We start from the raw sequence: 57,671 nt of genomic DNA, 5'->3' as shown, positions 1-57,671 counted from the left end.
CCGGATTGGCTCTCCGAGCCCCGTGGCTCCGACGTGTCCACGCAGATGCGCTGGTGGCCGCTGGTCACCTTCTGGCAGGTCGCCGCCGATCTGACCAATGCCCAAGGGGTCAGCGACGGGCACGGCCACAACTACGGCACCCTCGTCCTCGACGGCTGGGCCGCGGTACTGCCGCCTCCGGACTGGAATCCGCGACTGCAGGAGAACATCCGGACGCAGCTGGAACTGTCGGAAGCGTTCGAACGCGCGGTGAAATGAGCACAGTGACGAAAACCTCGCGCTACGTCTGGAACGTGCACTCGCGAGGTGCGGGTCGGTGAACATCCGAAGCGTGGCGCGCACCCTATCGGCGTCGTGCATCGCCCTGATGTGGAGCAATCTCGTGCTGCCGAGGCTGGGGTCGGGCATACGGGGTCGCACGGTCGCCAACGCCGCGTTCGCGACCGGGTATGCCGCGGTATTCGACGGCCGGCCGGAGTGGCTTTCTCGACGCGGTTGGGCTTGGGGCGCAGCGGCATTCGGTGCGATCGGTACTGCTTACGGTGTCGGGCTCGCCGTACCGGGGATCCGGGATGGAATGGCGGAGTTCGCCGAGCGCGAGCCGGAGGTGAGTACGGCCGAATGGGTCGGCATCCACATTCCGGTGGGCACCGTGTACAGCGAGGAGCTGATCTTCCGGGGGACGCTGGACCGGCTCTTCGACGACGCGGGGTACGTGCGGACGTATGGCGGCGCAGTGGTTTTCGGCCTGTGGCACATTCATCCGGCACGGTCCGCGGGTGACAGCATCCCAGCCACTGTCGCCTTCACCGCCGCGGGCGGGCTGCTCTTCTCCTGGCTGCGTCGCCGCACGGGCAGTGCGACGGCACCGGCGCTCGTTCACCTCGCCCTGAATGCCGGTGGCGCGCTGGCGCCGCGAGTAGCGGTGGCGCTGCGTGACCGGCGCATCGGCCGGGGTGTATCGCACCGCTGAGTCCGTTCGGCTCGCTACGCTCGGTGGAATGGCGCGACGTTCGGCTGTGGACCCTGCTCAGGTGCGTGATTCGGTGGCGGCGCTCGGCGCGTGGCTGCGCGACGAGTCGGCGACCCAGCCGGCACGGTCCGAGCTCGCGGCGGCCGTGCGTGGGACCGCGCGGAGTCTGGCCGCCGCGGCGCCGGGCGCCTCGGTGGAGGTGCGGGTGCCGCCCTTCGTGGCGGTGCAATGTATCGAGGGGCCGCGGCACACCCGGGGGACGCCGCCGAATGTGGTCGAGACCGACCCGCGGACGTGGTTGCTGCTCGCGACCGGACTGCTGGATTTCGACGCCGCGGTGGATTCGGGGGCGTTGAGCGCCTCCGGAATCCGGGCGGGGGAGTTGGCCCGCTGGCTGCCGCTGGTCGCGCTGTGACCCAGCCCGGGGCGGGCGCTGTGACCTAGGCCGTAGCGGCTTGGGTACGATTGATCGGCTTGCGCTCCAACCCTTTTCGGTCGTAGAAGCGCGTTACGACCACGCCGAGCACCACACCGATCGTGAGGCCGAGCACGGTCATCCAGAAGCCGCGGGTGAAACCGGCCGCGCCGTTGCCGTCGAAATACAGCAGCGAACGCACCGCCAGGAACACCTGGTGCATGGGTTCGAAGGTGGCCAGCCAGCCGAGGTACTTCGGTGTCGCCTCGATCGGAACCGTGCCGCCCGAGGACGGCAGGCCCAGCACGATGAACAGGATCATGTTCACCAGCAGTCCGGCCGAACCGATCGCGGCGAGGATGGAGATACCGGTGAAGCCGACCGCGATGATCGCGAGCACCCCGTAGAGGTACAGCCCCAGCGGATTGTCCAGCGGCATTCCCAATGCCGCGCCGATGCCGAGCAGGATCGCGGAGACCACGACCGCGGCCACCGCCATGACCGCCCATTTGATCAGGAGCGTGCGAAGTCTCGAGACGGGTGTGGCGGGATAGTGCACGTACCACGGCCCGTATTCGGTCGGTATGAAGCCGAGGGCCGAGTCGATCATGGTGTGCACGATCATCGCGCCGAGCATGCCCGCCATCAGCAACAGCAGTGCGTAGAAGAACGCCGTCAGCCCCTGGCCGGAACCGCCGGGCAGGGGATGGAACTCCTGCACCAGGATCTGCAGCGGTTGCGCGAGGGTGAGGCGGGTAGCACCGGACAATTCGGGGGCCGGTGGGCCGCCCGGCGCCGGGGTGAGCTGAGTCCGCACCTGCTCGGTGAGCTGCTGTCCCACCTTCTCGTTGATCTGGGGCAGCGCCTGATCCCCGAAACGCACCACGATCTGCGTGGCGTAGGTGCCCGACCGCGGATTGGTCAGCAAGGTGATGATCGGCCGCTCGATATCGCCCGGTATGACACTGCCCACACCCAGGATCCCGAGTCGCTTACTGAAATCGCTGGGGATGACTACGGTGCCGTAGACCTGGCCGTTCTGCATCTGCTGCTGGGCCTCCGGCAGCCCCAGTACGCGCAGATCGATCTGGTTGGCGGGCACAGCCGCACGCAGCCCGTCGGCGACCTGATCGCCGAAGTTCACGTGTTTCTGCTGGCCGGGCGCGCCGAGCGTCTCACCCACATCCTGGTTGACCAGGGCGATCGGGAAGTCGTGCAGATTCCGCTGGGGGTCGACGACATAGTCGAGATACAGCAGGCCCAACAACGCCGCCACCACTGAGACGACCGCCACAGGGAACATCCATCGAAACGGAATAAGCCGCCGTAGATTTCGACTTTGTACTGCGGTGTCGATACTCGCCACGGACGAACCGTAGCAGCAAACAGCTCGCCACCCGGAGGATCCGGACGTGGGTTTCGCGCGGATGACCCGTAGAATGATGAGTGCCCCCCGCCCGACTAACAGGGAGCAAACGGTGACCCACGCCGATCTGTCGATCCCGAAGACCGCCGCAGGCCTAAACTCCTCCGCAGTCGACGAGCCTGAGAACGAACCCCGCGAGGAGTGTGGCGTCTTCGGCGTCTGGGCTCCGGGCGAGGATGTGGCCAAGCTCACGTACTACGGCTTGTACGCACTGCAGCACCGCGGCCAGGAGGCCGCCGGTATCGCGGTCGCGGACGGCTCGCAGGTACTGGTGTTCAAGGATCTGGGCCTCGTCTCGCAGGTCTTCGACGAACAGACGCTGGCGGCGATGCCGGGGCATATCGCCATCGGGCACTGCCGGTACTCCACCACCGGTTCCACCATCTGGGAGAACGCTCAGCCGATCTTCCGCACCACGGCCGTCGGCACCGGACTTGCGTTGGGACACAACGGAAATCTGGTCAACACCGCCGAGCTGGCGACGCGGGCCCGGGAATTGGGTCTGATCAACGGCCGCCTGCCGGGCAGTGCGATCACCGCCACCTCGGATTCGGATGTGATGACCGCGCTGCTGGCCCATGCCGCGGCCGACAAGAGCATCGAGCAGGCGGCCATGGAGTTGCTGCCCACGCTGCGCGGCGCCTTCTGCCTGACCTTCATGGATGAGCACACCCTCTACGCGGCGCGGGATCCGCAGGGTGTGCGGCCGCTGTGCCTGGGCCGCCTCGACCGCGGCTGGGTGGTTGCCAGCGAGACCGCCGCGCTCGACATCGTGGGCGCCTCGTTCGTCCGGGAGATCGAGCCCGGCGAACTGCTGGCGATCGACGCCGACGGAGTCCGTTCGCTGCGGTTCGCCAACCCCGAACCCAAGGGTTGTGTCTTCGAATACGTCTATCTGGCTCGGCCGGATTCGACGATCGCCGGTCGCTCGGTGCACGCCACCCGGGTCGACATCGGCCGCCGGCTGGCCGCCGAACATCCCGTCGAGGCCGATCTGGTGATTCCGGTCCCGGAGTCCGGAACGCCGGCCGCGGTCGGTTACGCCCAGGGCTCCGGCGTGCCGTACGGCCAGGGCCTGATGAAGAACGCCTACGTGGGCCGCACCTTCATCCAGCCCAGCCAGACCATCCGCCAGCTCGGTATCCGGCTCAAGCTCAACCCGCTGCGGGAGGTGATTCGCGGGAAGCGGTTGATCGTGGTCGACGACTCGATCGTGCGCGGCAACACCCAGCGCGCGCTGATCCGGATGCTGCGCGAGGCCGGGGCGCTGGAGATCCACGTGCGCATCGCCTCCCCGCCGGTGAAGTGGCCGTGCTTCTACGGCATCGACTTCGCCTCCCCGGCCGAGTTGATCGCCAACGGCGCGGGGCCGGAAATGGCCGAGGGGTCACAGGATTCGGAAGCGGCGATGGTCGAAAGCGTGCGACGTTCCATCGGCGCCGACAGCCTCGGCTATATCTCGCTCGAGGGCATGATCGCGGCCACCGAGCAGCCGCGCACCCGCCTGTGCTGTGCCTGCTTCGACGGCAAGTACCCGATCCCGCTGCCCGATGAGGCTGCCGTCGGCAAGAACGTCCTCGAAGGAATTCTCTCCGGTAAGCCGGAATCGGAACTCCTGGGCGAGAATGCCAACGCGAGCGCGCTGAGCCGCCCCTGAGCGTCACGCGTGACGTCGTGGCCGGGCCGTTCGTCGTGGCGGTCCGGCATGTGTCATCGAAGATCGAGTCGACTTGGGGCGCACGCACATTCGGTGCCGAGCAGGTTCGAGAACCTACAGGCTCGGTGACGTGCTGGGCGGTGTGAGCAATCCGCCGAGCATCATCAGAATGCACTGCTCGGCCTCGGCGCCGGCCGCATCCGGATCGTCGGCGTGCGCGACGATCATGCCCGCCTCGGTGATCGCGGCCAGAATCAATTGGGCCAGGGTCCGGACCGGGACCGCGGGCGCGAGGCCGGACTCGACGGCCAATTCCAGCTGATTGGTGATCAGCCCGAGGCCGTGGCGCGCTTCCATCTCACGCCAGCCCTGCCAGCCGAGTACCGCAGGGCCGTCGGACATGGCGATCCGGACCGTTTCCGGGCGGCGGCTGATCATGAGGAAGGTGTGCAGGCCGGTCGCCATCGCGGCCAGCAGATCGGTCGGGTCGGGCAGGGTATCGATCGCATGCCGGACCTCCTCGGTGTTGTCCGCCTCGAGCTGTTCCAGTACCGCGATGAACAGGCCGCGCTTGTCGCCGTAGTGATGATGCAGCGCGCCGCGGGTGACACCGGCCGCGGCGACGATCTCCTCCGCCGACACCGCGGAATATCCGCGTTCGGCGAACAGCCGCCGCCCGACCGACTCGAGACTCGCCCGCGTCGCGCGTGATCTGTCCTCCTGGCTACGGCGTGGCATGCAGCCGAGTGAACTCCACGATCAACTGGCTGAGCAACTCGGGCTGGTCCTCCGAGATGAAGGTGAGTGAATCCTCGATCGTGTGCAACGTGGCATCAGGCAGATCGTGTGCCAGCCGCTGCGCGAAATCGAGCCGGAACACCTTGTCCTCGGGGGCCCAGGCCAGCAGCACCGGCAGATCCCACTCGCCGAAAGTGCGTGCGGCCGCGAGGGTATGGCGCTTGTGGATATCGCGCAGGAACCGGCGCAGATCGGCGCGGATGGCCGCGGAATTGCGGCTCGGCAGCAGGTAGGAATCCGCGATCTCGTGCGGCAGCGGCTCTTTGGTGACCAACCCGTAGGCGAGGGGCAGCCGCTGCGCCGGCCGGAAGCGCAGGCTCTGCAGAATCGCGGTGAGCAGGCCGGGTACGCGCGAGAGCCGCGGCAGCGGAGTGAACGGTTGCGGGAAGAACTTCTCGTAGGCGTCGCAGTTGGTGAACACCACGCGCCCGACCCGGCTGCGATCGCGCGAGAGCATGATCTGCGTGATCGCCCCGCCGGTGTCGTTGGCCACCAGGGTGACGTCGGTGAGGTCGAGTTCCCGCAGGAACGCGGCGATCAGATCGGCCGCGCCGGTCGGGGTGAGGTCGGCGGCCGGCATCGGCTCCGAATGCGAGCCGAACGGCCAGTCCGGGGTGAGGCAGCGATGCCCGGCGGCGGCGACGTCCGGTACCACCTTGCGCCACAGATCGGCGTTGACGAGCAGGCCGTGGACGAAGACGACCGGCGAGCCGGAACCGGTGTCGTGATAGCGGATGCGGCCGCCCGGCACGGCGACGTGTCGAATCGGGCCGAGGCTGGTGCTGATTCCCATGACATGCCTTCCGGAGTGGGTGTGATGTGTTCCAGAGTTACCTACATACCGTATGTATGTCAACGGTGGATGTGACGGTAGCCTCGAATCCGTACGTGCAGCCCAATACCGGTGCAGTCTCGTTATCCGGCTCCGGTAGCGTGATCAGGCATCTGTCCGCCGATTCGGTTTGGAGCTTTCCCGAACAATGACTGAGCAGACCCCGAGTGGTGCCGGTGTGAACGACACCGGCGCCGACGAGGCCCAATCCGGAGGCGCGTCCTACGCCGCCGCCGGTGTCGACATCGAGGCCGGCGACCGCGCAGTCGAGTTGTTCGCGCCGCTGGCCAAGAAGGCCAGCCGGCCCGAGGTGCAGGGCGGTCTGGGCGGTTTCGCCGGATTGTTCGCGCTCAAGGGTGGCTACCGGGAACCGCTGCTGGCCGCCTCCACCGACGGTGTGGGCACCAAGATCGCGGTCGCGCAGGCGCTGGACAAGCACGACACGGTCGGCCTTGACCTGGTCGCCATGGTCGTCGACGATCTGGTCGTCTGTGGCGCGGAACCGCTGTTCCTGCAGGACTACATCGCGGTCGGCAAGGTGGTTCCGGAGCGGGTCGCGCAGATCGTCTCCGGCATCGCCGAGGGCTGCATCCAGGCCGGATGTGCGCTGCTGGGCGGCGAGACGGCCGAGCATCCGGGCATGATGGGCGCCGACGACTACGACATCTCGGCGACCGGCGTCGGCGTCGTGGAGGCGGACGAGGTGCTGGGCCCGGATCGGGTCCGGCCCGGCGACGTCGTCATCGCGATGGGCTCCTCGGGCCTGCATTCCAACGGCTACAGCCTGGCGCGCCGGGTGCTGCTCGACATCGATCGGATGGCGCTCACCGGGCACGTCGAGGAATTCGGCCGCACCCTGGGCGAAGAGTTGCTGGAACCTACCAAGATCTACGCCAAGGATTGTCTGGCGCTGATCGCGGAGACCGATGTGCGCACCTTCGCCCACGTCACCGGCGGCGGGCTGGCGAACAATCTGGCCCGCGTGCTGCCGGCCGGGCTGGTCGCCGAAATCGACCGTGGCACCTGGAATCCCGCGCCGATCTTCAAACTGATCGCGCAGCGCGGCCGGGTCGAGCGGGCGGAGATGGAGAAGACCTTCAACATGGGCGTCGGCATGGTCGCCGTCGTCGCCCCCGAGGATGCCGATCGTGCGCTCGCGGTGCTGACCGCGCGGCATATCGAATGCTGGACCTTGGGATCGGTCAAGAAGGCCAAGGACGCCGATGCCGCGCGCGTGGCGCTGGTCGGGGAACATCCGAGGTTCTGAGCGGACACATCGACGCCTCCTCGCACGGTTCGGGCGGGGAGGCGTTGTCGTCTCGGGAGGCGTCGTGTCGGGGGTCGCTAACGACGCGCTCACGGGTTGCCCACGGCACCACTCCGGGGCGGTCGGACGGCGAAGCGTCTACCGTGCGCGACGGTGGAAATCGGAGCAATCCGAACTCGGGTAATGCCGCCCTGGGTATCGGTGATACCTGCGGCGGCAACCCGTACTACGAGCCCTCATCGAGGTGGGGATCGGTCGATCTATCGGCCGAAACGCTGCCGACGTGCGAAGGGGGAGGCCCCTCAGGCCTCCCCCTGCATACGTCGATCCGAGTCAGCGGCGCCAGTCGTCGTAGTCCTCATCTTCCTCCCAGCGCTTGAGCGATTCGTCCGAATCGTGCTCTTCGGACAGCACACCGCTCCGCCGGGGGGAGTGCCCCGACAGCTCGCGCTGAAGGCTCGCGAAGTCGGTCGACGGCGAGCTGTACTTCAGCTCGCGTGCAACCTTGGTCTGCTTTGCCTTAGCCCGGCCACGGCCCATGGCTGACCCCCTCGCGTCACTGCGGGGCGGCCTGGGGTGGTTGGCGGCCCCGTTCGAATTAATAATCTTCCTGACAGACACTTTAGCGTGTGTCAGGCGGTCGCGCTTCCAGGAGTCGGTGAAGACTCCGGAACATCCACCGTTCGCGGGGCCGTCGAGCGGGGGTTCGCCGAAATGGTGAGCTTCTACACCGCCCCCGGGATTGCCCGGATGATGCCGACCCGGGCCCCGCCGCCCAGGACCGGCGGCCCGGCGAGCGCGGCGTGGGCCTCGGTCCACTCGACCCCCATACGCTGGAGAATCGCCTGCGTCAGCGGCATCCGGGCCCGGTCGTGGCCGTCATCGATCTTATAAGCGAAGGCGCGGCCGTCCGGCAGCGCGCCCGCGTGCACACCGTCCGCTCCGATCTTGCAGACCAGTCCGGGGGTCGCCCGCATGGTCTCGAGATCGGGGGCGCCCGTGCCCGAAATCACTCGCGGGTGGTGGCGAATCGCATCCGCGACCCGGCGTTCCGGCGATCCGGGGGCCGCGGTGGCGAGGCCGGCGTAGGCGCGGGCGAGATTGATCAGCGAGACCGGGACGATCGGCAGGCCGCAGCCGTCGATGCCGAGGTCGGTCTCGGGTTCGCCGGTGATCTCGGCGATCGTCGCCGTGACCGCCTGCTGCAGCGGATGGGAGGGGTCGAGATATCCGATGGTCGGCCAGCCGTTGATCACACAGGTCGCCAGCATCGCGGCATGTTTGCCCGAGCAGTTCATGTAGATCTTGCGAGGGGCCGAGTGCCGGTCGCGCGCCAGTGCCTCGGCGCGGGCCTGTTCGCCCATCGGCAGATCCGGCGGGCATTCCAGACCGTTCTCGTCGAAGCCGAAGCGGTCCAGCAGCCGCCGCACCAGCGCCAGATGGTCGGGTTCGCCGAAATGCGAGGCGGTAGCGATGGCGAGTTCGGCCTCGTCCACCGGCTCGAAACCGTTGCGCAGCAAGGTGATCGCTTGCATGGGCTTATTGGTCGACCGCGGGAAGATCGGCAGATGCACCTCGCCCCGGGCCAGCGACGGTTCCCCGTCGGGTTCGATGATCACCACCGACCCGCGGTGCACGCATTCGCGGAATCCGGAGCGGACCACTTCCACCAGCTCTACGCTCACGGCCGATCTCCTCGTTCGGCGGTTCCGCACGCCGTCGCGGCCGGTATCGGCTGCGCCCCGCCGACCGGCGCGGGGTCCGGCAGCGCCCCGTTCGATGCAACGGTGGATGCTTCCGCGCCCGCTGCCCTGTCCGGCACTGCCGCGGCGCGAATCTCCTCGTGGAGTTCGGTGTTGCGCGTCCGGTTGGCGGCCCGCCGCGCATGCCGGGCGATCTGCATGCGCACGTCTTCGGAGATCGTCGGTTCGGCGGCCAGCAGATGTTCCAGCCGTGCCGGATCGTGTCCGGTGAACAGGTCGCGCACCGTGATGCCGTGCTCGGGGACGTGGTCCACGTGCACCCGGTCGCCCGCGCCGATCGTGCCCTCGGTCAGCACTCGCAGATAGGCGCCGGTATCGGCCTGCAGCGTGAAGCGCTTGACCCACTGCTTCTCGCCCGACCAGTGCCCGAAGGTCGCGCAGGGCACGCGCGGTGCGCTGACCTCGAGCAGCGTGTCGCCGACGCGCCAGCGTTCACCGATCACGGCATCGCTGACGGGCAGCCCGGACACCCGCAGATTCTCGCCGAACCAGCCTGGCGCAAGCGTGCGGCCCAGCTGCTCGCCCCACTGCCGCGCGTCCTCGTCGGCGTAGGCGTAGACGGCCTGGTGGACGCCGCCGTGATGTTTCGTATCGCAGACGCGGTCACCGGCCAGTCCCAGCGCCCGGACCGCCACCCGGTCGGCGACCGGGCGTTTGTCGATCGCGGTCCGGCCGACCCGGCTCACCTTCGCGGGCACCTCGAGTTCGGCATGGAGCACACAGACCGCGAGTACGTGGCCGATCGCGCCGATTTCCCGGGGCGCTGCGGGCGCGCTCACCGGCCGCGCAACTTGTCCACGGCGAGCCGGCCGGCCTGCGGCTCGTCATCGGACGGGATCGAATCCGGATCGATGGCGGCGGCCATCGGACCGGCCTCCAGCCGGGTGTCGGCGGGGATGGCGCGTTTGACCAGCGCGAGTGCGATCGGCCCGAGTTCGTAGTGGTCGATCACCGTGCCGAGGCGGCCGACCGCGCGGCCACCGGCGGTCACCGCGTCGCCGGCCGCGGGCCGGGCATCGGCGGAGCCGTCCAGATGCAACAGCACCAGATGCCGCGGCGGTTTACCGAGATTGTGGACGCGGGCGACGGTTTCCTGTCCGCGGTAGCAACCCTTGTTCAGATGGACCGCGCCGAATTCGTCCGGGCCGCCGATCCAGTGGGCCTCGTGCGGAATGGTCCGATCGTCGGTGTCGAGGCCGATGCGGGGCCGCAACGCCGCCACCCGCAGCGCCTCGAAGGCCCACAGCCCGGCCGGTTCGGCGCCGGCCGCGGTCAGCGCCGACCACAGTTCGCTCAGCCGGTCGCGCGGCACGACCAGGTCGTAGGAATCCTCGGTGGGCCACGGCATGCGACGCAGGAATCCGCCGCCGGGCAGGGCGACCGCGCCGTACACCTCCGGCAGCGCGGCGACGCCCAGCGTCTCGGTCAGCTCGCGCACCCGCGGCCCGAGCAGGCTCAGGACCGCGTGGTCCGGTGCGGCCTCGGGTTTCGCGTCGGCCCAGAAGACCATCTTCTGCAGGAAGTCGAGCAGTGCGGGGCCACGATCGCCTTCGGTGTCGATCCACACCGTGCCGTCGAGTTCGGTCAGCACGAAGTGGTGCTGGACGCGGCCGTTGAGGTCCAGATCCAGGTTCTCGGCGGACCGGCCGTCGCTCAACTCGGCGATGTGCTGGCTGGAAATCGTGTGCAGCCAGCTCAGCCGTTCGGCGCCGGTGATCCTCGCCACGAAACGGTGGGAACGGTCCACGAGGGCCACGCGCTGGGCCGCGGCACGCTGTTCCCCGAAGGGATCGCCGTAATGCCAGGCGACCGCGGCATCGGGACTTTCGGGCGGGCCGGGCACGGCCCCTGGGAGACCGAGCAGTGGACTGGGGGCGGCAACCACGGACACGTTTTCCACAATAGGCGGTCGCGCCGACCCGCGCCGCGCCACAGGTTGCCGCAGGTATGCGGTGAGTGTGCCGTGGATATGCCTGTGGGCGCGGGGCTCGCCCGGGCGTTGCCCGACGATTGCGTACCCACGCCTGGAGCGCTCGATTCGCCTAGGCTGCCACGCATGGTGGATCGAGTTCTGGTGACACTCGACGGTACCGTCCGGAATCCGGACGAGCCGTTGCTCTACGCGGACGATATCGGCACGTTGCGCGGCGACGGCGTCTTCGAGACGGTGCTGGTGCGAGACGGTAAAGCGAGTGCACTGGAATTACATCTGGCTCGGCTACGCCGTTCGGCCCAGGCACTCGACCTGCCCGACCCGGATGTCGCCCAGTGGCGCAGCGCCGTGGAGTCGGCGGTCAAGGAATGGGGATCCGACCGCGAGGGCGTACTGCGCATGATCGTGACGCGGGGCCGCGACGGCGCCGAGTCCCAGCGCGTCGGTTCGGGCGAACTGTCCGGCCCGGCACCGGATCTCACCGGCTACGTGCTCGTGAGCCCGGTCGCCGAGCGGGTGAGTAAGGCTCGCGCCGAAGGCATCTCGGTGATCACTCTCACTCGGGGCATCTCCACCGAACTCGCGACCACCGCCCCGTGGCTCCTGCTGGGTGCCAAGACGCTCTCCTATGCGACGAATATGGCGGCGCTGCGGTTCGCGGCCCGCCAGGACGCCGACGACGTGATCTTCACCAGCACCGAGCACCGCGTGCTGGAGGGGCCGCGCTCGACGGTCGTGATCCAGCGCGACAAGCAGTTGCTCACCCCGCCCGCGCGCGACGGCGTGCTGTCCGGCATCACCCAGCGCGCCTTGTTCGCCGAGGCGGGCAAGGCCGGCTGGGACTGCAGCTACAAGTCGCTGTTCACGGCGGATCTCGTTACCGCCGACAGTGTTTGGCTGCTGTCGAGCATCACGCTGGCCGCGCGGGTGGCGACACTGGACGGGCTGCGGATGTCGGCACCGGACTGTGCCGAAGAAATCACGGATCTGGTGAATCGCGGGATCGAACGAGCCTGGAATATCGCCGACTGGACCTGATTCGACCGCGGTGTCGGAGCGTCGAAAGCGGAACCCGTTACCGCGCAGCAATAATTGTTGGAATGTCGTGACGTAGGACTCGTTGATCCACGGCTGTACCGGCGTAGGCTCTACTACGACATGTCGTAGTACGTGGATGTCCCGCATGACACAGGAGGCCGCCGGATGGATGTCGTCGACGTCTCACGTTGGCAGTTCGGGATCACGACCGTCTATCACTTCATCTTCGTACCGCTCACCATCGGCCTCGCGCCCATGGTCGCCGGGATGCAGACCGCATGGGTGATCACGGGTAAGGATCACTGGTACCGGCTGACGAAGTTTTTCGGCAAATTGTTCATGATCAACTTCGCGCTCGGTGTCGCCACCGGCATCGTGCAAGAGTTCCAGTTCGGCATGAACTGGAGCGAATACTCCCGCTTCGTCGGCGACGTATTCGGCGCCCCGCTGGCCATGGAGGGCCTGGCCGCGTTCTTCCTGGAATCGACCTTCCTGGGTCTGTGGATCTTCGGCTGGTCGCGGCTGCCCAAACTGGTGCACCTGGCCACCATCTGGCTGGTCGCGATCGGCGTGAACGCCTCGGCCTTCTTCATCATCGCCGCCAACTCGTTCATGCAGCATCCGGTCGGCGCCCGCTACAACCCCGAATCCGGCCGCGCCGAACTGCAGAGCATCGGCGCACTGCTGACCAACAACACCGCGCTGGCGGCCTTCCCGCACGTCGTGGCGGGTGCGTTCCTCACCGCCGGCACCTTCGTAGCCGGCATCGGCGGCTGGTGGATGGTTCGCAACGCCCGCTCGGGCCATCCGGAGCTGCTGGAAGAGGCGCGCGGTATGTGGCGGCCCGCCGCCCGCGCCGGGATGTGGGTGATCGTGATCGCCGGCATCGCATTGGTATTCACCGGTGACATCCAGGGCAAGCTGATGTTCAAACAGCAGCCGATGAAGATGGCCTCGGCGGAATCGTTGTGCCACACCGAAACCGACCCCGACTTCTCGATACTCACCGTCGGCACCCACAACAACTGTGACAGCATCACCCGCGTCCTCGAGGTGCCGGGCGTGCTGCCGTACCTCGCCGAAGGCCGGTTCAGCGGCGTGACGCTGCAGGGCGTCAAGGACCTGCAGGCGAGCTACAATGAAAAATTCGGCCCGGGTGACTATCGGCCGAATCTGTTCGTCACCTACTGGACCTTCCGCGCCATGATCGGCTGGGCAGTGGGTTCGGCGGCCATCGCGCTGCTGGGCTTCTGGATGACCCGGCGCGGACGGATCCCGGATCAGCCCTGGTTCAAATGGCTGAGCCTGATCTGCATTCCGACGCCGTTCCTGGCCAACAGCGCGGGCTGGGTCTTCACCGAGATGGGCCGCCAGCCCTGGGTGGTCGCACCGAATCCGACCGGGAACCCGGCCATCCGGATGACCGTGCAGCAAGCCGTCTCCGGGCATACCGCGGGCACCGTGCTGGCCTCACTGATCGTCTTCACGCTGGTGTACGGCGCACTTGCCGTCGTGTGGTTCTTCCTCATGCGGCGCTATGTGATCGAGGGGCCCGAACAGCCACCCGCGGAGACGGAAACGTCTGCGGTCGAGAAGCTTTCGTTCGCGTACTGAGGAGCCGAGGATGAGTCTGCCCGAATTCTGGTTCTTGCTGATCGGTGTCCTGTTCACCGGCTACTTCGTGCTCGAGGGCTTCGATTTCGGCGTCGGGATACTGATGCCGATCATCGGCCGCGGCGACGAAACGCGAAAGCGCGCCGTACTCAACACGATCGGACCGGTCTGGGACGGCAACGAAGTGTGGCTGATCACCGCGGGCGGCGCGATGTTCGCGGCCTTCCCGGAGTGGTATGCCAGCCTGTTCTCCGGGTTCTACGTAGCACTGCTGCTGATCCTGGTGGCGTTGATCGTGCGCGCGGTGGCGATCGAATGGCGCGGCAAGATCCACGATCCGCGCTGGTACAAATGGTGCGACGCCGCGATAGTCTTCGGTTCCTGGGTGCCCGCGCTGGCCTGGGGACTGGCCTTCGCGAATATCGTGCACGGAACGCAGCTCAACGCGCAGCGGCGGATCGAGGGCGGTCTGCTCGGCCTGATCAACCCCTACGGGCTGCTCGGCGCCCTGACGCTGCTGCTGTTGTTCATCCTGCACGGTGCGGTGTTCATCGCCTTGAAGACCGGCGGCGATATTCGCGACAGCGCCGAGCGGACCGCCCGCGTGATCTGGTTGCCGGCCACCGTGGTCGCCGCCGCGTTCGCGCTGTGGACCCAGCTCGCGCACGGCCAGGGCTGGACCTGGATCCCGTTGGGCGTGGCGGTATTCGGCCTCCTGCTCGCCGGTGGTGCGGTGCTGCGGCATCGCGACGGCTGGGCGTTCACCGGCACCGCCGTCACCGTGGTCGCCGCGATCGTGCTGCTGTTCGGTGCGCTGTTCCCGTACGTGCTGCCGTCCACCATCGACGCCGCCTACGGGCTGACCGTCGACGGCCGGATGGTCGACGGGCATCCCACCGTCAGCGCCTCCTCCACGCATTACACGCTGGTGGTGATGAGCTGGGTCGCGGTGGTGCTGACTCCGGTCGTGCTGATCTACCAGGGCTGGACGTACTGGGTCTTCCGCAAGCGCATCACCGTCGAGCAGATCCCGGCGCCGATCGGCCTGTCGATGCGCAGCGGCGCGCGGTAGGTCCCGATGGCCCGTCCCGTCGATCCCCGGCTGTGGCGCCATGCCCGCTCGGCCCGCCGATATCTGATCATCAGCGTGGGACTGTCGCTGGTGATCACGGCGGGCATCGTGGTCGCGGCGCTGATGCTGGCCCGGATCGCGGCGGGCGTGATCACCGATCCCGGGCAGCGCACGATCGGCGCGTGGACCACCGAGCTGGCGATTCTGGCGGCGGCGATCGCGGTGCGGACGGTGGCGAGCTGGTGGCAGTCGCGGCTGGCGCATCGAGCCGGCGCACAGGTCGTCGCGGAGTTGGAGAATTCCGTCCTGGCCGCCGGAGCCGCCCTGCCGCCGCGGGAGCTGGATCGGCGGCGAACCGAACTGGCGGTGGTGGTCGGCGACGGGCTGGGCGGATTGCGCGCCTATCTCACCGGATATCTGCCCGCGTTGCTGCTCGCGGTCCTGGTGCCGCCCGTCGTGCTGGCCGTGATCGCGGTGCACGATCTCACCGCGGCGATCATCATCCTGGTGACGCTGCCGCTGATCCCGATCTTCATGATCCTGATCGGGCTGATGACCCAGGGCCGTGCCGCCGACGCCCTGGCCGCCACCACCCGGCTGTCGGATCAGATGCTCGACCTGTTCGCCGGCATGCCGACGCTGCGGGCGCTCGCCCGGGAAACCGGTGCGGCCGAGGACGGTGCGCCGACCATGCGGCATCGGGTGCGCGAGCTCGGCGAGGCGCTGCACAAGCGGACCATGGCGACGCTGCGGATGGCGTTCCTGTCGTCGATGGTGCTGGAGATGCTGGCGACCCTGTGCGTGGCACTGGTCGCCGTGTCGATCGGCATGCGGCTGGTCTTCGGGCATATGGGCCTGTACGCCGGTCTGCTGGGCCTGATCCTCGCCCCCGAGGTCTATCTGCCGCTGCGTGCGGTGGGGGAGAGATTCCACGCGGCGCAGGACGGAATGGCCGCTGCCGAACGGGCTTTCGCGATACTGGAGCCGGACCGGACCGAGCGGGACCTGACCGCGGGCGTCACCGGTGCGCGGGAAGTCTCGGTGGAGGCCGACGCGCCCACCGAACCTCGGCGAGCAGATGCCCGCAGCGTCCGGCGATCCGGCGAGCCGCGCGCGGCGCGAGTCCCGGTGACGGTCGAACCGGGGACCGGAGACATCGAGCTGCGTGACGTGTGGGTGCGCGCGCGGGACGGGTACGCACCCGCCGGATTGTCGGGTGTGCTGCGACCGGGAGCGGTGACCGCCCTCATCGGTCCCAATGGAAGCGGGAAATCGACTGCGCTGCAAGTGATATTAGGTCTGATGGCGCCGGAGCGGGGTACGGTTCTGGCGGGTGGGCGCCCGGTCGGCGAGCTCGATCCGGACGGGTGGTGGTCGCACATCGCTTGGTTGCCGCAGCGCCCGGTGCTGCTGCCCGGCACGTTGCGAGAGAACCTCGAACTCTTCGGCGCGCAAGCTGGTGACGGCGGGCGCCGCGGTACGAGCGGCCGCGCCGAGGCCGTCGACAATGCTTGTGCGGCAACGGGTTTCGACACAGTACTCGACGAACTTCCGGACGGTTGGGACACCGTGGTGGGTCCCGGCGGCGTCGGTCTGTCCCTCGGCCAGCGCCAACGCCTGGCATTGGTTCGCGTGCTGGCCGCCGACCGCCCGATTCTGCTCTTCGACGAACCCACCGCCCATCTCGACGAACACAGTGAGGCGACGGTCCTCGCCGCCCTGACCGAACGGGCCCGCGCGGGCGCGACGGTCGTCGTGGTGGCGCACCGCCCCACCGTGCTCGCCATCGCGGATCACATCATCGAGGTACACGCGCGGGCGGACTCGGACCCGGCGGAAGATCATGCCGCGCAACGAGAGTCAGCCGGCCCAGAATCGGATGGGTCGGAGCCCGCCGCTCCTGCGGAGGTGGAGGGGGCGAACGAGGTGCGGCGTGGCGATGCGCGCGCATCGGGCACGTCCGTGGCGCCGATCGGAGTCGGCCGGGCGATGACCAGGGGGTGGACGCCGTGAAATCTCTATGGGCCGAACTGCGGGAGCTGCGGCGGGTTTCGGAGATCTCCCCGTGGCGCGTGGTCGTATCGATCTGCTGGGGAACCGTCGCGCTCGGCAGTGGGCTGGGGTTGGCCGCGCTGGCGGCGTGGTTGATCGCACGGGCATGGCAGATGCCGCCGGTGCTGGACCTGAGCGTCGCGGTGGTCGCCGTCCGGGCACTGGGCATCTCGCGCGGACTGTTCCGCTATATCGAGCGGTTGTCGGCCCACGACGTCGCGCTGCGCGCCATGACGACGGCCCGCACGGCGGTGTATACGGCGTTGGCGCGCACCGACATCCGGTCCCTGCGACGCGACGGCCGGTCCGAGGGCGACGTCACCGGTTCGACGGAACGCGGCGCCGGGCGGGAGGCCGGGCTACTGCGCCGGGGTGATCTGCTCACCCGGATCGGCGCGGATATCGATGACCTGGGCGCCGTGATCGTGCGCGCGGTCGTCCCCATCGCGGTCGCGATCCTGCTCTCGCTCGCCGCGGTAGCCCTGCTCGCCACCATTTCCGTGCCTGCCGGGGTGATTCTGGCGGTGGCTCTGCTGGTCTCCGGCGGGTTCGCGCCCTGGCTGTCCGCGCGCGCGGCGCGCGACGCCGAACTGGCGGTGCAATCCGATCGTGCCGAATTCCGGGCCGCGGCCGTGACGGTGCTCGATCACGCTCCCGAACTGCGGGTCGCCGGTCGGCTCGACACGGCGATGACGGCCGCCGCGACGGCCGCCGAGCGCGCGGTGCGTGCCGAGGACCGGGCGGCCTCGCGCAGCGCGTGGGCGGCCGCGGCGACTCCGCTGTCGATCGGGGCCAGCGTTCTGGGCGCCTTGCTGATCGGAATCGTGTTGTACGGCAACGGCTTCGGCGCGCCGGCCGAACCGTTGCAGCCCGCGCCGGCCGGCGGGATCAGCCCGATGGCCTTCGCGATCCTGGTGCTGCTGCCGTTGTCGGCATTCGAGGCCGTGGGGGTGCTGCCCGCCGCGGCGCAGGCCCTCACCAAGGGCCGCGCCGCCCTGCGCCGCATCCGTGCCCTCGACGCGGTCGAGCCGCCGTCGGGGGCCGGCGATCCGGGCGACCGCGTCGTGCCGGCCGACAGCGGCGACCTGCGTGCCCGCCTGATCCACGCCTTGCCCGACCTTCCGCCGGGCCGCCGGATCGCCGTGGTGGGCCCGAGCGGGGCGGGCAAGACCACGCTGCTGATGAGCTGGGCCGGACTGTTCGACACCCCGCGCCCCGGGCGCACCTTCTTCGCCGAGGACGCCCACGTATTCGGCACCTCGGTCGTGGAGAACCTCCGGGTGGCCCGCGGCGACGTGACCGACGCTGAGGCCGAAAGCGCCCTGCGCGCGGTCGGTTCCGGGCCGTGGCTCGATACTCTGCCGGAGGGACTGGAAACGGATCTGGTCGGAGGCGCGGCCGCACTCTCGGGCGGGCAGCGCCGGCGTCTGCTGCTGGCGCGCGCTCTCGTCGCCCCCGCCGACACCCTGCTCCTGGACGAACCGACCGAACATATGGAGGCGGCGGCGGGCGCCGACCTGCTGCGCGCACTGCTCGACGAAACCAGCGGTCTCATCGACCCGGATCGCACGGTGGTCGTCGTGACCCACCAGCTGCCCCCCGATCACCGCGCCGACACCGTGGTCGCGGTCGCACCCGGCGGCGAGATATCGATCACTCGCCGCGTCGCCGCCTGACCCGGCGAAAACCCAGGTCGGCACCGGAATTCGGCTCTGCGAAAAATCCGTTGCAGCTCCTCGGCCGCGGCCGGTAGTTTCGTCTGTACACGGGAAAGGAGGTGGTTCGAAGAATGGATATTCAGAGGACGCGTGAGGTGGCTGCCGGTTGAGCGCCACAGCCGCGGTCCCCGTACCGCGGCCCGCTGCAGTGGATTCGGTCCCCGCGCGAGCGCTGAACTAATCCAAGGCAGTCACCCGGCCCCCGAGCCCCCGGTTTGTCCGACCGGGACCGCGAGAGATCAGATCTCCGCGGTACGGCTCGGGGGCCGTGCTCTTTCGGCCCGAGATCAGGGCCGACGTTGCCCGGGCTCGGCTCAGCCGATGTAGCGCTGGAGGCGGGCGGACAGGCGAGGTTTCAGCGCGCCGTCGGCTTCCACTCGTTCCTCGACGTAGCCGAGGTCGCCGCCTTCGACGATGCCGTAGAGGCGTTTGGCGCCGCCGACCACCGCGCCGGACTGGCTGCGGATCACGACGTCGGTGGCCAGTTCCCAGGACGACTGGGTGAGGGCCTGGCCGTAGAAGAGTTCGACGATGCCGGAGCTGTGGGTCAGCAGGAGTTCGATGACCTCGTCGTCGCCGTCGATGCCGACCCGCCAGAAGCCGCTCTCGCGCAGATCGGGGCCGGAGTAGTTGCCTTCGGCGTCGATGACCCAGGAACGAGAATCCCAGGACAGATAGTCGCCACCGTCGTGGGAGACGATGATCTGCTGGCCGAAGTGGTAGTCGCCGCCGCGCTCGGGATCGTTGCCCTCGCCCTCACCGCGCCAGACGCCCACCAGGGGCAGCAGCGCGAGCATGGAGGCACTCAGATCGGGACCCAGCCGCAGATTCGCGGTGTCCTCGGGCAGCGGCAGACCCGGCAGCTGCGGAATGTTGCGGCCGCCGGTGGATTTGGCGCGCTCGGCAGCCTCGGCTACCGCCTCGTCGCCACTGCGGCGAGCAGCGTCATTGTCGCTGCGGCGAGCCGCGTCATCTGGACTGCGGCGAGCCGCGTCATCTGGACTGCGGCGAGCCGCGTCATCGCTCTCGTGCCCCTCGGCATGCGCCTGTGAGGCGTGACCGTTGCTCGCTGCGTTTTCGACGTTCTCGCTCGCCGAATCGGTCACGACTCGGTGAAGAGCCGGTAGAGGACGTACAGCCCGAACCAGGCGATCAGCACGGAGCAGATGACCAGCAGAATCTCGAAGGTTAAGACCACATATCGGAGTTTAACGACCCGCTCGGCGAAGACGAAAACGGCCCCGGGAAAACGAATCCCGGGGCCGTTCGCGTGCGATGAGCGCAGTTTTCGGCGCGTGCCGTCGACGCTCGGCGTCGGTGTTACTTGGCGACGCTCACGTCGATGTTGTGGACGCCCGCCCCTTCGGGGCTGACCTTGGCCGATCCGTTGCCGGCCGACGACAGGGCCCGGATGGTCCAGGTGCCGGGCGCGGCGAAGAAGCGGAAATCACCGGTGCCGGAGGCCACGACCTCGGCGGTGAACTCGTCGCTCGAGTCCAGCAGGCGGACGAAGGCGCCGCCTACCGGGTTACCGTCCGCATCGAGGACGCGTCCGGTGAGGACGGTCTCCTTCTCGGTGTCGACGTTGGCCGGAAGGGCCTGACCCTGGGTAGGTGCTGCACACATATCTATTTACGCTCCCAACTCGATCGGTGCACCGACGAGGGAGCCGTATTCGGTCCAGCTCCCGTCGTAGTTCTTGACGTTCTTGTGGCCCAGCAGCTCCTGCAGCACGAACCAGGTGTGCGACGAGCGCTCACCGATGCGGCAGTAGGCGATGGTCTCCTTCTCGCCGTCGAGGCCCGCTTCCTTGTAGATGGAAGCCAGTTCCTCGTCGGACTTGAAGGTGCCGTCCTCGTTCGCGGCCTTGCTCCACGGCACGTTGATGGCGCCGGGGATGTGGCCGGGACGCTGGCTCTGCTCCTGCGGCAGGTGCGCGGGAGCGAGAATCTTGCCGGAGAACTCGTCGGGCGAACGCACGTCGACGAGGTTCTTGACGCCGATCGCCTGGATGGCGTCGTCGCGGAAGGCGCGGATCGACAGGTCCTGCTCGGAGGCCTTGTAGGTGGTCGCCGGACGGGTCACCGCATCGGTCGACAGCGGGCGGGCGTCGAGCTCCCACTTCTTGCGGCCGCCGTCGAGCAGCTTCACGTCCTGGTGGCCGTAGAGCTTGAAGTACCAGTACGCGTAGGCCGCGAACCAATTGTTGTTGCCACCGTAGAGAACGACGGTGTCGTCGTTGCCGATACCGCGGGCCGACAGCAGATCCGAGAACTGCTCCCGGTTGACGAAGTCACGCCGAACCGGATCCTGCAGATCCTTCTTCCAGTCGATCTTGACGGCACCCTCGATGTGGCCCGTGTCGTAGGCGGAGGTGTCCTCGTCGACCTCGACGATCACGACGCCGGGGGTGTTGAGGTTCTCTTCGACCCAGTCTGCGGAGACCAGGACATCGGAGCGAGCCATGTTGTTCCTTTCGATGTGACTTGCCGGGGTATGTGGAGAGATGAGTTGTGGTTCGTGGGGGCGGTCAGTTCGCCGAGTTGCTCGTCGTGACCGGGGTGCGCGCGCCGAGCCGCTGGGTGAGCGGATAGATCTTGCAGCCCAAGCAGATTCCGAACGCCGCGTTGAGGAACGCCGCGAACAGTGCGAAGGCGGTGAAGATCGCGCCCACCACGCCGGCCCCGGCCGCGAAGCCGATGAAACCGACGATCGCGAAGACGAAACCGACCAGCTGTGCGAACCGCAGCGGCGGCACCGGCTCGGTTTCGGTCGCCGGGCCGATGCGCGGCGCGGCGAAGGTGGCGAAGACCCAGCCGTAGGGGCTGCGCCGCGGACCGTACAGCGCGCCGAGGGCGAACACGATCGCTTGCAGGGCGATCAGCACCGCGGCGGCGGCGGTCGAGAAGGCGGAGACGATCAGGACCAGCACGAGGACACCGGTGGTGATCCACGCCGCGAACCGCGGTCCGCGGACGTCCACCTGACCGGTGGGTGAGTTGGTGTTCTGGGGCACGGGAACTCCTGCGCTGAAGAAGGCTTATCTGGCTTATCCGGTTGCGGGTTATCCGTCAGATAGGTCGGATCACCGGGGGATCGACGAGATCTCACACGCGGTGGAGAAACCGGTCGGCGGCAGGGGATACGAAAGGCCGACCGGCTACATGCACAGGCAGCAACAACCGCCGAGGCGGCACAGATCAACTGTGCGGCGTCGGGTGAGCATCAGCTCTCGGCGGGTTTGCACGCCAAGCAGTTTACCCGGTTTCGGGAGGGAATTGGACCCGGGGTACGAAACACGGGCGGGCGCCGGGCGCGTAGACGGCGTGGGGGACAGTTCGAGCAACGGCCGAAAAGCCCTTGTGAGCAGGGAGTTCAGGCCGCCTCGGGAACCGTCAGCGGAGCCAGTGCGCTACGCAGGTCGGTGGCCTTGGGCACACCCGAGATCCGGAACCGCTCGCGCCCGTGGGCGTCGAAGACGAACGTGGTGGGCAGCGACAGGACATTGAGCTCGCGCGCCAGGTCCGCCTCGGCGTCGATATCGACCTCGACGTCGCGGGGCGGCTGCACGGTATCGGCCAGATCGGCGACGACCCCGGCCACCACCCGCCGGACCGCTGCGCACGGACCGCACCATTCGGCGGAGAAGTGCAGGACGGTCGGCACCGCCTCGGTGACACCGACGGCGCTGAGCAGTTCGGTGCGCGAACCCGCGATCTCGGTGGTCTTGGCCGTCCGGACGCGGCCCTCGCGGTAGCGCAGGGCAACACCCGCGGCCACCCCGGCCAGCAGGACGACGGCCAGAATCGTGAGTTCAATCATGGTCGGGCAAACCTGTCCATATCAATGCGAATATTCTCCCCTTCCCCCTCTACCACGATATTGCCGCCGATGGCCTGCACCTTCTTCGGGGGCACCCCGAACGGCAGATCCTTGGTGTCGATGGTGCGGGTGAAGCGGGCCAGTACCGCGGCCTTGTCCAGGTCGGGACCCAGTTCCGCGGCGGTGGTGGTGGGCGCGGTGGTATCGACGCCGCCGTGATAAAGGTCGGTGGCGACCAGTTTGATCTGATCTCCGTCGAGGAACAGATCGGCCTTCACGCTCACCCGGTCGGTACTGCGGGTCTCCGGGCCGAGCTGGATGGTGCCGGTGAGGACCAGGGCGCCCTGGGTGGTCATGCCCGACCCGCCGGAACCCCCGGTGCCGTCGGATTTGTCGGCCGGGCGGGTGACCACCTCGAGGTCCGGAATGTTGAACAGGCGCCCGAGCTCGACCGGTTCGATCCGCATCCGGCCTGCCACCTGGTCGACCATCACCGAGCGCATGTCGTTGTCCACCAGATCGTGCATCGACAGGTGGACACCGTTCAGGGTGGCTTCGACGAGGATCTCGCCGGGAATGTCGGGACGGTTGGCGCGCGCCCGGATCTCGAGGTTGCGGTAGTCGCCGCGCGAGGTCTGGGCCAGGAACGGGAAGCCGTGAATGGTCACTTCGGGGTCGGCGCTGAGTTCACCGCCGGCCCGCAGCGACCGCGATACCCGGTACTCCGAGTAGGCCGCCGCAGTGAAATCGACCACTACGGCGATCGCGACCACCAGCAGCAGTCCGACGATCAGTTTTCTCATCCACATGCTCCGAGTTCAGGCCGTCCGTGCGCGCGGAACACTGCGGTCGCGCGCGGAGGGGTACGAGGCGTGGGCGTCTCGAGGAGAGGCTACCCGGTACGAAGATATCTGCCCGGACCACGCGGGCGCGCGGGCGTGGGCGCGGCGGCGGCCATCACCGCTGGTCTCCGCGCGGGTGCGGCGGAGTGCGCAATACATGATCGGCGCCGCGCACGCGCTAATGTAGGCACGAATTACCTGTGCCGACGCGCATGGATTCGCGATTGACGTCGAGGTTGCCCGCGGACATGCCAGATTGGGAGGAGAGCCGGTGGAGCTGCTCCTGCTGACCTCCGATCCGAACCCGGAAGCCGTGCTGCCGTCCCTGGCGCTGCTCCCGCACAATGTGCGGCCCGCGCCCACCGAGGTGGCATCGCTGCTCGAGGCGGGTACCGCGGATGTGGCTCTGGTCGATGCCCGCACCGATCTGGCCGCCGCGCGCGGACTGTGCAGACTGCTCGGCAGCACCGGCTCCTCGGTGCCGGTGGTGGCGGTGCTGACCGAGGGCGGTCTGGTCGCGGTCAATGCCGATTGGGGACTGGACGACATCCTGCTGCCGGGAACCGGTCCGGCCGAACTCGATGCCCGGCTGCGCCTGCTGGTCGCCCGCAACGGCGGCGCGGCCAGCCCGGAGAACACCGGCAAGATCACACTCGGCGAACTGGTCATCGACGAGGGCACCTACACCGCGCGGTTGCGCGGCCGCCCGCTCGATCTGACCTACAAGGAATTCGAGCTGCTGAAATATCTCGCCCAGCACGCCGGCCGGGTCTTCACCCGCGCCCAGTTGCTGCAGGAGGTCTGGGGTTACGACTTCTTCGGCGGCACCCGCACGGTCGACGTGCACGTGCGGCGGCTGCGAGCCAAACTCGGCAGTGAGTACGAATCCCTGATCGGCACCGTCCGCAACGTCGGTTACAAGGCGGTTCGCCCGGCGCGCTCGGCCAACAACAAGGGCAGCGAGCAGCCGGCCGGCCTCCCGGACGAGGGCGACGACGGCGCCGACGACTCGCAGTTGACGCAGGTCAACGGCAGCTCGTCCTGAGATCGGTGACGGGCCTGAGCGGGCCGGGGCGCGATGGACGAGCGGGATGCCGCTGCGGTTGGCCGCGGCACGGACGATCGGCCCGCGAAAACGGTTGCGCCGAAACGAAATCGGCCGCTGGGGTAGCCGGCCGCCGCGGGCGGGAATCAGGGCGGTAGCCGAGCACGTTCTGGGAGGGGCCGGTTGCCGCAAGTGCCGGTTGCCGGCGGACGTGAACGAATGAGCGAGGGATGGGTGTGAGCGTGCAGGTGCCGGACTGGACCACCGAATTGGCCCCAGCGACCGCGGCGCAGATCGTGGAGCTGGTGGAACGCGCGGGTGCCGCCGACGCGGTCGCGCCGATCTCCGAACAAGCGGTGCTCTCGGTGACCGCACCCGCGTCGCCCGCGCACGACGATGCCGACGCCGATGCGCCGACCGGCCGGACGCGGCATCTGGTCGTCGAGCGTGACGGCGAACTCGTCGCGTACGCGAATCTCGTTCCGGCACACGGTGATCACCCGGCGATGGCCGAGGCCGTGGTGGATCCGCGGGCGCGCGGGCGCGGTATCGGCGCGACGCTCGTCGCGGCGGCCCTGCAAGCGGGTGGTCCGGGTGCGCGGATCTGGGCGCACGGCAATCTGGCGCCGGCGCGGGCGGTCGCCGGCCGGCTCGGGCTGACGATCGCACGCGAGTTGTGGCAGATGCGGCGGCCCCTGACACAGGCTCCGGAGGGCAATCAGGCAACCGTCGAGCTACCCGAGCTGGAGGTGCCTGCCGACATCGTGCTGCGGACCTATGCCGGGCCCGCCGACGACGCGGAGATCCTGCGGGTCAACAGCGCTGCCTTCCACTGGCATCCCGAACAGGGCGGCTGGACCGAGGCCGAGATCGCGGTCCGGCGGGCGGCGCCCTGGTTCGACCCGAAGGGCCTGTTCATTGCCGCCGATCCCGCGGATCCCAGCCATATCCTGGGCTTTCACTGGACCAAGGTGCACGAGCCGGACGAGACCTCGGACGCGGTCGGCGAGGTCTACGTGGTGGCCATCGACCCGGCCGCGCAGGGCCGCGGACTGGGACGCGTGCTGACCCTCGCGGGCCTGCACTACCTGCGCGATCGGGGACTCGGCGCGGTGATCCTCTACACCGAGGCCGACAACACCGCGGCCGTGCACACCTATACTCGTCTCGGGTTCGAGACGGCCCATATCGACGTCGCCTACACCGCGCGTTGATACCCTCGCAGTAACACTGCGGCAAATCTCACAGGTTCGAACCGCAATCGCGCCGGGTTGTTCACCCTGCGTTCACTTGGCCAGGTCCCACTGTCAACCGGACGAATCTACTTTGATCGTGGGCGGCATTCGCTGCTCGGTGCGCAAGTTCTCTGCGAACGGCCACCCACAGGACCCGTCCGGTCGTTGAGGGATCGGGCGTGTACGAAGCGTTTCCCGGAGGAACAGGTGAATTTCAAGCGCAGCGGCGCTCTCCTCGGTGTGCTGGCGGCTGCCGGCACTCTGACACTGACTGCCTGTGGTAGCGACGACAACTCGGCCGCGACCGGTAACACCACCAAGGTCGATGTGGCCTGCGGTGGCAAGAAGGCTCTCAAGGCCAGCGGATCCTCCGCTCAGAAGAACGCGATGGACCGCTTCATCGCCGCCTACGAGCAGAACTGCGACGGCGCCAAGCTGGACTACACCTCCAGCGGCTCCGGTGCCGGCGTGAACGAGTTCGTCGGCGGCCAGACCGATTTCGGTGGTTCGGACTCCGCTCTGGACCCGAAGAAGGACGAGCCGAAGAAGGCCGCCGACCGTTGTGGCGCACCGGCTTGGAACCTGCCGACGGTCTTCGGTCCGATCGCCATCACCTACAACCTCGACGGTGTCACCAACCTGACCCTCGACGGCCCGACGGCGGCGAAGATCTTCAACGGCACCATCACCAAGTGGGACGACCCGGCGATCAAGGGCCTGAACCAGGGCGTGAACCTGCCGTCGGACGAGATCCACGTGATCTTCCGCAGTGACGAGTCGGGCACCACCGACAACTTCCAGCGCTACCTGGACGCCGCCTCCAACGGCGCGTGGGGCAAGGGCGCGGGCAAGGCGTTCGCCGGCGGTGTCGGCGAGGGTGCGAAGGGCAACGAGGGCACCTCGGCCGCCATCAAGAGCACCAAGGGCTCCATCACGTACAACGAGTGGTCCTTCGCGCGGTCGCAGAACCTGTCCACCGCGCAGATCATCACCGATGCCGCCGTGAAGCCGGTGGCGCTCAACACCGAGTCGGCCGGTAAGGCCATCGCCGCCGCGAAGATCGTCGGTCAGGGCAACGACCTGATCATCGACACCAACTCGTTCTACAAGCCGACCGATCCGGGCGCCTACCCGATCATGCTGGCCACCTACGAGATCGTGTGCTCGAAGTACGCCGACGCCGACACCGGCAAAGCCGTCAAGGCGTTCCTGACCTCGGCGATCACCAACGGTCAGAACGGACTCGAGGACTCCGGCTACGTGCCGATCCCGGATGCGTTCAAGACCAAGCTGACCACCGCGATCAACGCCATCTCCTGATTGCGAAACCCTGATGACCGTCCACGACGAAGTCACCGCCGCGGGCCAGTCGGATTCGACCGGCCCGCGGACGGGCAACGAAGTCCCGCCGGGAGATACTTCCTCCATGCCGAGTGAGTCGAGCAACAAGCCGGCCGGTCGCATCGCCGGCGGCCACAGCCGCCGGGGGGAGACCGTTTTCCGTTCCCTGGCCACGGCCGCCGGGGCGACGATCGTCGCGGCGATCGCGCTCATCGCGCTGTTTCTGCTGATTCGCGCGGTGCCGTCGGTAGCGGCGAACAAGGCGAACTTCTTCACCAGTGCCGAGTTCAACGTCACCAATGCCGACAACATGCACTTCGGCATCCGCGATCTGTTCATGGTCACGGTGCTGAGTTCGCTGCTGGCATTGCTGATCGCCGTGCCGCTCGGCGTCGGTATCGCGTTGTTCCTGACGCAGTACGCGCCGAAGGTCCTCTCGCGTCCGTTCGCGATGCTGGTCGATCTGCTCGCGGCGGTGCCTTCGATCGTGTTCGGTCTGTGGGGTTTCCTGGTGCTGGCCGAGAAGCTGGCGCCCTTCGAACAATTCCTCAATGACAAATTGGGCTGGTTCTTCCTGTTCAAGGAAGGCAACGTCTCCATCAGCGGCGGTGGCACGATCTTCACCGCCGGTGTCGTGCTCGCGGTGATGATCCTGCCGATCATCACCTCGGTCAGCCGCGAGGTCTTCCACCTGACTCCCCGCGCGCACATCGAGGCCGCACAGGCCCTGGGCGCCACCAAGTGGGAGGTGGTGCGGATGACCGTGCTGCCGTACGGCCGCAGCGGTGTGATCGCCGGTTCCATGCTGGGTCTCGGCCGTGCGCTGGGTGAAACCATCGCGGTGCTGATCGTGCTGCGCACCGCCGCCTCGGCCGGCCACTGGTCGCTGTTCGACGGTGGCTACACCTTCGCCTCCAAGATCGCCTCGGCCGCTTCGGAATTCAGCCAGGCGTTGCCGACCGGCGCCTATATCGCGGCGGGCTTCGTACTGTTCGCGTTGACCTTCGTCGTCAATGCCCTGGCTCGGATCGCCGCCGGCGGGAAGGTGAACGGGTGATGACCACCACATTGGACAAGCCGATCAAGGCGCCCACGTTCCGCCACGTGAGCATGGGCCGCAAGGTCCGCAACAACCTCGCCACCTCGGTCATGTGGCTGTGCTTCGGCATCGCGCTGGTCCCGCTGGGCTGGGTGCTGATCCTGGTGCTGAGCAAGGGTTTCCACGCGATCGTCAGCAGTGGCTGGTGGTCCAAGTCGCAGAAGGGCGTGCTGCCCGACCAGTTCGCGGGCGGTGTGTACCACGCGATCTACGGGACGATCGTGCAATCGGCGGTGGCCGCGGTGATCGCGGTGCCGCTGGGCATCATGGCCGCCGTGTATCTGGTCGAATACGGCCGCGGCTGGCTGGCGAAGACGACCACCTTCATGGTCGACATCCTCGCCGGTGTGCCCTCGATCGTGGCCGCGCTCTTCGTCTTCGCGCTGTGGATCGCCACCTTCGGTTTCCCGCAGTCGGCCTTCGCGGTGTCGCTGGCACTGGTGCTGCTGATGTTGCCGGTGGTGGTGCGCAGCACCGAGGAAATGCTCAAACTCGTGCCCGACGAATTGCGCGAGGCCTCCTACGCGCTGGGCATCCCGAAATGGAAGACGATCCTGCGGATCGTCGTGCCGACCGCTCTGCCCGGCATGATCAGCGGTATGTTGCTGGCGGTCGCCCGCGTCATGGGTGAGACCGCGCCGGTGCTGGTCCTCGTCGGCTACTCGAAGTCGATCAACTCCAACATCTTCAACGGAAATATGGCGTCGCTGCCGCTGATGATCTACCAGGAACTGGCCAACCCGGAAGCGGCCGGCCGGATGCGAGTGTGGGGCGCGTCGCTGACGCTGATCCTGATCATCGCCCTGCTGTACATCGGCGCGGCCGTGGTCAACAAACTGCTCACGCGGAATCGATAGAAGCGAACGGAATACGACAATGGCCAAGCGGATCGACGTCAAAGATCTCAACATCTTCTACGGCAAATTCCACGCCGTATCCGATGTGTCGCTGACCGTGTTGCCGCGCAGCGTCACCGCTTTCATCGGCCCGTCCGGTTGCGGTAAGTCGACGGTGCTGCGTTCGCTCAACCGCATGCACGAGGTGACTCCGAACGCCCGCGTCGAGGGCGCGGTGCTGCTCGACGGTGAGGACATCTACGGCTCCGCGGTCGACCCGGTCGGCGTGCGGCGCACCATCGGCATGGTGTTCCAGCGGCCGAACCCGTTCCCCACCATGTCGATTCGCGACAATGTGGTGGCCGGGCTGAAGCTGCAGGGGGTGCGCAACCGCAAGGAGCTCGAAGAGGTCGCCGAGCGCTCGCTGCGTGGCGCCAACCTGTGGAACGAGGTGAAGGATCGCCTCGACAAGCCCGGTGGTGGCCTGTCCGGCGGTCAGCAGCAGCGTCTGTGCATCGCCCGCGCGATCGCGGTCTCGCCCGACGTGCTGCTGATGGACGAGCCGTGTTCGGCGCTGGACCCCATCTCCACGCTCGCGATCGAGGACCTGATCTCCGAGCTGAAGAAGGAGTACACGATCGTGATCGTCACCCACAACATGCAGCAGGCCGCGCGCGTGAGTGATCAGACGGCGTTCTTCAACCTGGAAGCCCAGGGCAAGCCCGGCAAGCTCATCGAAATCGACGAGACCGAGCGGATCTTCTCCAACCCCACCCAGAAGGCGACCGAGGACTACATCTCCGGCCGCTTCGGATAGAGTTCTCCGAACGTTCTGATCGCGGGCTGAGTTTCTCCGCGTTTCGAAACCCCGTCCCTGGTGGACGGGGTTTTCTCATGCGTACAGGTGCGTGTGTCGCGTATCACATCGTCGGCCGAGTTGTGTGCTCGCTCATCTCATACCGTAGTCGGTTGTCTGGCACTCTTAGTAACAGTTACCTTCCTTCTGAACTAAACCGATCGTTATAGTCAGGAGGCGGGATGTCGGTGTCAACGGCGAGACCTGTAGCCCAGCAGGGGATTCCGATCGCGACACGCATGCGGATTTTCGCGTTGGTCGCGATCTGTCTGGCCGAACTGCTGGTCGTACTGGACAACACGCTGGTCAATGTGGCCCTGCCGTCGATGGCGGTGCAGTTGCAGGCCCGGATGAGCGGGCTGCAGTGGATCGTGGACGCGTTCACCTTGGCCTTCGCCGGGCTGCTGTTGCCGCTCGGCCATCTCGGTGACCGCTACGGCCGCCGCAGGCTGATGATCATCGGCCTGGCGGGTGTGGCCGTCATGTCGGCCGCCGGTGCGATGTCCTCGGGCCTCGGCCAGGTGATCGCCGCGCGGGCCGGCATGGGCGTCTTCGCCGCCGCGGTGTTCCCGGCGACGCTGGCCCTGATCATCAACCTGTTCCCGGAGACACGCGCCCGGGCCGCGGCCATCGCGCTGTGGACCGCCATGGCCGGTATCGCGGTGGCGATCGGGCCGGTGACCGGCGGCTGGCTGCTCGAATACTTCAGCTGGCACGCCGTGTTCTGGATCAATGTGCCGATCGCCGCGATCACGATCGCGGCAGTGCTCGTCGTCGTCCCGGAATCGCGGGCCGATCACAGCGGGCGGCTCGACGTGCTCGGTATCGGCCTCTCGCTGGTGGCGGTCACGACGCTGGTGTGGACGATCATCGAGGCGCCGAAGCACGGGTGGCTGTCCGGGCGCAGCGTCGGCGGCTACGCGCTCTCGCTGATTCTGCTTGCGCTGTATGTGATCTGGGAGTTGCGGGTGGAATCACCGGTGCTGAACATGCGGCTGTTCCGGATTCGGCGCTTCTCGATCCCGGCCTTGGCGATCACCGTCTCCTACTTCTGCGCCTTCGGATTCCTGTTCCTGATCACCCAGTACTTCCAGGGGGTGAAGGAATTGAGCGCGCTCGAATTCGGCATCCACTCATTGCCTTTCGCGGCCGCGGTGGGCTTCGGCGCGCCCGTGGCGACGCTGGCCGCGCAGCGCATCGGCACCACTGCCACCGTCGTGTGCGGCCTGCTCCTGCTGGCCGCCGGCATGTTCTTCGCGGGCCGGGTGACCGTCGAAACGCCCTATCTGGGAACGGTTCTGGTCTCGATGGTCCTGATGGGTGTCGGCTTCGGCGTCGTGCAGGGACCGGCCACCGAATCCATCATGGGCGCGGTGCCGATCGAGGAGGCGGGCGCCGGATCTGCGGTCAACGACACCACCCGCGAGGTGGGCGGCACCCTCGGCGTCGCCGTCCTCGGCTCGATCATGACCTCGGTCTACACCGGTCGAGTCGGCGCCCGCATCGACGCGATCCCGGACGCGATCATGAATCCGACGCAGAAGAGCCTGGCCCGCGACACCCCCATCAGCGTGCTGGAAATCGTCGAGGCGCCGATCAGCCCGTTCTTCGCCGGTGCGAAAGCCGATCTGGTGCATGCCATGAAGGTGGCCGCCCTGGCCGGCTCGACGGCCGCATCCTGGGCGGCGGTCGGGGCCCTGCTGGTCTGCGCGGTGCTCGTCGCGGTGCTGTTGCCGTGGAAGCCCGAGCGCGGCGCGTCGCTACTGCTGGGCCGAACCTCGGAGGAGGAGCCGGCGAAAGCCGATGCCATCAGTCGGACATGAAAACTCGCTGCCCGTCCGCGCTCCGGACGGGCAGCAACCTCCGCGGAACCGGTTCAGATCTTCTCGGTTTCGGAGTCCGGGTCGGGCGGCAGCACACCTGTCACTAGGAAGACGACCCGGCGGCCGATCTCGACCGCGTGGTCGGCGAAGCGCTCGTAGTAGCGGCCCAGCAGCGTGACATCGACGGCGGCGGCCACGCCGTACTTCCATTCCCGGTCCATCAGCAGGGAGAACAGGTGGCGATGCAGATCGTCCATCGCCTCGTCGTCCTCGTTGAGCTGCGCGGCCCGCTCCGGATCGCGCGTCTCCAGGACCTCCTTGGCGGCGGCGCCCATATTCACCGCGATGCGGCCCATCTCGGCGAAGTAGCCGTTCACCGATTCCGGGAGCGCGTGGTTCGGGTGCCGGCGCCGGGCCACCTTGGCCACGTGCAGCGCCAGCACACCCATCCGATTCACATCGGAGACGATCTGGATGGCGCTCACCACCTGCCGCAGGTCACCGGCCACCGGCGCCTGCAGCGCCAGCAGTGCGAACGCCTTCTCCTCGGCCTGCGCGATCATCTCGGCGATCCGGTCGTACTCGGTGATCACCTGTTCGGCCAACACGATGTCGGCCTGCAGCAGCGACTGGGTCGCCCGCTCCATGGCCGAGCCGGCCAGTCCGGCCATCTCGCCCAGAAGATCGGCGAGTTCGGCCATTTGTTCGTTGTAGATGACACGCATGAAACCAAAGACTAGTTCCCGGCTCTGACCAAGTCACGAACGGTGGGTGAATCGTCGGTGCCGGTGCGATCGGCGATGTCGCCGCAGGTGAGCGCGGCTCACTTGCAGAGGTCGTCACCCGCGTTGACGTGTTCGAGGTCGGAGGGGAGTGTGACCGGCGTCGCGGCGGCATCGGTGGCTCCGGCCGGGGCGGGAACCGGCGATCCGAACGCGGTCGGTGTGCCGACGGTGCCGGCGAAGTCCGCGCCGAGCGCCACCTCCACGATGCTGCCCAGACCCGAGGCCACGGCCAGCTTCGCGCCGGGCAACGCCGAGGCGACCGTCGCTGCCTCGGCCTCGTGACCGGCCGAATAGCGGACGGTGGTGGTGTCGATCGTGCCGCCGGAATAGTTGCCGACGTTGTAGATCTGGAAGCCGTCGGCCGCGAATTTCGTCGCCGCCGTATTCGCCACGCCGGTCACTCCGGAACCGTTGGAGACCTGCACCGACACCGTGCTCGGATCCACGGCGGTCAGCTGCGGCGGGGCCGGGGCCTGAGCGGGTTTGGACGGCTCCGGCGCCTTCTTCTCACCCGGCAGCGGCTGGTCGTCGATGATCGCCTGGAAGATCGCCTTGATATCCGATTCGCGGGGGATCTCGTTGCCGTAGGAGGTGGTGCCCGCGGTCGGCACCGTCAGGAACGTGATCGCGCCCGCGCTCACCTTCTGCAGTGAGCGGCCCAGCATCAGCAGATCCTTGGTGTTGACGTTGTCCATGAAGGCATGGCTGCTGAACGCGCCGATGAAGCCGTTGAGTTTGCCGATGTCGAAGAGCACCTTCGACGACAGGGCACTGCGCAGCAGCGAGGACAGGAACAGCTGCTGGCGGTGGATGCGGTCGTAGTCGCTGCGTTCCTCGCCCTGCACGTGGCGAGCGCGGACGTAGTCGAGCGCGGTCGGGCCGTTGAGGATCTGGCGACCCGGATTCGGCAGCACCGTGCCGAGCTCCTCGTCGACCAGAGGCCGGTTGGTGCACACCTCGACACCGCCGATGGTGTCGACCATCGACTGGAAACCGCTGAAGTCGATGCCGACGAAGTGGCTGATCTTCAGACCGGACAGCTTCTGGATCACCTTGGTCAGGCATTTCGGACCACCCAGGGCATAGGTGGCGTTGAGCTTGTCGCCGATCGCGGAGGGGAATTTCGCGTCGGTGTATTTGGCCTTGTCGTTGTCCCAGCCCTCGCATTCGGGGCGACTGACGTCGAGGTCGCGCGGGAACGAGACGGCGACCACGCGGGAGCGGTCTGCCGGAATGTGTACCAGCATCACCGTGTCCGACCGTGAACCCTCGGCATCCTCGGTGGTGCCGGCGCCGAGCTGGCTGTCCACGCCGGCGCGGGTGTCGGTGCCGACGATGAGGAAGTTCTCGTCACCGGTCTGGCCGCCGGGATCGACGATGTCGGTGGAATTCTCGTCCAACGCCGACACCTGGGTGAAACCGTTGTCGGTGGCGCGCAGATAGTTCCAGCCGACACCGGTCATGACGAGGGCCAGTACCGCACACATCGAGGTGGTCACCCGGGCCGCGAGCCGAGCGCGCCGCCGCCGGCGCTGCCTGCTCGCCGCCAGTCGCGACAACGGCGGCTTGCCCACCGCCTCCGGTGCGGCGGAAGCCTGTGCCTCCGTGCCGGATTCGTCGTCGGGCATGGGCAGCTGGTCGGTCACCTGCTCGGCGACGGGCGCCTTACCGGCGACCGGCCGATCGACCGGACTGTCGGCGGCTGGGGCGCGGTGGACCGTGGTGGCCTGGACATCGGCGGAAACCGGTGCGCCACTTCGCGTTGCGGCGGCTTCCGGTCGCGATCCCGGTTTGGATGCCGCGCGCAGGTCGGATGCGCCGCCGACGCGACGCGGGTCGGCGGCGGTACCCGGCACGACCGGAGCGGCCGCGGCCGACGGGCGTGGGCCCGCCGCGGGTTCACGCTGCGCGGCGGCCGGTCCGGGCTGCGGCGGCGCGGCCTTCGGATCGGGACCTCGCCGACCCGGTGCCGCAGGCGTGGCCGACTGCTCGGGGCGCGGCCGTCGGGTGCGCGGGTCGGGGCCGGGTTTGCCGCCCGGGGCGTTGCCATCGGCCGGTGTCCGCCCGCGTGCGTTCGGGATGGCGCCCGATGCGCCGGTCGGCGCCTGCCCGCGGGCCGTGGGCCCGGGTGCTGCGGGTCCGGGTGCTGCGGGACGTGGCGCGGCGCCGGGGGCGAGGTCGCGGGGATCGACCCGGCGTTCGCTGCCGCCCCGGCCGGGCGGGTTCGGAGGCTGGGCGGCTCGCGGATTGCCGCGACCGGCTGTCCGGTTCGCACCGGTGGCGGGCCGGGCGGTGTTATCCGTTGTGCGCCCGCGGTTTCCGGCCTGACGGCCGGCGTCCTCCGGTTGCGGGTTACGACCGCGGCCGGAGCCGCTCTCGCCCGCTTTGCGGCGCTTGTCCGCGGCCTCGTCCTTGCGGCGGCGCTCGATACGTTCACTGTCGACCCGCTGAACGAGGTCGTGGACGGTGATCGGCTTGGAGGTCTGCGGTTCGTCCGCACGCCGATTGCGAGGCGCGTCGTCGGAATCCGGCGCAGGGTATCGCTCCCACGGGGCGCGACCTCCGGGCCGGGACGAACGCCCGCGCCGATCGTCGTCACCCACCAACGAACCTCACTTCACTCTTCGTCGCGACCGGAGCTGTCGATTCCATCACTCCGGTGGCGGCACGCGCAGTCACATCCGGCCGAATCGGCCCCAGCCATGATAACGATTACGCCACAGTTGGCCACTTCTAAACCAGCCATCACTGTCGGCGCAGGTCGGAGAGTATCTGCGCGTCAGCCTCCGCTGTGCATCACATCGGCGGCCGCGGGCACGGTGGGATCTTCGGGATCGTCGAGCCAGCCCTCCGGCAGCACCACCTTCGCCGCGGGTGAGCCCTGTCGCCCGCGCGGTCCGTGCGCATCCGCGGGGAACGGCACATCCGGCGGCAGCTGGTCGATCAGCTCGCGCAGCTGGGTCAGGCTGCCCACGGTCGCGAAGCTGCGGCGCAGCTGCGAACCGAGCGGGAAGCCCATGAAATACCAGGCCATATGTTTGCGGATATCGCGCATGGCCTTGTCCTCGCCGTCGTGGTCGACGAGCAGCGTCGCGTGCCGGTGCAGGATCTCGCCGACCCGGCCCAGTCGCGGTCCCTCCGGAATCGGCTCCCCGCGCAGTGCGGCGCTCAGCTCGGCGAACAGCCACGGTCTGCCCAAGCAGCCGCGTCCGACGACCACACCGTCACAACCGGTTTCGGCGATCATCGCGAGTGCGTCTGCGGCGCTGAAGATATCGCCGTTGCCGAGTACCGGGATCGTGGTGACGGCTTCCTTGAGCCGCGCGATGGCCGACCAGTCGGCCGTGCCGGAATACAGCTGCGCGGCGGTTCGGGCGTGCAGCGACACCGCGGCGGCGCCCTCGGCCTCGGCGATGCGTCCGGTGTCGAGATAGGTCTGATGGTCGTCGTCGATGCCGATGCGGAATTTGAATGTCACCGGGACACCGGCGGGTTCGGCCGCCGCGACCATCTCCCGCACGATCTCGGCGAACAGCCGCCGCTTGTAGGGCAGCGCCGCACCCCCGCCGAGCCGGGTGACCTTCTTCACGGGACAGCCGAGGTTCATATCGATGTGGTCGGCCCACCCCTCGCCGACGATGATGCGCACCGCCTCGCCGAGCGTCTTCGGGTCCACGCCGTAGAGCTGCATCGAGCGGGGATGTTCGTCCTCGTCGAAGGCCATCATGTGCAGCGTCTTCTCGTGCCGCTCGACCACCGCGCGGGCGGTGATCATCTCGCAGACGTAGATCGAGGTGCGGCTGCCGAATTCGCGGCACAGCTTGCGGAACGCGACATTGGTGATCCCGGCCATCGGGGCGAGCACCACCGGCGGATCGACGGGGTAGGGGCCGATTCGCAATCCGGTTCTGGTGTCGAGTGCCGCGGTCACGAGTTCCAGTGTCCCATCCGAATGACAGTGCGAGAGATCACAGGGGTGCCCTGTGCGTGCGACGGGACCGGTGCCGTGCGGCACCGGTCCCGGTCGTAGTCGTGCGGTGAGCTCAGCTCGCCGCGGTGAGGTCGCGTTCGCGCTTGGCGGCTTCGCGGGCCAGCATGCGGTCGCGCTGCTCCTCGAACTTCAGGACGTCCTTGCCCAGCTGGTCGAGGAACAGGCCGAGCCGCTCGCGGGTCGCCTCGCCGCGCGCGGTGAAGTCGTCGCGCTCGAAGATGCGCCACTTCTTCAGCACCGGCTGGACGACCTCTTCGAGGTGCTGGCGCAGGTCGTAGATGCCGTGCTTGGCCATCAGCACACCGTTGCGGCGGAAGTTCGGCATTCCGGCGCCGGGCATCTGGAAGTTCTCGAGGATCAGGGTGATCGCGTCGAGGGCCTGGTCGGGCGCCAGATCCAGCGCCGCACCGCACATGTTGCGGTAGAAGATCATGTGCAGGTTCTCGTCGGCGGCGACGCGCTGCAGCATGCGGTCGGCGATCGCGTCGTCGCACACCTTGCCGGTGTTGCGGTGGCTGACGCGGGTGGCCAGCTCCTGGAAGGTCACATAGGCGACCGAGTGCAGGAAGCCGGCGTCGGCCTCTGCGGGGGAGGCGAAGCCGTTGGTCATGTGGACCATGCGGGCCTGTTCCAGCGCCACCGGGTCCACGCCGCGGGTGACCACGAGGTAGTCGCGCATCACGATGCCGTGGCGGTTCTCCTCGGCGGTCCAGCGACCGACCCAGGTTCCCCAGGCGCCGTCCTGGGAGAAGTTCTCGGCGATTTCGCGGTGGTAGGAGGGCAGATTGTCCTCGGTGAGGAGGTTGGTGATCATCGCGGCCTTCGCCACTTCACTGAGCTTCGACTGCTCCGGATCCCAGTCGACGCCGCCCAGCGCGGCGAAGTTGCGCCCCTCGTCCCACGGCACGTAGTCGTGCGGGTGCCATTCCTTGGCCATCGAAAGGTGCCGGTTGACGTTTTCTTCGGCAACCGGCTCCAACTCCGTCAGCAGCTCGAGTTGAGTCAGATCCCTTGCCATACATACGCCCTTCGGTGTTGTCCTGCGATATTGCTGGTCGCCCCCCTGCTGGCCGTGCCGCCGCCGCCCATACCTTACGGCACCGTAGGTGTGATGCGAAGCGCACCTGTATGAGTTCACAGCATCGGTGACGGAACTCATACGGGTGTTCGGCACATGCCCCAACCGGTGCGAGTGTAGGTGGGAGACCTGTGCGCCAACGGTGTATCGCCTGGGAGTCGTGAACGTTAGCCGAGCATCGGATTTCTGGGTCCCGGGTGCCCGCGCCGCTGGTCGCGGCACGAAACAGAGCCCGAGACGACGATGGGCCGGAACTCTCGCTCCGGCCCATCGGTGTGCCCCCACCAGGGCTCGAACCTGGGACCTGCGGATTAAAAGTCCGTAGCTCTACCAACTGAGCTATAGGGGCGCGGTCCGCAAGTCTAATGTTTCGCGCGCGGAAGTGGTAACCGGTATCCGTGTGACGGTGTGGCGGTGGGCATCTGCCCTGGTGGCGCGGCCCTCCGGGGCGAAGTGGCGGCTGCCGGGAGCGGGATCGCCGCCGGCGGGACCCGGGGCGCCTCCTGAACGCCGGGCGACGTCCGCCCGACCCGGCCCGGTGGACCTGTGCCCGGATCGGCCGGCCCGGCAGCGCCGGGGCGTTCCCGTATACCCGGCCGATTCTCGGGCAATCTCCTTGCTCAGCAATTTGTTTCAGCGCGGAAGTGTGGAAACATTGTCCAAACGTAGTGCGTGACAACATATTTGGTACGGGAGGTGATCGTGTCGGTGGATCCGCCCGGTGGCCGACCGCAGCGGCCGGGATGAGTCCCGGGTATCGACGGTGCCAGCCGTGGTGGTGAACATTGCTGGGGCGCGCCGGAATTCGCATACGCGGGCGCTAACCGGCATTTGCCACGAGCGGTCCCGGTTTCCGGTGAAGTGACTCCTCGGTACGTGGCGCGTCGTCTCGGGATTCGGGGTACGGTGATCGCTTGGTGAATTCCGGCGAAACCGGGAGATCTTCCGGCGGTTGGGATTCGGCCGAAGGTTGTTGTGCCGGCACATGTCGCGATCGGCCGGGCCGGTCGCGAGGTCGGAGGAGACGACGTCGCAGGAGGCGGATCCGAGACGAACAAAACGCCCGGGTGCGCACCCCCTGCGGCGCACCCGGACGTCGAAACTATACCAGCTGGTGTGTTTCAGGTATCCCTGCGAATTTTCGTACCAAAAGTTTGAAAGCCGGGCGGTAGCCCGGAATTAAGTATTTGAAAATCTAATAACTTCTCGTCGAGGACCGTCCCCTATCGGTTCCTCCGGCGGCAAGCAGCTTCGGAGGCGTTTCGAGCATGGCACGGCAGCAAGAGCGGGCCCGCCGGACACGGGCGGCGATCATCAGGTCCGCCGCCGTTGAATTCGGGAAGAGCGGCTACGCCGCGGCATCGCTGAATCGCATATTGGAGGGATCGCGCGCGACCAAGGGCGCGATGTACTTCCATTTCGATTCCAAGGAGGATCTGGCCCGGGCGGTGCTGGACGCTGCCGTCGAACGATATCGGGCGACCACCGAAAGGTGGCTGGCCAGAACGGATCTCGAGCCGCTGGACATCATGCACGGGATGATCGACGAGGTCGCGCTGCGCCTGGAGAACGACATCATCGCCCAGGCGGAGTTCCGGCTCGTGATCGAACCCGAGTTCTATCAGGACGCGCGGTCGGGCGGCAGCCGGATCGTCAGCCGGTCGGCGCGACTGCTCGCGGTGCGTGCCGTCGACCGCAAGCAGCTGCGCCTGGACACCGACCCGGACCGGTTCACCCGCACCCTGGCGGCCGCGCTGGCCGGACAGCGCTACATCATCGATCTGCTCGGCGGCGGGGTCGATCTGCGCACCCGGTTCACCGAGGCGCTGGAGGTGATCATCGAGGCGATGGCGACTCAGGATTGGCTCGAGGAGTTCCGCCGGCACGGCTGGAAGGCCTCGGCACGCCTGGAAGATCTGAATCTGGGCCTCTGACCAGCCGATTTGGGAATAGCGCAAAGCCTGTCATAAGCTATGCGAGCTCCCAACGGAAGCCGTTGAGGTACGGACCGGAGAGATCCGGCGGGCCCCCTTCGTCTAGCGGCCTAGGACGCCGCCCTTTCAAGGCGGTAGCGCGGGTTCGAATCCCGTAGGGGGTACGGTGGCAACACCGTTGAGAGCATGCAAGGCCCTGTGGCGCAGTTGGTTAGCGCGCCGCCCTGTCACGGCGGAGGTCGCGGGTTCGAGTCCCGTCAGGGTCGCTTTGTTGTACGGCATTCGGTTCGGGTGCCCCGGCCAGGTAGCTCAGTTGGTACGAGCGTCCGCCTGAAAAGCGGAAGGTCGCCGGTTCGATCCCGGCCTTGGCCACTTTCAAATCCCCTCGACCTGTGGTCGGGGGGATTTTTTGTCTTCGACGGCCATGACTGGTCCCGGATGAACGGGGCGCCCCGCGGAACCCTTCGCCCGCCGCTGCTCTCAACAGCTACCCGAACCGCTCGAACCAGCCGAGCCGCTCCACGTGGCACACCCGGCCGAGCCGCTTCCGCCAGGAGGGGGGAAGGTCGGGAGAGGAGGAGGAAAGGTCGGGAGGGGAGGAGGGAAGGTCGGGAGGGGAGGGGGGAAGGTCGGGAGGGGAGGGGGAAAGGTCGGGGAGGGAGCCGATGTCTGCGGCTGGCCGGGTGGTGCGGAGAACGCGAGTGTCAGCGCGACGAAGGACGCCGTGATCGCTGCGGCAGCGATCGACCCGATGCGGGTCGTACGGCGGGCCATCCACGGAGCTCGTTCCGATACGAGTTTCTTCATGCGATGTTCCTCCAGGTTGTGTGGAGCGACGCATACGCGGCCGGTAGCAAACCCCTCCCGACCCGACCGTGAGCCTGTAATGGCAGGTCAGGAGCGCAGGGGGTGACCGACTGTGGGTTCACAGCATACGTCCGGGTACGCGTCGTATCCGGTAGCGACAGCCCGGCGGGGCACCGGATCTTCTCGTCTCGTACCGGTCGCTGATCGCGCCGAGACAGATTCCACATCCGCCTTTGTTCCGGGAGGACGAATTTCGGGCGGAACGCCGGTCGAGGTGGACGTTCGGGGCCTACCGTCCGTGGTGTGACGAAGGCGCACGACGGTGAGGTCGGTTCCGGCGAATATGTGGCCCGGATCGCCGCGCGGATGAACGAGCAGGTGACCGGGGTCAGCTCGCTCATCAAGGAAGCGCTCGAACAGCTCATACCGGAGTTGCGGGGGGATGCGCGGACGGTGGAGTTGCTGGGGGCGAGTGTCGAGGGGAATGTCGACACGATTCTGCATGCGCTGCGGCACGGCATCGCGGTGGAGCGGATCACCGCGCCGACCGCCGCGCTGGAATACGCCCGGCGGCTCGCGCAGCACGGGGTTCCGGTGAACGCGCTGGTCCGGGCGTATCGGCTGGGGCAGCGGCGGTTGACCGAGCTGGTCTTCGCGGAGTTGCACGCCATAGATATGGAGCCGACCACCCGGATCGCGGTGATCGAGGAGATCACCGACGTACTGTTCGCCTACATCGACTGGATCTCACAGCAGGTCGTCGCGGTCTACGAGGAGGAACGCGAACGGTGGCTGGAGAACCGGAACAGCGTGCGCGCCATGCGAGTCCGCGAGATGCTGGCCCAGGACACGGCCGTCGACGTGGACGACGCCACCGCCGCGATCCGGTATCCGTTGCGCCGGCATCACGTGGCGATGGTGCTCTGGTACCCGGACGCCGACTCCGACAGCGACGACCTGGCCCGGTTGCAGCGGTTCGTCCGTGAACTGGCCGGTGCCGTCGATGCCGCCGCCGCTCCGCTGTTCGCCGCGGCCGACCGCACCAGCGGGTGGGTCTGGTTGCCGTTCACCTCGGATCCCGGCGATCCGGCCGAGCAGATCCGCCGGTTCGCCCTCGGCCGGCCCGATACTCCGCACATCGCGATCGGGGCGGCGGGGGTGGGAGTCGACGGGTTCCGCCGGTCCCACCGCCAGGCCCAGCAGGCCCGCGCCGTGGCGGCACGGCGCGGGCCCGAGGACAAGATCGTGGCGTCCACCGATCCCGGATTGATGGCGGCCGCCTTACTCGGGGGGAATCCGGCCGCGGTCCGGGACTGGGTGGCCGACGTTCTCGGTCCACTGGCCACCGACACCGCGAGCGATGCGCGGCTGCGCGACACCCTGCGGGTATTTCTCCGGACCGGGTCCAGTTACAAGGCGGCCGCGCAGGAACTGGATCTGCACTACAACTCGGTGAAATACCGGGTGGGCCGGGCCGTGTCGCGACGTGGCCGGCCCATCGCCGACGCCCGGCTCGACGTGGAACTCGCACTGCTGGTGTGCCACTGGTACGGCAAGACGGTCCTCACTCGCTGACCATCGAACGCGCTCCGAGGTCTCGGCGCGTGATCTTTGTCTCGCAGAGACAAGACTTCGGCAGTAATTCGTCCACGGACGACGGTGTGGTACAGCTCACTGATTCCTAGCGTTGACGTATCCGTTCGACACCGAGGATTCAGGACCCGTCCATGCACCTTTCCGAGTTGCCCGACCTTCGAAGCCGCCACGATCCCGGCGCACCCTGTGTGGCCGACGATCAGGTCGAGTTGACCAACGCCGAATTCGCCGACGCGGTGCGGCGGGCCGCCACCGCGTTTGCCGAACAGGGAGTTTCGCCCGGTGACGTGGTCGCGGTGATGCTGCCGAACACCGTGACGCTGGTGGTATCCCTGTTCGCCGCATGGCGTCTGGGCGCCGCGGTGACGCCGATCAATCCGTCGCTCGTTCCGGCCGAGGTCGGCTTTCAGGGCGCCGACGCCGGCGCCAAGGTCCTGGTCACCGATCGGCCGATGGATATCGGGATCACCGTGCTCACCCCGGCCGAGCTCACCGCGACCCCGCCCGCCGATACCACCGCCGAAGTCCGCGACGACGCGCTGGCCCTGCTGGTCTACACCAGCGGGACCACCGGGCGGCCCAAGGGCGTGATGCTCGACCACGCGAATCTGAACGCCATGTGCGCCATGGTGATCGGCGCCTTCGAACTCACGGCCGCCGACCACAGCCTCCTGATCCTGCCGCTGTTCCACGTCAACGGGATCGTGGTGAGCACCCTCGCCCCGCTGCTCGCCGGTGGGCGCACCACGATCGCGGGCCGGTTCGCCCCCGGCACGTTCTTCGCCCGGCTCGAACGCAGCGGCGCCACCTACTTCTCCGCGGTGCCGACCATCTACACGATGCTGGCCGACCTGCCGCCGGAGGTCACCCCCGATACCTCGGCGGTGCGTTTCGCGGTGTGTGGCGCGGCGCCTGCCAGTGCCGAACTGCTGCGGAAGTTCGAAAGCCGTTACGGCATATCGATCATCGAGGGTTACGGATTGTCCGAGGGCACCTGTGCGAGCGTGGTCAACCCGCTGCGTGGCCGCCGCAAGCCGGGCACGGTCGGTCTCCCGCTGCCCGGCCAGTCCATCCGCATCGCCGACCCGGACGGCACACCGGTCGCCGGCGGCGCCGCGGGCGAGGTCCTGATCCAGGGCCCGAATGTCATGCGTGGCTATCTGAATCGACCTGAGGACACCGCTCGCACAGTTGTCGACGGCTGGCTGCGCACCGGCGATATCGGCCGGATCGACGAGGACGGCTATCTCGTCCTGGTGGACCGCGCCAAGGACATGATCATCCGGGGCGGCGAGAACATCTATCCCAAGGAGATCGAGAGCGTCGTCTACCAGCTGCCCGAGGTCGCCGAGGCCGCGGTGGTCGGCCGGGCCAGCAAGCTCTACGGCGAGGAGCCGGTGCTGTTCCTCGCCCTGAATTCCGGCGCCACTCTCACCGCCGAACAGGTGCTCGCCCATACCCGGCGCAATTTGTCGAAATACAAACTGCCCGTGGCGATCACTTTCCTCGACGACCTGCCCAAGAACGCCGTCGGCAAACTCGACAAACCGTCGCTGCGCCGCGTGCCGACCGCCTGATCCGCCTCCACGAGAAGGAGATATTCCGATGGGATTCACCAAGCCGGATCTGCCGGCCGTCGATCCGGACACATTCCTGCAGCAACCGCTGATGGAGCGCATGCGCATCCTCGGCGCCGATTGGGCCGAGAACGGCTTCGGCTCACCGAAAATGGTGCATTGCGTCTACATCCTCAAGTTGATCGTGCTCTACGCGATCGGCGGAATCACCGTGGCCACACTGACTTCCGGCCTGCCGGCGTTCTGGCATGTCGCCGAATGGTGGAATCAGCCGATCGTCTATCAGAAGGCCGTCGTCTGGACGGTGCTGCTGGAGGTTCTCGGCCTCGCCGGTTCCTGGGGGCCGTTGGCCGGCAAGGTCAAACCGATGACCGGCGGCATCCTCTTCTGGGCCCGGCCCGGCACGATCCGGCAACGCCCGTGGGCGTGGATGCCCGGCACCGGCGGTGATCGCCGCACCTGGTTCGACGTCACCCTGTATCTGGCCCTGCTCGCGAGTTTGGTGATCGCGCTGATTCTGCCCGGCGCGCACAGTGATTCGCTCGCGGCGGTACCTCCGGACAACACCTCCGGGCTCATCGCGCCCGCCGCGCTGACGGCGCCGATCGTGCTGCTGATCCTCAACGGCCTGCGCGACAAGGTCGTCTTCCTCGGCGCCCGCGGCGAGCAATATCTGCCGGCGCTGATCGCGTTCACAGTGTTCCCGTTCGTGAACATGATCGTCGCGTTGAAACTGCTGATCGTGGTCGTCTGGGTGTGCGCCGGCTTCTCCAAACTCGGCAAGCATTTCTCCAACGTGGTGCCGCCGATGGTGTCCAACAGCCCGTCGGTGCCGTTCAAATCGGTGAAACGCGCGCACTACAAGGATTTCCCGCGCGATATGCGTCCCTCCGGCATCGCGCATTTCATGGCCCACGTCAACGGCACCTGCGTGGAGATGCTGGTTCCGCTGGTGCTGTTGTTCTCCACGAACAAGTGGGTGACCCTGGTCGCGGTGCTGATCATGGTGATCTTCCACCTCTTCATCGTGTCCACCTTCCCGCTGGCGGTGCCGTTGGAATGGAACGTGCTGTTCGCCTACGCCACCGTCTTCCTGTTCCTGGGCTTCCCCGCCTGGAACGGATACGCCGTGTGGGACATGTCGCCGGTGTGGCTGGTCGTTCCGGTGGTCGCCGCGCTGCTGTTCTTCCCGGTGCTCGGCAATCTGCGGCCCGACAAGGTCTCGTTCCTGCCGTCGATGCGGCAGTACGCGGGCAACTGGGCCTCGGCGGTGTGGACGTTCACCCCGGGCGCCGAGGAGAAGTTGAACCGGGTGACCCGCTCGGCCCGCAATCAGATCGATCAGTTCATCGAATTCGGTTACGAACCGCAGTGGGCGGAGATCACCTTGCAGAAGACGATTGCCTGGCGCACCCTGCACAGCCAGGGGCGGGGCCTGTTCTCGCTGCTGATCGCACGGCTGCCCGATATCGATTCGCGCACGGTCCGGGAGGGGGAGTTCCTCTGCAACTCGATCGTGGGGTTCAATTTCGGTGACGGCCACTTCCACGACGAGGAGATGATCCGCGCGGTGCAGGACGAGGCTCGCTTCGAACCCGGCGAATGTGTGATCGCCTGGGTGGAGTCGGAGGCGTTCGGCAGCGGCGTGCAGCACTACAAGCTGATCGACGCCGCGCTGGGCGTGATCGAACGCGGCACCTGGAATGTCGCCGATGCCGTCGCCGAGCAGCCGTGGCTGCCCAACGGTCCGATTCCGTTGCGGCCCATCTGGGTTCGCCCGGTGCAGACCGAGCCCAGCCAGGACGATTTCGGAGTGGTGGCGTGACAACCGCACTGGTGGTCGGCGGCGGGCCCAACGGGCTCGCCGCCGCCGTCGCCCTCGCCTCCGAAGGTGTCGAGGTCACCGTGCTCGAGGCGGCCGAGCAGATCGGCGGCGGTACGCGCAGCAGCGAGGCCATCGTTCCCGGTCTGCTGCACGATCACTGCTCGGCCATCCACCCGATGGCCGTCGGGTCACCGTTCCTCGCCGGCCTGGGGCTCGACCGCTACGGACTGACCTGGCGGTTGCCCGAGATCGACTGTGTGCATCCGCTCGACGACGGCAGCGCCGGGGTGCTGTACCGCTCGGTCGAGCAGACCGCGGCCGGGCTCGGTCGCGACGGCTCGCGCTGGCGCCTGGCATTCGACCGCCCGGTGCGCCGCTACGACGCGCTGAGCGAGGACATCATGCGCCCGCTGCTGCGCGTACCGCATCACCCGCTGACGTTGGCTCGCTTCGGGATGCCGACGCTGCTGCCCGGTTCGGCCTTCGCCCGGGTGTTCCGCACCGAGCAGGCGCGGGCACTGTTCGGAGGCGTTGCGGTCCATGCCTTCCGGCCGCTGCACCATCCGCTCACATCGGCCGTCGGCCTCGGCATCCTCACCGCCGGTCATCGGCACGGCTGGGCGGTGGCCGAAGGCGGATCACAGGCGATTGCGGATGCGCTGGCGGCGCTGCTGGCGGAGCTGGGCGGAAAGATCGAGACCGGGGTGCGGGTCGAGTCGGCGGCACAGTTGCCGCCGGCCGACATCACCATGTTCGATCTGGCGCCCGATGCCGTCGCTCGTATTCTCGGCGATCGGTTACCGCGACGAGTTCGGCACGCGTTCGCCCGTTTCCGGCGCGGGCCCGGGGCCTACAAGGTCGACTTCGCGGTCGCCGGTGGGGTGCCGTGGACCGCTCCGCACGCGCACCGGGCGGGGACCGTGCACCTCGGCGGGACGTACGCGGAGGTGGCTGCCGGTGAACGCGAGATCCACGCGGGCCGGATGCCCGAGCGTCCTTTCGTACTGGTCGGGCAGCAGTATCTGGCCGATCCACAACGTTCGGCCGGTGACATTCACCCGGTGTGGAGTTACGCCCATGTGCCCAACGGCTATTCGGGCGATGCGACCGAGGCGATCATCGCGCAGATCGAGCGGTTCGCCCCCGGCTTCCGGGAACGCATTGTGGGACAGGCGGTTCGCTCGACCACCGAGATGGCCGTGTGCAACCCGAACTATGTCGGCGGCGACATCATGACCGGCGCCAAGGACATTCGCCAGCTGATGTTCGGACCGCGAACCACGTTGTCCCCCTATAGCCTCGGCGTTCGCGGCATGTACATCTGCTCGGCAGCGACCCCGCCCGGACCGGGCGCCCACGGCATGTGCGGCGCCAATGCCGCCCGGCTCGCGGTGGCCGAACTGGTGGACCGGTAGGCGAGCCGCTCCGGCGGCTCGGAAAACTCCGCGCCGTCCTCACTTCAAGACGTTGACCGCCCGCGCGATGACCAGTGCCGCGGTGATCAGCGACAACGCGGATTCGGCCATCATCAGCGTCTTGGCCCAGCGCGTCATCGGCATCACATCGGTGGGGCTGAACGCGGTGGCATTGGTGAACGACAGGTAGAGGTAGTCGAGGAATTCCGGCTCCCAGTCGGCAGGGGAGAGCTCGGGATTCTGCATCTGGACGAACAGGAAATCGGGTAGCTGTTCGCGGGCGTGCGCCCGTGCGGCCGGGCCGCCGCGATCGAGTTCCCAGAACCAGAGCGCGAATACGGTGACGTTGGTCAGCCAGATCGCCGCGCCGGAACCGAGCAGGACCGGCGGATCGTTGCTGAGCGTGCCGTTGATCAGGCCGGCCACCAGCCGGAACACCGACCAGGCGGTGGCGATGCCGAGCAGCGCCGACAACCCCAGGCTGCACCAACGCAGCCAGATCTCCTCACGGTCCAAGCGCACCGGGCTACTCGCCACCAGCACGATCAGCAGCACCGTTTCCAGCATCGGCAGCAGCCAGACCGGGCGCAGCTGAAAGTGATCGGGTAGCAGCACTTGCAGGACGATGATGCCCACCATCGCGGCCGTTGCCGCCCAGCGTGATTCGCCGGCCGTGCGGCGTGCCCACGCCGGAACGTCGTCGGTGTCGTTCTCGGAACCGCTCACCCGTGCAGTATTGCCCGCTGCGTGCCCGTCGGCAGCATGGCACGCGCTCGGGTCGCTACCGGTGCTCGGCGGGGCCGGAGTTCTTCCCGACCTCGCGGACGCCCCCGTAGATGCTGCGGCGGACGACGAATCGCTGGAGCGCGTCGGTGGTCCGGAGCGGGAACCGGAAGCCGAGCCCGTTCGGCGCATAGACCGTCAGCCCGTCACGCTGGACACCGAGCACCGATCCCCACCGCCGCCGCGGCGGCCGGTACACCCGAAGGGATGTGCCGTTCGAGTGCGCACGGAGGTTGTGTGCCAGCACCTTGTGGCCCTGGTTACGCGCCGAGGAGCGCAACCGGTCGGTGGCCGCCACGTCGCCCACCGCGAAGACATCGTCGAAACCCACGACGCGCAGGGTCGGCAGTACCCGGACGAAGCCGCGCTCGTCGAGCATGTCCGGGGGAAGCCATGCGGTGTTCGGCCGGATCCGCCCGATCGCCCAGATGACCACATCGGCGGTCGTGGGCGGCTGGCCGGTGGACCATACGACGGGGCCGGAGCCGAGATCCGAAGCGGGCGGCGGTATCGCGCGATGGCCGGGGTGGATCACGACTCCGAGTGCGCCGAGCCGGGATTCGACCCGTGTCCACACGCGATGGTGGTGTTCGGGGAGCGCGCGCTGACCGGGGAAGTAGAGGTGTACCTCTTTCGCCGGCCAGCGTTCGGCGATCTGCGCTGCGCAGCTCGCCGCGGCCGCGCCCCCGCCGACGACCACCACCGTGCCCGCGTCGGCGATGCGCCGATGGTGTGAGGCGAGGTCGGCGTCGACGTCGGCATGGTCTTGCAGCGCGGGGTGCCGCCAGAAGCCGTTGGTCACCCCGGTGGCGATCACCAGGAGGTCGTACGGCTCATCGCCCGACGATCCGTCGACACGGCGCACCCGGACGGTCCGGTTCGTGGTGTCGAGTGCGGTGGCGCTGCCGTGCACGATGCGCATCGGGTCGAGACCGCGAAAGCGGTCGTAGCCGATGCGATAGTCGCGCATCCACTCCTGCGGGCGGGCCAGTCGCAGGCCGAGTTCCTGGCCGCTGACGAAGCCGGGCTTCGTCGTGATGCCCACGACGTCGGCGTCCCGGCCGAGCCGGGTTCCGGTGAGGACACCGGTATCGCCCAGTCCGACGATGACGACCCGAGGGCCGGTCATGCCGCTCGTTTCCGCGGCGGCAGGGGAACGAATACCGAAACCCTGTGCACCACATCCCGATACGCCGGCCGCCGCTGCAGGCTGCGCTGTTCCATCATCGGAATGCTGACGCCCACGAACATCGCCACCATGGTCACCACCCCCGCGAGAACCCACCAGCTGCCCGGGGCGGCCGCGAGCCCGAACAGGCCGAACGAGAGCCAGACGCCGCACTCGCCGAAATAGTTCGGATGCCGCGACCACGCCCACACCCCGCGGTCCATGACCTGGCCGGGCGATGTGGTGGCGGCGAAGCGATGCATCTGCAGGTCGGCGACGGTTTCCAAGGCAACCGCACCCGCACCGATCACGACGGCGACGATGTCGAGCGCGCCGAACGGTTCGCCGGCGCGCGTCGCCACCACGTACACCGGAATCAGCCCGGCGAACACCTGCAGCGTCGGAAAGACGTGGATTCCGAACAGATCCGCGACGAAGGCGAACCTGCCCGCTCGTTCGCGCACCATCGGATAGCGCCAATCCTCATGGTGCATACCGGGAAAGGTCGTCACCCAGTTGGCGGTGAGCCGCACCGCCCACACCAGCATGACGGCCATCATCAGCCACCAGCGTGTCGTATTCGACGGCTCGTCGCTGCGAATCCACCAGTAGAAGGCCAGCAGGGGCGGGATCACGCTCCAGTACGGGTCGTAGAAGCTGGAATTCCGGTAGATCCGGCTGAATACGAAGACCACAACCGTGGCGATCAAGTCGGCGATCAGGCCGTTCAACCACAGCTGTCCGGTATCCGGCCCCCACAGCAGCCAGGCGAGCCCCGCGACGACGGCTACGACATAGGCCAGCGCGACTCGAACCAGGGCGCCCACTCTGCTCATGAGCGCACTCTAGGCATCGCGCGCCCGAGCGGAGCCGGATTCGGACAACAGCCGCAGCTCCGCCGAATCGACGCCGCACGAGAAATTCGTCCTAGCGGGAAACGAATCGATCCAAGCGGCGCCCGGTTTCCTGGGTGTGGATGAGTGCCCCGATTTCGGTGCGCTCCAAGCCGTACCCGTCTGCGGTGCCCGCCGCATCGATACACCGTTTGGCGGCGGTGTAGGCATCCGCGGGAAGATCGGCCAGGCGTTCGGCGAGCGTCATCGCCGTGGCTGCCGCATCGTCGACGGCCCAGTGCACGAGGCCGAGCCGTTCGGCCGTCGTCGCGTCGATCAGCTCCGCGCCGAGAATCAGCCGGTACGCGGTGGCCGGTCCGACCAGGCGGGTAAGCCGCTGAGTGCCACCGGCTCCCGGCAGCAAACCGATTCCGACCTCGGGCAACCCGATCTTCGCGGTCGCCCGCGCGACCCGGAAATCGCAGGCGAGGGCGAGTTCGAATCCGCCGCCGGTGGCCGCACCGCCGATCTCGGCGATCGTGGGTTTTTCCAGTGCAGCCAGGGCCGCGAACGCATCCTGCAGCAGCAGGCAGAACTTCTCCAGCCGCACGCCCCGGTCGGGCAGTTCCCGCCACGAATCCATCATGGCGATATCGGCACCCGCGCAGAACACCTTCGCCGCACTGCGCACCACGACCGCACGCACCGCCGGATCGGCGCCGAATTCGGCTACCGCGGTGGCGAATTCACCGGCCTGCCCCTCGTCGAAGGCATTGACCGGCGGGCGGTCCAGGGTGAGGACGCCGACGGCGCCCGTACGAGACAGCGTGACCGACAAGATATTTCACTCCATGAGATGTCGATAGCGCTCGGCGACTCCGGGGGCGAGCACGGTGGGCAGCACGAAACGCACCTGTGCCCGGATGTACTGCTCGACGGTGTAGCGCGGCGCGAAATGCCAATGTTTGAGGGCCCAGGCGTGGGCGAGCATCATCAGGTTGAAGACGACGAGATCCGGATCGAGGTCGTTCATCAGACCCGCCGCGATACCCGCCTCGACGGCGGCCCGCAGCGGGGCGGAGGTTTCGACCTCGAGTTCCTTGATCCGTTCGCGGCCCTCCGGATCGAGGGTCCGGCTCTCCCGATAGGTCAGGACCACGGCGTCGAGATTCTCGTCGACGATTTCCACGTAGTGCCGGAAACCGGCGACGAGCCGCTCCACCGGATCGTCGCCGACCGCGTCCATGGCCGGAGCCAATTCGTCCCGGAAGGCGTCGAGAATATCGACGATCGCCGCGAGCAGCAGGTCTTCCTTACCGCCGAAATACTTGTAGATGAGTCCGACGCTCACATCGGCCTGATCCGCGAGCGCTTGCATCGACATCTGATGAAAGCCCGTGGTCTGCATGACGGCGACGGCCGCGTTGAGGAGTTGGCGCCGGCGCGAGCTGGTTCGCACCGCGCGCACCGCCTCCTCGAGTTCCATCGGTGCGGATCGCTTCGCCATCGGGCATACCCTTCCGTATCTGCGCAGTCGAATGAACGACGGTTCACTCAACTCTAGAGTGGTCCACCGAAAATCAGATGCCCAGCTCCTTCGCGATGATCGTCTTCATGATCTCGGTGGTGCCGCCGTAGATGCTCTGAATACGCGCGTCGACGAAGGCCCGCGAGACCGCGTATTCGCGCATATAGCCGTAGCCGCCGTGCAACTGCAGGCAGCGGTCGGCCACTCGCATCTGTAATTCGGTGGTCCACCATTTCAGCCGGGCGGCGCGGGCCGCGGTGAGGCCGCCGGAAATGTGTTCGGCGAGGCAGTCGTCGAGGAAGGTCCGCGCGATATCGAGTTCGGTCGCCAATTCCGCCAGCACGAATTGCGTGTTCTGGAAGCTCGCGATCGAGGCGCCGAAGGCCTTGCGTTCGCGCACGTAGTCCAGGGTGTGCGCGAGCACTCCCTCGGCCGCCGCGACCGCGCCGACCGAGAGCGACAGCCGCTCCTGCGGCAAATTCCGCACCAGCTGATAGAAGCCCTCGCCGTCGGCGCCGAGCCGGTTCGCCACCGGCACCCGCATCTCGGTGAAGGTGAGTTCGCTGGTGTCCTGGGCGTGCAGGCCGATCTTCTCCAAGTTGCGGCCGCGGCCGAATCCCGGTGTGTCGGCCTCGACGACCAGCAGCGTCAGCCCCTTGTGCTTGTCCTCGCCGGTGCGGACCGCGACCACGAACAGGTCGCCGTTCTGCCCGTTCGAGATGAACGTCTTGCTGCCGTCGACCACGTAATACTCGCCGTCGCGTACGGCGGTGGTACGAATGCCGGTGAGATCGCTGCCCGTACCCGGTTCGGTCATGGCGATCCCCAGGACGGTCTCACCGGTGACGACGCCGGGCAGCCAGCGGGCCTTCTGCTCCTCGTCGGTGAGATCGGTCAGATAGGGAAGCACCACATCGTTCTGCAGGGAGAACGCGATACCCGCCGCGGCCGCACCCGCCCGCGTGATCTCCTCGATCACGATGGCGTGGTAGCGGAAATCCTCGACTCCCGGCCCACCGAAACGCTCCGGGACCGGGAAGCCGAGCAGTCCCAGCTTGCCCGCCTCGGTGAACAGCGATCGGTCCAGCCGGCCGGCGTGTTCCCAGTCCTCGTGGGCGGGCGCGACCGTCTGCTGGACGAAATCGCGGACCACGGAACGGAATTGGCGGTGTTCGGAGTCGTACTCCAGTCGTGCGTTCATGGGACCTCTTGTCAGCGGAAGGCGTTCTGGCCGGTGAAGGCCTGGCCGAGCACGAGTTGATGCATCTCCGGCGTCCCCTCGTAGGTGAGGACGGATTCGAGATTCACCATGTGCCGGATGATCGGATATTCGAGCGAAATACCGTTGCCGCCCAAAATGGTTCGCGCGGTGCGGCAGATCTCGATCGCCTCGCGGGTGTTGTTGAGTTTGCCGAAGCTCACCTGTTCGGGCCGCAGTCCCACCGAATCCTTGAGCCGGCCCAGATGCAGCGAAAGCAGTTGGCCCTTGTGCAGTTCGACGGCCATATCGGTGAGTTTGGCCTGGGTCAGCTGAAATCCGGCGATCGGGCGTCCGAACTGATTGCGCTGCATCGAATAATCGCGAGCCGCCTGCCAGGCCGAGCGGGCCGCGCCCATCGAACCCCAGATGATGCCGTAGCGCGCCTCGGACAGACTCGACAGCGGCGCCTTCACGCCGCGGCCCTCGGGCATCATCGCCTCGGCGGGCAGGCGCACATCGTCGAGGACCAGTTCGCTGGTGATCGAGGCGCGCAGCGACAGTTTGTGTTTGATGGTGTGTGCGCTGAAACCCTGGGTGTCGGTGGGGACGATGAAACCGCGGATGCCCTCGTCGGTGTTGGCCCACACCACCGCGACATCGGCGATCGAGCCGTTGGTGATCCACATCTTGCGCCCGTTGAGGATCCAGTCGTCGCCGTCGCGCTTGGCGCGGGTCTGCATGGCCGCCGGATCGCTGCCCACATCCGGTTCGGTGAGGCCGAAGCAGCCGATGATCTCGCCCGTGGCCATACCCGGCAGCCACCGCTGCTTCTGTTCCTCCGAACCGTTGTTCCAGATGGAGAACATGGCCAGCGAGCCCTGCACCGAGACCAGCGAGCGGATACCGGAATCGCAGGCCTCGAGTTCCAGGCAGGCCAGACCGTAGTGCACGGCCGAGGCGCCGCTGCATCCGTAACCCTCGAGATGCATGCCGAGTACACCGAGCCTGCCGAACTCGCGGGCCAGATCGCGCGCGCCGGGCAGATCGCCGGCTTCGAACCAGTCGGCGATATGCGGGGTGATGTGCTCGGCGCAGAAGCCGCGCACACTGTCGCGCACGGCCCGTTCGTCCTCGGACAGCAGCGAATCGATGGCCAGCGGGTCGAGTGCGTCGAAGGCGGGGGGACGTTTCGCGCTCATGCGTTTTCCTTGTCCGGATAGGTGAACAGGCCGGCCGCGGCATCGTCGCGGGCCTGTTCGGTGAGTTTGTAATGCAATTTCTTGCCGGTGGCCGACACCGGCAGCGAATCCACGAAGCGGTAGGCGCGCGGGCGTTTGAACGCCGAGAGCATGGGATGGGTGCGGCAGTGCCGGTCCAGCTCCGCCACGCCCACTCCGGGCTCGGCGGCGACCACATAGGCCACCACCACCTGCCCCCAGCGCTCGTCGGGTATGCCCACCACCAGGCAATCGTCTACGCCGGGATGTTCGTTGAGCGCCTCCTCGACCTGGACGGGGTGGACGTTCTCGCCGCCGGACAGCAGCATGTCGTCCTTACGTCCGACGATGGTGACGAATTCCTGCTCGTCCCAGGTGGCGAGGTCACCGATATACAACCAGCCGCGATGGAACTTGCGGGCCTCCTGATCGGGGGAGTCGACGTAGGCATTGGCGCCCTTCGGTGAGCGGACGATGACCTCGCCCACTTCCGTGCCGTCCTTGGCGACGGTCTCCTCCGGCTCGGCCAGCCGGTCGTCGAGTACCCGGACCACCGCCACGTCGTCGTCGATGCACGCGCGCCCGGCGGTTCCGGCCATGGCCGGCAGATCGGACGGGCGCAGGAAGGTGTTCCAGAATCCCTCGGTACTGCCGTAGCCGTTGAAGATGTTGGGATTCAACACCTTCTGATAGCGCAGCGCCGCCTCGCGTTCCAGCGGAGCGCCCATCGTCACGATGCCGCGCAGGCTCGACAGGTCGCGGCGCCGGGCCTCCTGTGCATGGGCGAGCATGGCCAGATTGGTCGGCGCGCCGATGAGGAAGGTCAGGCCGTAGCGCTGCACGTGATCCAGGGTGGTGTCGGCGTCGAAGGCGCGCATCGGTACCAGGGAGGAACCCAAGTAGAACGTGGGATTCGGTCCGGCGCAATACAATCCGCCGCGATGGAACCACGGGGTCATGTTCAGCGTCTTGTCTTCGGGCGACATCGGGAAATGCATGATGACGTCGTGTGCGCTGAAGATCTCCACCAGGCTGTTGAGCGGCACGCCCTTCGGCATCCCGGTGGTGCCGGAGGTGTACAGGCGGGTGGTCTCGTCCCACACCGTGCGATCCGGCTGGAGCGCCCGCGCCGTCGCCGCGACCAGGTCGTCGAAGCGGACCGCGCCCGGTAGCGGCTCACCCGGTCCCACCGCCACCAGCAGACCGGGCCGGAACTCGCTGCGCTCCAACGCCTCTCGCACCATCGGCGTGAGGTCGGTGTCGTAGACGAAGACCCGGGGACGGTTCGAAGCGAGGATGTAGGACGTCTCACCGGCGGCGAGCCGGAAGTTCATCGGCGAGCCGACTGCTCCGGCGGCCTGCGTCGCCAGATAGAGCTCGGCGAACTCGACCCCGTTGAACAGCTGATATGCCACGACGTCACCCGGCTCGACACCGGCGTCGGCGAGGCCGGTGGCCAGCCGGTCGACGCGGTCGCCCAGTTCGGCGTAGGTGACGGTCGTCCCGGTCGCCGGATCCTCGATCGCCGGGTGGTGGGCGTAGCGGTGGACGTTGCGCCGGAAACCGTTGAGGTAGGTGAAATCGTGTTCGAAGTACTGCCGGTAGGCATGGGCGTCGTACATCTGGTCCTCCGAAGTCGGCGCGGCGCTCAGCCGGCCATGGTGAGTCCGCCGCTGACGCTGAGCACCTGACCGGTGATGAACGACGCGTCGGGGGAGGCGAAGAACAGAGCCGGGGCGGCGACCTCCTCCGGCCGGGCGAGGCGGCGGAACGGAATCGCCTTGATCAGCGCCTCTTTCAGCTTCTCGTCCTGGGCCTGGAACAGCGGGGTGTCGGTCGGTCCGGGGCAGACGCAGTTGACGGTGATCGAGTAGCGGGCCATCTCGCGCGCCAGCGATTTGGTCAGGGCGATCACTCCGCCCTTGGCGCCGGCGTAGATGGTTTCCCCGGAGCTGCCGACGCGCCCGGCGTCGCTGGCCAGGTTGACCACCCGACCGCCGCCGGCCTCCACCATGCCCGGCAGGAACGCGCTGCACATGTGCACCGGCCCCAGGTAGTTGATCGCGACCACCTTCTGCGCGAATTCCGGTGTGGCGTTGAGGAATTTGTCGGTGCGGTCCCAGCCGGCGGCATTGACCAGGATGTTCGGCACCCCGACCTCGGCGTGCACCCGATCGCGCAGGGCCTGCACCTGCTCGGCGTCGGCGATGTCGACCTGCATGGCGAAGATGCGGTCGGACTGCTGTTCGGCGGTGCGCTTGGCGGCGTCGAGATCCAGATCGGCGGCCACGACCCGGTCGCCGCGGGCGGCCAGGGCCAGGGTGATCGCCCGGCCGATACCCGAACCGGCTCCGGTGACTACCGCAATGGTGTTGTCGCTCATCGTGTTCGGCTCCTCAGTTACCGGTGACCGCGCGGGCGGAGGGGAAGTTGGGGGCGCGCTTCTCGCGCAGGGCGGTATAGCCCTCGGTGACATCCGGGCCCATGAAGCAGAGCATTTCGTAGGCGGCGGACTGGTCGAAGATGGGACCGGCCTGCTTGAGCCAGTTGTTGAGCGCCTTCTTCGTCCACCGGATGGCCAGCTGGGAACCGCCGGCGAGCTTGCCGGCGACCGCGAGCGCGTCGTCGAGCACCTGTTCGCGCGGCACCGCGCTGGTGACCATGCCGATGCGCTCGGCCTCGGCGCCGACGACCATCTCGCCGGTCAGCAGGTAGTACTTGGCCTTGGCCATACCGGACAGCAGCGGCCACAGGATCGCCGCGTGATCGCCCGCGGCCACGCCGAGCTTCACGTGCCCGTCGCCCAGTTTGGCGTCCTCGGCGCAGATCGAGATATCGGAGAGCAGCGCCACCACCAGCCCGGCGCCGACCGCGACGCCGTTGATCGCGGCGACGACCGGCTTCTCGCAGTTGATCATGTTGTAGACCAGGTCGCTCATTTCCTGCAGCATGTTCGCCACCCGCTCGTGGTTACCGGCCATGCGCTCGACCATCGCCAGGTCACCGCCCGCGGAGAACGCTTTGCCGGCGCCGGTGATGACCGCGACCCGGGTTTCGGGATCGCCGGAGACATCCGTCCAGACCCGGGCCAGCTCGGCGTGCATCTGCTCGTCGGCGGCGTTGTATTTCTCCGGCCGGTCGATGGTGATCAGCAGGACGCCGTCGTCCAGGCGCTTGAACGTGAGCTGGGAGTAGGTCGAGAAATCCATTGCGCTTCCTTCTGCTCCGACGAGTCGGCGAGCGGACTACCGCCGAATGAGTGAACTAGCATTTGTTGTGAATGAACGTACATTCACCACGCGGGTGTGTCAAGGGCCACACTCGTCGGCGGATGCCCGCCGGGCGGCCCGACGTGCGGATTCACCGGTTGCCTGACAGGGCGGGCGCCGGGTGCGACGATGATCGGCATGGGCGATTCCGACGATCAGTGGTACTACTGCCTCAAGCATCACCGCGCCGAACAGAGCAAGCGGTGCTGGTTCGCCGACCGGATGGGGCCGTATCCGGACCGCGCCACCGCCGAGCGGGCGCTCGAGATCGTGCGCGAACGCAATGCCCGCGAGGACGCCCGCGACGGGAGAGACTGAGCCGCTCGTGCCCTCTCAGGTGGGTGGGCTACGGTTCTCCAGAGCACGTCGTGCCCGGATCCGGGCGCGCGCAGTCAGGTCGAATCGAGTGGAGGGCGACTTGTGAAGGTGACCGTGGTGGTGCCGACCTACAACGAGCGGGAGAACCTGCCGGTGGCGGTGGAGCGGCTGACCGCACTACCGGTCGCCGATCTGCACGTTCTGGTGGTCGACGACAACTCCCCGGACGGTACCGGTGAGGTCGCGGACAAACTGGCCGCCGAGCTGCCGTCCGTGGTGGGTGTGCTGCACCGGACCGAGAAGGACGGCCTCGGCCGTGCCTACATCGCCGGCATCACCGCGGCGCTCGACCAGGGCGCCGACGTGGTCATCCAGATGGACGCCGACCTCTCCCACCCGGCCGAGGTGATTCCGGCCATGTTGGAGAAGCTCGAGACCTCCGATGCCGGTGTGGTCCTGGGATCGCGCTACGTCGAGGGCGGCTCGACCGCGGCGGAGTGGAAGTGGTATCGCAAGGCCCTGTCGGCCTGGGCGAACTTCTACGTCAACGCGATCCTGCGGCTCGGCGTCAAGGACGCGACCGCCGGATTCAAGGCGTGGAAGGCGGAGACGCTGCGGGCCATCGATGTGGCCTCGATCCACAGCAACGGTTATTCGTTCCAGGTCGAGATGAACTACCGCACGATCAAGCAGGGTATTTCGATCGCCGAGGTGCCGATCCGCTTCGAGGAGCGCACCAAGGGCGCGTCGAAGATGAGCCTGAAGGTGCAGCTGGAATCGGCGCTGATGCCGTGGAAGCTGCTGTTCGGCCGTCGCGTCTAGCGGCTGGGGCGTTAGGGGGCTGGGGCGTTAGGGGGCTGGGGCGTTAGGGGGCTGGGGCGTCCGGGAC

General features: G+C 67.7%; 50 protein-coding genes, 4 tRNA genes and 1 pseudogene (1 of these 55 running past the window's edge). 27 read left to right on the top strand and 28 right to left on the bottom strand.

What is annotated here, in order from left to right; genetic code table 11:
* The 3 genes in view from ACPCUW_RS30480 to ACPCUW_RS30470 are tightly spaced (at most 58 nt apart) and all read left to right on the top strand, a layout consistent with a single transcriptional unit that may run on beyond the window.
* A protein-coding gene (locus ACPCUW_RS30480; RefSeq protein WP_423428655.1) for an alpha/beta hydrolase crosses the window boundary here: on the top strand, positions 1–258 show its final stretch. The gene continues 1,500 nt to the left of window position 1, outside the view; only the last 258 of its 1,758 coding nucleotides appear in the window; its start codon lies off the left edge, out of view; the stop codon is at positions 256–258.
* Positions 259–316: 58 nt separating this feature from the next.
* On the top strand, positions 317–973 hold the full coding sequence (locus ACPCUW_RS30475; protein WP_423428653.1) for a CPBP family intramembrane glutamic endopeptidase: 657 nt from the start codon (positions 317–319) through the stop codon (positions 971–973).
* A gap of 28 nt (positions 974–1,001) precedes the next feature.
* Positions 1,002–1,388, top strand: coding sequence for a sterol carrier family protein (locus ACPCUW_RS30470; RefSeq protein WP_423428652.1), 387 nt, complete (start codon positions 1,002–1,004; stop codon positions 1,386–1,388).
* A gap of 25 nt (positions 1,389–1,413) precedes the next feature.
* Here ACPCUW_RS30470 and ACPCUW_RS30465 read toward each other — a convergent pair whose 3' ends face one another.
* A complete protein-coding gene (locus ACPCUW_RS30465) occupies positions 1,414–2,691 on the bottom strand; it encodes a YhgE/Pip domain-containing protein (protein WP_423428650.1) in 1,278 nt (425 codons plus the stop codon).
* 175 nt (positions 2,692–2,866) lie between these two features.
* On the opposite strand from ACPCUW_RS30465, the gene purF reads away from it, so the two are divergent.
* Positions 2,867–4,471: an amidophosphoribosyltransferase gene (gene purF / locus ACPCUW_RS30460; RefSeq protein WP_064902309.1), complete on the top strand. Its 1,605-nt coding sequence runs from the start codon at positions 2,867–2,869 to the stop codon at positions 4,469–4,471.
* A 114-nt stretch (positions 4,472–4,585) separates the two neighbouring features.
* On the opposite strand, the gene ACPCUW_RS30455 is transcribed toward purF, so the two are convergent.
* Both ACPCUW_RS30455 and ACPCUW_RS30450 read right to left on the bottom strand, forming a co-directional pair.
* On the bottom strand, positions 4,586–5,209 hold the full coding sequence (locus ACPCUW_RS30455; protein WP_030517429.1) for a TetR/AcrR family transcriptional regulator: 624 nt from the start codon (positions 5,207–5,209) through the stop codon (positions 4,586–4,588).
* Positions 5,196–6,062, bottom strand: a complete 867-nt coding sequence (locus ACPCUW_RS30450; protein WP_063018076.1) for an alpha/beta fold hydrolase — start codon at positions 6,060–6,062, stop codon at positions 5,196–5,198. Before ACPCUW_RS30450 ends, ACPCUW_RS30455 begins: the two co-directional genes overlap by 14 nt.
* Before the next feature lie 187 nt (positions 6,063–6,249).
* Here ACPCUW_RS30450 and purM point away from each other — a divergent pair, with 187 nt between their 5' ends.
* Entirely contained in the window at positions 6,250–7,368 is a 1,119-nt protein-coding gene (purM, locus tag ACPCUW_RS30445; protein ID WP_051756841.1) for a phosphoribosylformylglycinamidine cyclo-ligase, read from the top strand.
* 333 nt (positions 7,369–7,701) lie between these two features.
* Here purM and ACPCUW_RS30440 read toward each other — a convergent pair whose 3' ends face one another.
* The 4 genes and pseudogenes from ACPCUW_RS30440 to ACPCUW_RS30425 all read right to left on the bottom strand — a co-directional run bounded on the left by ACPCUW_RS30440 (position 7,702) and on the right by ACPCUW_RS30425 (position 11,022).
* Positions 7,702–7,908 carry a DUF3073 domain-containing protein gene (locus tag ACPCUW_RS30440; RefSeq protein WP_063018105.1) on the bottom strand — a complete coding sequence of 69 codons (207 nt, stop codon included), beginning with the start codon at positions 7,906–7,908 and terminating at the stop codon, positions 7,702–7,704.
* A gap of 185 nt (positions 7,909–8,093) precedes the next feature.
* Positions 8,094–9,053, bottom strand: coding sequence for an asparaginase (locus ACPCUW_RS30435; RefSeq protein ID WP_063018077.1), 960 nt, complete (start codon positions 9,051–9,053; stop codon positions 8,094–8,096).
* A gap of 206 nt (positions 9,054–9,259) precedes the next feature.
* Positions 9,260–9,883: pseudogene (locus ACPCUW_RS30430) on the bottom strand (MOSC domain-containing protein); the annotation flags it as partial.
* 23 nt (positions 9,884–9,906) lie between these two features.
* Positions 9,907–11,022 (bottom strand): YgfZ/GcvT domain-containing protein, encoded by a 1,116-nt coding sequence (locus tag ACPCUW_RS30425; protein WP_396927087.1) that lies wholly within the window; start codon positions 11,020–11,022, stop codon positions 9,907–9,909.
* A 165-nt stretch (positions 11,023–11,187) separates the two neighbouring features.
* Here ACPCUW_RS30425 and ACPCUW_RS30420 point away from each other — a divergent pair, with 165 nt between their 5' ends.
* The 5 genes from ACPCUW_RS30420 to cydC all read left to right on the top strand — a co-directional run bounded on the left by ACPCUW_RS30420 (position 11,188) and on the right by cydC (position 18,516).
* A complete protein-coding gene (locus tag ACPCUW_RS30420; RefSeq protein ID WP_423428646.1) occupies positions 11,188–12,102 on the top strand; it encodes an aminodeoxychorismate lyase in 915 nt (304 codons plus the stop codon).
* A 165-nt stretch (positions 12,103–12,267) separates the two neighbouring features.
* Complete coding sequence (locus ACPCUW_RS30415; protein WP_063018081.1) at positions 12,268–13,716, top strand: cytochrome ubiquinol oxidase subunit I; 1,449 nt, start codon at positions 12,268–12,270, stop codon at positions 13,714–13,716.
* 10 nt (positions 13,717–13,726) lie between these two features.
* A complete protein-coding gene (gene cydB, locus ACPCUW_RS30410; protein WP_063018083.1) occupies positions 13,727–14,788 on the top strand; it encodes a cytochrome d ubiquinol oxidase subunit II in 1,062 nt (353 codons plus the stop codon).
* Between the two features lie 6 nt (positions 14,789–14,794).
* A complete protein-coding gene (gene cydD / locus ACPCUW_RS30405; protein WP_423428644.1) occupies positions 14,795–16,801 on the top strand; it encodes a thiol reductant ABC exporter subunit CydD in 2,007 nt (668 codons plus the stop codon).
* Complete coding sequence (gene cydC, locus ACPCUW_RS30400) at positions 16,798–18,516, top strand: thiol reductant ABC exporter subunit CydC (protein WP_423428642.1); 1,719 nt, start codon at positions 16,798–16,800, stop codon at positions 18,514–18,516. Before cydD ends, cydC begins: the two co-directional genes overlap by 4 nt.
* 356 nt (positions 18,517–18,872) lie before the next feature.
* Here the strand turns inward: cydC and ACPCUW_RS30395 are convergent, their stop codons facing one another.
* The 6 genes from ACPCUW_RS30395 to ACPCUW_RS30370 all read right to left on the bottom strand — a co-directional run bounded on the left by ACPCUW_RS30395 (position 18,873) and on the right by ACPCUW_RS30370 (position 23,183).
* Positions 18,873–19,664 (bottom strand): FABP family protein, encoded by a 792-nt coding sequence (locus ACPCUW_RS30395; RefSeq protein ID WP_423428641.1) that lies wholly within the window; start codon positions 19,662–19,664, stop codon positions 18,873–18,875.
* A 214-nt stretch (positions 19,665–19,878) separates the two neighbouring features.
* A complete protein-coding gene (locus ACPCUW_RS30390; protein WP_063018085.1) occupies positions 19,879–20,184 on the bottom strand; it encodes a DUF1416 domain-containing protein in 306 nt (101 codons plus the stop codon).
* A gap of 6 nt (positions 20,185–20,190) precedes the next feature.
* Positions 20,191–21,024 (bottom strand): sulfurtransferase, encoded by an 834-nt coding sequence (locus ACPCUW_RS30385; protein ID WP_030517443.1) that lies wholly within the window; start codon positions 21,022–21,024, stop codon positions 20,191–20,193.
* Between the two features lie 64 nt (positions 21,025–21,088).
* On the bottom strand, positions 21,089–21,574 hold the full coding sequence (locus ACPCUW_RS30380; RefSeq protein WP_063018089.1) for a DUF4395 domain-containing protein: 486 nt from the start codon (positions 21,572–21,574) through the stop codon (positions 21,089–21,091).
* A 359-nt stretch (positions 21,575–21,933) separates the two neighbouring features.
* Positions 21,934–22,380 carry a thioredoxin family protein gene (locus ACPCUW_RS30375; protein ID WP_423428639.1) on the bottom strand — a complete coding sequence of 149 codons (447 nt, stop codon included), beginning with the start codon at positions 22,378–22,380 and terminating at the stop codon, positions 21,934–21,936.
* Complete coding sequence (locus tag ACPCUW_RS30370; RefSeq protein ID WP_423428638.1) at positions 22,377–23,183, bottom strand: LmeA family phospholipid-binding protein; 807 nt, start codon at positions 23,181–23,183, stop codon at positions 22,377–22,379. The genes ACPCUW_RS30375 and ACPCUW_RS30370 overlap by 4 nt, the downstream gene beginning before the upstream one ends.
* A gap of 310 nt (positions 23,184–23,493) precedes the next feature.
* Between ACPCUW_RS30370 and ACPCUW_RS30365 the strand changes: the two genes are divergently transcribed.
* From ACPCUW_RS30365 to ACPCUW_RS30335, 7 genes are all read left to right on the top strand, one after another.
* Entirely contained in the window at positions 23,494–24,267 is a 774-nt protein-coding gene (locus ACPCUW_RS30365) for a winged helix-turn-helix transcriptional regulator (protein WP_063018093.1), read from the top strand.
* Positions 24,268–24,503: 236 nt separating this feature from the next.
* The gene (mshD, locus tag ACPCUW_RS30360) at positions 24,504–25,481 is read left to right on the top strand and encodes a mycothiol synthase (protein WP_423428681.1); all 978 of its coding nucleotides are present in this window, start codon (positions 24,504–24,506) and stop codon (positions 25,479–25,481) included.
* A gap of 228 nt (positions 25,482–25,709) precedes the next feature.
* Entirely contained in the window at positions 25,710–26,822 is a 1,113-nt protein-coding gene (pstS, locus tag ACPCUW_RS30355) for a phosphate ABC transporter substrate-binding protein PstS (RefSeq protein ID WP_063018098.1), read from the top strand.
* A gap of 106 nt (positions 26,823–26,928) precedes the next feature.
* Positions 26,929–27,900, top strand: a complete 972-nt coding sequence (pstC, locus tag ACPCUW_RS30350; RefSeq protein WP_030517450.1) for a phosphate ABC transporter permease subunit PstC — start codon at positions 26,929–26,931, stop codon at positions 27,898–27,900.
* Positions 27,900–28,799, top strand: a complete 900-nt coding sequence (gene pstA, locus ACPCUW_RS30345; RefSeq protein WP_063018100.1) for a phosphate ABC transporter permease PstA — start codon at positions 27,900–27,902, stop codon at positions 28,797–28,799. Before pstC ends, pstA begins: the two co-directional genes overlap by 1 nt.
* A 19-nt stretch (positions 28,800–28,818) precedes the next feature.
* Positions 28,819–29,595: a phosphate ABC transporter ATP-binding protein PstB gene (pstB, locus tag ACPCUW_RS30340; RefSeq protein WP_063018102.1), complete on the top strand. Its 777-nt coding sequence runs from the start codon at positions 28,819–28,821 to the stop codon at positions 29,593–29,595.
* A gap of 278 nt (positions 29,596–29,873) precedes the next feature.
* Positions 29,874–31,457, top strand: coding sequence for an MFS transporter (locus tag ACPCUW_RS30335; protein WP_423428635.1), 1,584 nt, complete (start codon positions 29,874–29,876; stop codon positions 31,455–31,457).
* A 53-nt stretch (positions 31,458–31,510) separates the two neighbouring features.
* Here ACPCUW_RS30335 and phoU read toward each other — a convergent pair whose 3' ends face one another.
* The 5 genes from phoU to ACPCUW_RS30310 form a co-directional block, all read right to left on the bottom strand.
* Positions 31,511–32,182: a phosphate signaling complex protein PhoU gene (gene phoU / locus ACPCUW_RS30330; protein WP_063018103.1), complete on the bottom strand. Its 672-nt coding sequence runs from the start codon at positions 32,180–32,182 to the stop codon at positions 31,511–31,513.
* 98 nt (positions 32,183–32,280) lie between these two features.
* Entirely contained in the window at positions 32,281–34,845 is a 2,565-nt protein-coding gene (locus tag ACPCUW_RS30325) for an LCP family protein (protein ID WP_423428634.1), read from the bottom strand.
* Positions 34,846–35,021: 176 nt separating this feature from the next.
* Positions 35,022–36,143 (bottom strand): tRNA dihydrouridine synthase DusB, encoded by a 1,122-nt coding sequence (gene dusB / locus ACPCUW_RS30320; protein WP_423428679.1) that lies wholly within the window; start codon positions 36,141–36,143, stop codon positions 35,022–35,024.
* 142 nt (positions 36,144–36,285) lie between these two features.
* Positions 36,286–37,251 (bottom strand): acyl-ACP desaturase, encoded by a 966-nt coding sequence (locus tag ACPCUW_RS30315; protein WP_063017025.1) that lies wholly within the window; start codon positions 37,249–37,251, stop codon positions 36,286–36,288.
* 336 nt (positions 37,252–37,587) lie between these two features.
* Positions 37,588–37,660, bottom strand: a tRNA-Lys gene (locus tag ACPCUW_RS30310).
* Positions 37,661–38,579: 919 nt separating this feature from the next.
* Between ACPCUW_RS30310 and ACPCUW_RS30305 the strand changes: the two genes are divergently transcribed.
* From ACPCUW_RS30305 to ACPCUW_RS30270, 8 genes are all read left to right on the top strand, one after another.
* Positions 38,580–39,245, top strand: coding sequence for a TetR/AcrR family transcriptional regulator (locus tag ACPCUW_RS30305; RefSeq protein WP_063017027.1), 666 nt, complete (start codon positions 38,580–38,582; stop codon positions 39,243–39,245).
* Positions 39,246–39,336: 91 nt separating this feature from the next.
* Positions 39,337–39,409, top strand: a tRNA-Glu gene (locus tag ACPCUW_RS30300).
* A 28-nt stretch (positions 39,410–39,437) separates the two neighbouring features.
* Positions 39,438–39,511, top strand: a tRNA-Asp gene (locus ACPCUW_RS30295).
* 32 nt (positions 39,512–39,543) lie between these two features.
* Positions 39,544–39,617 (top strand) — tRNA-Phe (locus tag ACPCUW_RS30290).
* 738 nt (positions 39,618–40,355) lie between these two features.
* On the top strand, positions 40,356–41,627 hold the full coding sequence (locus ACPCUW_RS30285; RefSeq protein WP_423428632.1) for a PucR family transcriptional regulator: 1,272 nt from the start codon (positions 40,356–40,358) through the stop codon (positions 41,625–41,627).
* A gap of 152 nt (positions 41,628–41,779) precedes the next feature.
* Positions 41,780–43,225 (top strand): class I adenylate-forming enzyme family protein, encoded by a 1,446-nt coding sequence (locus ACPCUW_RS30280; RefSeq protein WP_423428630.1) that lies wholly within the window; start codon positions 41,780–41,782, stop codon positions 43,223–43,225.
* Positions 43,226–43,253: 28 nt separating this feature from the next.
* Positions 43,254–45,050: a DUF3556 domain-containing protein gene (locus ACPCUW_RS30275; RefSeq protein ID WP_423428629.1), complete on the top strand. Its 1,797-nt coding sequence runs from the start codon at positions 43,254–43,256 to the stop codon at positions 45,048–45,050.
* Positions 45,047–46,465, top strand: a complete 1,419-nt coding sequence (locus ACPCUW_RS30270) for a phytoene desaturase family protein (protein WP_423428628.1) — start codon at positions 45,047–45,049, stop codon at positions 46,463–46,465. Before ACPCUW_RS30275 ends, ACPCUW_RS30270 begins: the two co-directional genes overlap by 4 nt.
* 39 nt (positions 46,466–46,504) lie before the next feature.
* On the opposite strand, the gene ACPCUW_RS30265 is transcribed toward ACPCUW_RS30270, so the two are convergent.
* The 10 genes from ACPCUW_RS30265 to ACPCUW_RS30220 form a co-directional block, all read right to left on the bottom strand.
* A complete protein-coding gene (locus tag ACPCUW_RS30265; protein ID WP_030517465.1) occupies positions 46,505–47,191 on the bottom strand; it encodes a DUF1345 domain-containing protein in 687 nt (228 codons plus the stop codon).
* 55 nt (positions 47,192–47,246) lie between these two features.
* The gene (locus ACPCUW_RS30260) at positions 47,247–48,377 is read right to left on the bottom strand and encodes an FAD-dependent oxidoreductase (protein WP_423428627.1); all 1,131 of its coding nucleotides are present in this window, start codon (positions 48,375–48,377) and stop codon (positions 47,247–47,249) included.
* Entirely contained in the window at positions 48,374–49,252 is an 879-nt protein-coding gene (locus tag ACPCUW_RS30255; protein ID WP_423428626.1) for a DUF1295 domain-containing protein, read from the bottom strand. Before ACPCUW_RS30255 ends, ACPCUW_RS30260 begins: the two co-directional genes overlap by 4 nt.
* A 91-nt stretch (positions 49,253–49,343) precedes the next feature.
* On the bottom strand, positions 49,344–50,087 hold the full coding sequence (locus ACPCUW_RS30250; protein WP_423428624.1) for an enoyl-CoA hydratase/isomerase family protein: 744 nt from the start codon (positions 50,085–50,087) through the stop codon (positions 49,344–49,346).
* A gap of 6 nt (positions 50,088–50,093) precedes the next feature.
* A complete protein-coding gene (locus ACPCUW_RS30245) occupies positions 50,094–50,756 on the bottom strand; it encodes a TetR/AcrR family transcriptional regulator (RefSeq protein WP_030517468.1) in 663 nt (220 codons plus the stop codon).
* Between the two features lie 73 nt (positions 50,757–50,829).
* Positions 50,830–51,978: an acyl-CoA dehydrogenase family protein gene (locus ACPCUW_RS30240; RefSeq protein ID WP_423428622.1), complete on the bottom strand. Its 1,149-nt coding sequence runs from the start codon at positions 51,976–51,978 to the stop codon at positions 50,830–50,832.
* 11 nt (positions 51,979–51,989) lie between these two features.
* Positions 51,990–53,177 carry an acyl-CoA dehydrogenase gene (locus ACPCUW_RS30235; RefSeq protein ID WP_030517470.1) on the bottom strand — a complete coding sequence of 396 codons (1,188 nt, stop codon included), beginning with the start codon at positions 53,175–53,177 and terminating at the stop codon, positions 51,990–51,992.
* Complete coding sequence (locus ACPCUW_RS30230) at positions 53,174–54,817, bottom strand: class I adenylate-forming enzyme family protein (protein ID WP_393524618.1); 1,644 nt, start codon at positions 54,815–54,817, stop codon at positions 53,174–53,176. Before ACPCUW_RS30230 ends, ACPCUW_RS30235 begins: the two co-directional genes overlap by 4 nt.
* Before the next feature lie 26 nt (positions 54,818–54,843).
* On the bottom strand, positions 54,844–55,578 hold the full coding sequence (locus tag ACPCUW_RS30225) for an SDR family NAD(P)-dependent oxidoreductase (protein ID WP_063017048.1): 735 nt from the start codon (positions 55,576–55,578) through the stop codon (positions 54,844–54,846).
* A 13-nt stretch (positions 55,579–55,591) separates the two neighbouring features.
* The gene (locus ACPCUW_RS30220; RefSeq protein ID WP_063017050.1) at positions 55,592–56,404 is read right to left on the bottom strand and encodes an enoyl-CoA hydratase/isomerase family protein; all 813 of its coding nucleotides are present in this window, start codon (positions 56,402–56,404) and stop codon (positions 55,592–55,594) included.
* Positions 56,405–56,602: 198 nt separating this feature from the next.
* Between ACPCUW_RS30220 and ACPCUW_RS30215 the strand changes: the two genes are divergently transcribed.
* The gene (locus tag ACPCUW_RS30215; RefSeq protein WP_030517474.1) at positions 56,603–56,782 is read left to right on the top strand and encodes a hypothetical protein; all 180 of its coding nucleotides are present in this window, start codon (positions 56,603–56,605) and stop codon (positions 56,780–56,782) included.
* 120 nt (positions 56,783–56,902) lie between these two features.
* Positions 56,903–57,604 (top strand): polyprenol monophosphomannose synthase, encoded by a 702-nt coding sequence (locus ACPCUW_RS30210; RefSeq protein WP_036525684.1) that lies wholly within the window; start codon positions 56,903–56,905, stop codon positions 57,602–57,604.
* Positions 57,605–57,671 lie beyond the last annotated feature (67 nt).

This window comes from Nocardia sp. AB354 (assembly GCF_049538315.1).
Taxonomy (GTDB): Bacteria; Actinomycetota; Actinomycetes; order Mycobacteriales; family Mycobacteriaceae; genus Nocardia; species Nocardia nova.
Note: the sequence above shows the minus strand (reverse complement) of the source record. Positions and strands in the feature narration are given on the sequence as shown.

Bases quoted from the DNA above. Each gene is read 5' to 3' on its own strand.
- ACPCUW_RS30470 (WP_423428652.1), top strand. From the start codon at position 1,002: ATGGCGCGACGTTCGGCTGTGGACCCTGCTCAGGTGCGTGATTCGGTG.
- ACPCUW_RS30465 (WP_423428650.1), bottom strand. From the start codon at position 2,691: ATGTTCCCTGTGGCGGTCGTCTCAGTGGTGGCGGCGTTGTTGGGCCTG.
- ACPCUW_RS30455 (WP_030517429.1), bottom strand. From the start codon at position 5,209: ATGCCACGCCGTAGCCAGGAGGACAGATCACGCGCGACGCGGGCGAGT.
- ACPCUW_RS30450 (WP_063018076.1), bottom strand. From the start codon at position 6,062: ATGGGAATCAGCACCAGCCTCGGCCCGATTCGACACGTCGCCGTGCCG.
- purM (WP_051756841.1), top strand. From the start codon at position 6,250: ATGACTGAGCAGACCCCGAGTGGTGCCGGTGTGAACGACACCGGCGCC.
- ACPCUW_RS30440 (WP_063018105.1), bottom strand. From the start codon at position 7,908: ATGGGCCGTGGCCGGGCTAAGGCAAAGCAGACCAAGGTTGCACGCGAG.
- ACPCUW_RS30420 (WP_423428646.1), top strand. From the start codon at position 11,188: ATGGTGGATCGAGTTCTGGTGACACTCGACGGTACCGTCCGGAATCCG.
- ACPCUW_RS30415 (WP_063018081.1), top strand. From the start codon at position 12,268: ATGGATGTCGTCGACGTCTCACGTTGGCAGTTCGGGATCACGACCGTC.
- cydB (WP_063018083.1), top strand. From the start codon at position 13,727: ATGAGTCTGCCCGAATTCTGGTTCTTGCTGATCGGTGTCCTGTTCACC.
- cydD (WP_423428644.1), top strand. From the start codon at position 14,795: ATGGCCCGTCCCGTCGATCCCCGGCTGTGGCGCCATGCCCGCTCGGCC.
- ACPCUW_RS30390 (WP_063018085.1), bottom strand. From the start codon at position 20,184: ATGTGTGCAGCACCTACCCAGGGTCAGGCCCTTCCGGCCAACGTCGAC.
- ACPCUW_RS30385 (WP_030517443.1), bottom strand. From the start codon at position 21,024: ATGGCTCGCTCCGATGTCCTGGTCTCCGCAGACTGGGTCGAAGAGAAC.
- ACPCUW_RS30375 (WP_423428639.1), bottom strand. From the start codon at position 22,380: ATGATTGAACTCACGATTCTGGCCGTCGTCCTGCTGGCCGGGGTGGCC.
- ACPCUW_RS30370 (WP_423428638.1), bottom strand. From the start codon at position 23,183: ATGAGAAAACTGATCGTCGGACTGCTGCTGGTGGTCGCGATCGCCGTA.
- pstC (WP_030517450.1), top strand. From the start codon at position 26,929: ATGCCGAGTGAGTCGAGCAACAAGCCGGCCGGTCGCATCGCCGGCGGC.
- pstA (WP_063018100.1), top strand. From the start codon at position 27,900: ATGACCACCACATTGGACAAGCCGATCAAGGCGCCCACGTTCCGCCAC.
- pstB (WP_063018102.1), top strand. From the start codon at position 28,819: ATGGCCAAGCGGATCGACGTCAAAGATCTCAACATCTTCTACGGCAAA.
- ACPCUW_RS30335 (WP_423428635.1), top strand. From the start codon at position 29,874: ATGCGGATTTTCGCGTTGGTCGCGATCTGTCTGGCCGAACTGCTGGTC.
- phoU (WP_063018103.1), bottom strand. From the start codon at position 32,182: ATGCGTGTCATCTACAACGAACAAATGGCCGAACTCGCCGATCTTCTG.
- ACPCUW_RS30315 (WP_063017025.1), bottom strand. From the start codon at position 37,251: ATGGCAAGGGATCTGACTCAACTCGAGCTGCTGACGGAGTTGGAGCCG.
- ACPCUW_RS30305 (WP_063017027.1), top strand. From the start codon at position 38,580: ATGGCACGGCAGCAAGAGCGGGCCCGCCGGACACGGGCGGCGATCATC.
- ACPCUW_RS30280 (WP_423428630.1), top strand. From the start codon at position 41,780: ATGCACCTTTCCGAGTTGCCCGACCTTCGAAGCCGCCACGATCCCGGC.
- ACPCUW_RS30275 (WP_423428629.1), top strand. From the start codon at position 43,254: ATGGGATTCACCAAGCCGGATCTGCCGGCCGTCGATCCGGACACATTC.
- ACPCUW_RS30260 (WP_423428627.1), bottom strand. From the start codon at position 48,377: ATGACCGGCCCTCGGGTCGTCATCGTCGGACTGGGCGATACCGGTGTC.
- ACPCUW_RS30255 (WP_423428626.1), bottom strand. From the start codon at position 49,252: ATGAGCAGAGTGGGCGCCCTGGTTCGAGTCGCGCTGGCCTATGTCGTA.
- ACPCUW_RS30245 (WP_030517468.1), bottom strand. From the start codon at position 50,756: ATGGCGAAGCGATCCGCACCGATGGAACTCGAGGAGGCGGTGCGCGCG.
- ACPCUW_RS30240 (WP_423428622.1), bottom strand. From the start codon at position 51,978: ATGAACGCACGACTGGAGTACGACTCCGAACACCGCCAATTCCGTTCC.
- ACPCUW_RS30235 (WP_030517470.1), bottom strand. From the start codon at position 53,177: ATGAGCGCGAAACGTCCCCCCGCCTTCGACGCACTCGACCCGCTGGCC.
- ACPCUW_RS30230 (WP_393524618.1), bottom strand. From the start codon at position 54,817: ATGTACGACGCCCATGCCTACCGGCAGTACTTCGAACACGATTTCACC.
- ACPCUW_RS30225 (WP_063017048.1), bottom strand. From the start codon at position 55,578: ATGAGCGACAACACCATTGCGGTAGTCACCGGAGCCGGTTCGGGTATC.
- ACPCUW_RS30220 (WP_063017050.1), bottom strand. From the start codon at position 56,404: ATGGATTTCTCGACCTACTCCCAGCTCACGTTCAAGCGCCTGGACGAC.
- ACPCUW_RS30215 (WP_030517474.1), top strand. From the start codon at position 56,603: ATGGGCGATTCCGACGATCAGTGGTACTACTGCCTCAAGCATCACCGC.